Below are 45,024 nucleotides of genomic sequence, written 5' to 3'. Positions count from 1 at the left end.
TGCTTATGCTCCCCCATAATCCCCAATGGATACTGAACAGGCATCTCCCACCCAGCAAAATCAACCAACTTACCACCCAACTCAACATGCAAAGCGTGAAGAGGCGTGCGTTTAATCTCGCCCATAGCCAGAGCCTTTCTAATCAGCGGGATTGGTCACGAACGACTGTTACAGTGCAATGCGCGTTACGCACGACGCGTGACAAGTTCGGGCCAATCTCATAATTCGGGAAATCGCCTTTGGTCGATGCCATGACGATCAGATCGAAGCCTTCCTTGTACGCAAGCTTCAGGATTTCGCGGTAGACGCTGCCTTCTTCGACATGTACCGGAACGTCACCGGCATTGCCGTGATCCAGAATGGCCTGAATCGCGTTGCGTACATGCTCTTTGGCACCCGCACCATAGTTGGCAGGCAGGTTAGGGAGCTGGATGATCTCGGGGATAACGGCCACTGCGTGCAATTCAGCACCATAGAATTTTGCCTGTTCCAGCGCGAGCGGCAGGGCGTTCTTCCATGAGCGGTCGTCGGTGTGATCAATTGGCAGCAGGATTTTCGTGGCCATCACGTCTCTCCTCGAGATATAGAAATCTGTTTCAAAGCCCGGGGGCCACTCTGGCCCCCGGGGTATGTTTATCCAGGTTTATTCGGCTGGTGTGCCACCTGGCTCTTCGGACTTGCCACCCGAAGCGAAGAACTCTTTCGTCAGCTTGATGACGATCGGGCTCAGCAGCGCCAGGGCGATCAGGTTCGGGATAGCCATCATGGCGTTCAGCGTATCGGCAAGCAGCCAGATGAAGCCTAGATCCGCGGTCGCTCCGAAATAGATCATGACAATCCACAGGACGCGGTAAGGCATCAGCGATTTGACGCCGAGCAGGAACTCGACACATTTTTCGCCGTAGAACGACCAGCCCAAGATGGTGGTGAAGGCAAAGATCGACAGAGCGATGGCGATCAGATATCCACCGATCCCCGGCAATGATAGCTCGAACGCGTGGCTGGTCAGAGCGGCACCGGATTCACCAGACGTCCATGCACCCGACGAGATGATCGCCAGACCGGTGATCGAGCAAACGATGATAGTGTCGATGAACGTCCCCAGCATCGCGATCAGGCCCTGGTTGACCGGACCTTTGGTCTCGGCTGCGGCGTGCGCGATCGGAGCGGAACCCAGACCCGCTTCGTTCGAGAAGACACCACGTGCCACACCAAAGCGGATCGCAGCCCAAACAGCGGCACCCGCGAAACCACCTTCGGCGGCCGAGGGGGTGAAGGCGTAGGTGAAGACCAGTGACAGCGCATGTCCGATGTTGCCGATGTTGATCAGCAGTACCAGCAAGCCCGCGATGATGTAGGCGATTGCCATGAACGGAACCAACTTACCGGCAACTGCACCGATCCGGGTGATGCCGCCCAAGATCACGGCTGCTGTCAGAACCATCAGAACAACACCGGTGACCGAGGTGTTGAAACCGAAATTCGCTTCCAGAACCTGGGCAACACCGTTGGCCTGTACACCGTTACCGATGCCAAAGGCTGCGACAGCTCCGAACAGAGCGAACGCAACGCCCAGCCAGGCCCATTTCGCACCCAGACCGTTTTTGATGTAGTACATCGGACCGCCGACATAGTTGCCCAGCTCGTCTTTCTCGCGGTATTTCACGGCGCAGACAGCTTCGGCATATTTGGTGGCCATGCCCACCAGGGCGGTCATCCACATCCAGAACAAGGCGCCCGGACCGCCCAGGAAGACAGCAGTGGCCACACCGGCGATGTTACCCGTACCGATTGTCGCCGACAGCGAGGTCATCAACGCGTTGAACGGGCTGATCTGCCCTTCGCCCTGACCTTCACGGCCTTTGAACAGCAGGCTGAAGCCTGTGCCGATGCGCAGGATCGGCATGAACTTCAGCCCCACCTGCAGGAAGAAGCCAACGCCGAGGATGAGGACCAGCATTAGCGGCCCCCACACGACGCTATTAATAGCCCCTACGATTGAATTTAACGCTTCCATGGTTTCCCTCCCATTTGCGTCAGGTTTATGCCCTGTTTGCGATGGCCCGCTGGCGGGCTTGCTTAAGGGCGGCAAAGTCTTCGTCCGCGTGGAACGACGAACGGGTCAGCGGGGTTGCTGACACGTGCAAAAAGCCCTTGGAACGCGCGATTTGTTCCAGTTGGGCGAATTCTTCCGGAGTCCAGAATCGGTCGATCGGGTGATGTTTCGGCGTCGGCTGCAGGTATTGACCGACTGTCAAGAAATCGACGTTTGCAGCACGCAGATCATCCATGACTTGTCGGACATCATTCAGCGTTTCACCTAATCCGACCATCAAACCGGATTTGGTGAAAACTTCGGGATTTGCGCGTTTGGCATCGTCCAGCAACCGTAGCGAAGTATAGTAACGCGCACCCGGGCGTACAGTTGGGTAGAGGTGCGGAACAGTCTCAAGATTGTGGTTGAACACATCCGGAGCAGCCTCAAACACCACTTCTGCAGCTTCTCCCTTACCCAGAAAATCGGGGGTCAGAACCTCGATCGTTGTGATAGGGTTCTGATGGCGGACCGCACGGATTGTCTGTGCAATATGCTCAGCCCCGCCATCGTTTAGGTCATCGCGATCAACAGATGTGATGACGACATGACGCAAGCCCAGTTTCTTCACCGCCGCGGCCACCCGACCAGGTTCGAAAACATCCAGGGCATCGGGACGCCCGGTTGAGACATTGCAGAATGAACAGCCGCGCGTGCAGACTTCGCCCATAATCATCATGGTAGCGTGCCGCTTAGACCAGCATTCACCGATATTTGGGCAGGCTGCCTCTTCGCAGACCGTCACGAGATCGTGGTCCCGCATCAGGCGGCGGGTTTCATAAAACTCAGGGCCTTCTACCTTTTTCTTGCGAATCCACTTGGGTTTGCGTGGGATGACGCTATCTGCCTTTTTGGCCTTTTCCGGGTGACGGGGGCGAAGCTGGATGGTCATCTGGCGGCTCCGGTTTAGGCGTGAATCGCGCGGCCTAGGGCGTCGAGGCAGGCTTCTTTGACAGCCTCACCCATCGCAGGGTGCGCATGGCATGTTGCTGCGACTTCGGACACGGTTGCCTCCTTTGTCATCGCCAACACCAATTCTGCGATTAGATCGCCACCATGAGCGCCACAGATATGCGCGCCCAGAATCTTGCCGTTAGTGTCTGCCAGTACCTTCACCGCACCGTCTGTTTCTCCGGTCGAGCGTGCGCGCGAGTTCGCCATGAAGGCGAATTTGCCGACCGAATACTCGGCTCCGGCGTCTTTCAGCGCTTCTTCGGTCAATCCTACTGAGGCGACCTCGGGATCTGTGTACACAACGCCCGGCACGGTGTTGTAATCGACATGCCCGGCTTCGCCTGCCAGCATCTCAACGCAGGCAACACCGTCTTCCTCAGCTTTATGTGCCAACATTGGGCCAGGAATGCAGTCACCGATGGCGTAAATGCCTGGCACTGATGTCTGGAATGTATTGTCAACTTCTATGACGCCACGTTGGTTCACAGCCACACCCAGCTCTTCCAAGCCAAGCCCTCGGGTGACGGGGCGGCGACCGACAGCGATCAACACCTTGTCGGCCTCAATCGCTTCTTCCTTGTCCTTGCCAACGCGATCCACGGTCAAGGTCAGACCTGCATCCGTTTTGTCGACCGATTTCAACGCCCGACCCAATTGGAACTTCAATCCACGTTTGGACAGGGCGCGCTGCGCCAGTTTGGCAATCTCACCGTCAATTCCGGGCAACACCCGATCCAGATATTCGACCACCGTGACCTTAGCGCCCAGACGTGCCCAGACCTGCCCCAGCTCCAGACCGATAACGCCTGCACCGATCACCACCAGATGTTCGGGAACCGTCTCCAATGCGATCGCACCTGTTGAGCTGAGGATGTCCTGCTCGTCTATCTCGATTCCCGGCAATGGTGTGGGTTCCGAGCCCGTGGCAATCAGGATGTTCTTGGCTGTGTGGACATCTTCTCCAACTTTAACTTGCCCGGCGGTGGGAATGCTGGCCCACCCCTCGATCAGATCGACGCCATTTTTCTTGAACAGGAACGCGATGCCTTTGGTCAGGTCGCCTACGATCTTGTCCTTGCGGCCCATCATCGCTGGTACATCGATGCTGGCCCCCTCGACCGCAATACCGTGGGAGGAGAGATGTGCAAGTTCGGCATATTTGGCCGAGGAGGTCAGCAACGCTTTGGAGGGTATGCACCCCACATTCAAACAAGTCCCGCCGAGCGCACCACGGCCCTCAACGCACGCTACTTTCATGCCCAATTGAGCTGCGCGGATCGCGGCGACATAGCCGCCTGGTCCGCCCCCGATGACAATAAGATCGTAAGTCATTTGGTCTTCTCTCAGTAGATCGGGTGGCTTGCGCAAAGGGCGCGGACTTTTTCGCGGGTTTCCTTTTCGACGGCCTTATCCCCGTCCGGCGATTGGGCCAATGCGTCCAATACATTGCCGATCAGGTGACCGATCTGCTTGAACTCTTCCGGACCAAAACCCCGGCTGCAGCCAGCTGCGGTGCCCAAACGAATGCCGCTGGTGATCGTCGGTTTCTGGGGGTCACCCGGAACGCTGTTTTTGTTGCAAGTGAAGCCTGCACGCTCCAGCGCAGCTTCAGCGTCTTTTCCGGTTACGCCGATTGGGCGCAGGTCGACCAGCATCAGGTGGTTTTCGGTTCCACCAGAAACGATATCGCAGCCGCGCGCTATCATTACATTCGCCAATGCTGACGCGCTATCCACGACACGCTTCATATACTCTTTGAATTCGGGTTTCAGTGCTTCTCCAAATGCAACGGCTTTTCCTGCAATCACATGCATCAGAGGGCCGCCCTGCAAGCCGGGGAAAACGGCTGAGTTCATCTTTTTTGCTAACGCTTCGTCGTTGGTCAGAATAACCCCGCCACGCGGTCCACGCAGGGTTTTGTGCGTGGTTGATGTTACAACGTGGGCGTGGCCAACTGGCGAAGGATGCAGACCTGTCGCGACAAGCCCTGCTATGTGGGCCATGTCGGCCAGCAACCAAGCACCAACTTCATCCGCGATGGCGCGGAAGCGTGCAAAGTCAATTTTTTGCGAATAGGCCGATGCGCCTGCAATGATCAGTTGGGGTTTTTCGGCTTTGGCAAGTGCCTCAACCTGATCATAATCAATCAGCCCGGCATCGGTCAGTCCGTACTGGACCGGACGGAACCACTTGCCGGATTGGGCAGGTTTTGCGCCGTGAGTCAGGTGGCCACCAGCATCCAGCGACATACCCAGGATGGTATCGCCAGGGCTAAGTAGCGCCAGTTTGACGGCCCCGTTGGCCTGTGCACCCGAATGGGGTTGGACGTTTGCATACTCGCAACCGAACAATTGTTTCAACCGTTCGATCGCTTCGGCCTCGACTTCATCCACATATTCGCATCCACCATAATAGCGGCGGCCAGGATAGCCTTCGGCATATTTGTTGGTCAGCACAGAACCCTGTGCATCGATCACAGCCTGAGAGACAATATTTTCAGAAGCGATCAGTTCGATCTGTTCAGCCTGACGTTTGCCTTCGCGCGCAATCGATGACGCGATGACCGGATCGGCTTCAATGAGCGACTTTTTGAACATTATCTCCTCCATCGACCATGATCCCCAAACAGGAAATTAAGTTTCCTATAGTGGAGAATGTACCGATAAGGCAACAAATATTTAGCAACAGGAAAGTTGTAGGATGTTGTGGAAACCTTTAACCTTCAGAAAAAGGGGAGAATTATATGGTTGAGGACCACCCAAATGATACTTCTGGACCGGATGAATTGGGCGATGGAGCTGTACTAGGACGCTCGATCCGTGATGCGCGTCGTGAAAAAGGCTGGACTTTGGAAGAGGCTGGTCGGGCAGCGGGAATCGGTCGATCCACGCTTTCGAAAATTGAAAACAATCAAACGCGACCTAGTTTTGACATCGTGCGAAGGCTGACACAGGCACTGGGTATGAGCACGCCTCAACTGTTCCTGCAGTCAGGACAGACCGGCATATCAGGGCGACGCGATTTCACCGCCAAGGGTGAGGGTGAAATCAAGAACACACCTACCTATTTACATGAGCTTCTGTGCACAGAGCTCACAAGCAAGCGGATGCTTCCCTATATCGCGACGATCAAAGCCAGAGATATTTCAGAGTATGATACTTGGATCAGGCACAGTGGCGAAGAGTTCATGTATGTAATCAGCGGCGAGTTGACGTTTGTATCCGAACACTATCGACCATTGCCCATGAAAGCTGGGGATTCACTATATTACGACAGCAGTATGGGGCACGGATGCATCTCAACCAGCAAAGAAGATGCCCAGGTGTTGTGGGTATCGCTCGAGTGAAACCGATGTGACGGTTTGTTTTGATAACCGCGTTGTTGTTGGGACGGAATTAGAATTTGAGCACTCTCAATCCGAACAAAAGAAGAAGCACATGACACAGAATATCTTTGCCGGCACGATGCCTGCATTAATGACACCCTGCCTGCCTAATCGGGCGCCGGATTTCGATGCTTTGGTCAAAAAGGGCAAAGAGATGATCGACGCCGGCATGTCTGCCGTGGTGTATTGTGGATCGATGGGCGATTGGCCTTTGCTAACGGATGCGCAAAGGATGGAAGGCGTTGAAAGGCTGGTTGATGCTGGATTGCCTGTGGTTGTTGGCACAGGTGCCATTAACTCAAAATCAGCGGTCGCGCATGCAGCTCATGCGCAGAAAGTGGGCGCATCAGGTCTGATGGTTATTCCACGTGTTCTTTCGCGTGGCTCGTCGATCGCGGCACAAAAGAACCATTTCAAAGCCATCTTATCAGCAGCACCCGACGTACCAGCGATTATCTATAACAGCCCAGTATACGGTTTTGCGACCCGCGCTGACTTGTTTTTCGCACTCCGGGCCGAACATCCAAATCTGGTCGGTTTCAAGGAATTCGGAGGCAAAGACGATCTGAGATATGCTGCCGAATTCATTACATCTAAGGACGATCAGGTTACGTTAATGGTCGGTGTAGACACCGAAGTCTATCACGGTTTCGTAAATTGTGGAGCCACAGGGTCAATTACCGGGATCGGCACGGCGCTGCCGAAAGAGGCGCTGCTGCTTGCGGCACTGGCCAAGAAAGCCGCGACTGGTCACGCCGAAGCCCGCCTGCGCGCACGCGAATTGGATGAGGCGTTTGGCGTATTGGCCAGTTTTGACGAAGGTACGGACCTCGTTCTGTATTATAAACATCTTCTGGTTTTGAATGGCGAAGATGAATACCGTCTGCATTTCAACGAAACAGACGAGTTGTCTGATGCGCAGCGAAACTATTGCGAACAGCAGTATGGACTTTTCCGCAACTGGTTCAACGACTGGGTCCAACAGGGTGGGGTCATTGCTGAATGCATGTGATCGACAGCCATACCGGGGGAATGCCAACGCGTGTCATTCTGGATGGTGGTCCCGATCTGGGGTCTGGCTCGGTGGCAGAGCGGGCAGAACGATTGGCGATGCAGCACGAGCAGTTCTACAAATCCATTCTGCTAGAGCCGCGTGGCCAGCCCGGAATGGTTGGTGCACTTCTTGTGGAGCCCGTAAACCCGGCCTGTGCCGCGGGCGTTATCTATTTTGACGCTGATGCGGTGCTGGGAATGTGCGGGCATGGCACGATCGGTCTGGGTGTGACACTGGCTCATTTGGGTCGGATCGGAGTCGGTGTGCACCGGATCGAAACCCCTGCAGGAGAAGTGGTGATTGACCTGAAGGACCCAAACACCGTTGAGGTTACGAATATCGAAAGCCGCCGCGTGCGTCAGGCGGTTAATATTGATGTCGACGGATACGGGCCAGTGACGGGAGACGTAGCCTATGGCGGCAATTGGTTTTTTATTGTCGACCCGAGCCCAATGTCTGTTGAACCTGCAAACATCCGCTCATTGACTGACTTTACCATTGCTATCCGCGAAGCCTGTATCTCCCATGGTGTTGGCGGTGAGAATGGCGAGCCTGTTGACCATGTTATTTTGCAAGGCAAATCTCCGAATAAAGGGGTCCACAGCCGAAACTTTGTTTTATGCCCTGATAACGATTATGACCGCTCACCCTGCGGCACCGGCAGTTCGGCGCGTTTGGCTTGTCTGGCGGCCAGCGGGCAGCTGCAAGCCGGAGAAGAGATTGTGCAGGAGAGTGTGATCGGAAGCAGCTACCGGTTGTTCTATAAACCCGGGAAGGGTGGGGGCGTTGTTCCAAGTTTAACCGGGCAAGCATACGTGATGGCTGAAAGCACATTGATCTTTGCTGAGGACGATCCGTTCCGAACCGGAATAATCAGACCGTAACAAAAGGGCAGAAATGAATGTCTGTTTCCAAAATCGTGGCGGGTGGGCAAACGGGCGTTGATTTGGCTGCCCTGGGTTTCGCGCGAAAGCACCAAATCCTTTATGGTGGTTGGGTTCCAAAAGGCAGAACGAACGAGGCCGGTCTGATCCCTGTTGAGTACGCTGGATTGGTCGAGACCCATACACCGGAAGTGATCGAGCGGACAAAGCTGAACGTTCAGTCCAGCGATGCAACGCTGATAGTTGTGAATGGTTCAGACAGTCCTGGAACGCAACAAACAGTTGTTTTTGCAAGGGAGGCCGGAAAGCCTTACCTGGTGCTTGATGTCAGGCAGGGAACGGAGTCTTGCCAACAAAAACTGCGGGATTGGTTGCGCACAAATCCGGTTGAAGTCTTGAACATTGCCGGTCCGCGCGGGTCAGAGGCGCCCGGTCTGGATGTGCAGGTACGAGATCTGCTTGAGGGTTGTCTCGATGAATTTGCCTACCCCAGATAATCACGCAGCGCAGGAGGTGGATTTTCAAATAGCTGCTTGGTTGCAACAGGTGCGTGTGCAACCTGATCCGTAATAAATACCGTTTGCTCGGTTATCCGAAGCGCATCCTGAGGATCATGACTAACCATAAGCAGCGTTGTTCCGGTCTCAGCCACCAGATCCGCCACCAGATCTAACATCTCGGCCTTTAGCGCAGGACCAAGGGCCGCAAAGGGTTCATCCAGCAACAAGACATCTCGCTTTTGAACCAATATCCTGGCCAGCGCGACCCGGCTCTGTTGTCCTCCGGACAATTCGGCAGGTTTTCTGGTTCCCATTTCCGGTAGGCCAACGCGATGCAAGGCTGACCTCACCATTTCCTTTTCTTCATCTGATAAGCGCCCATTCGGGCGGATGCCCAAGCCAACATTTTGGGCGGCGGTCAGATGCGGGAACAAATTTCCGTCCTGAAATAGCATCGCAAGCGGTCTTTTCCCCGGAGGCAGGGTGGTCATACTTTGGTCATTCCAGTGCATCTGCCCGGCCTTCAAATCCCGAAATCCGGCGATGGTTTCCAACAACGTAGATTTCCCCGCACCAGATGGGCCAATGACCGCGACCTTGGCTCCAGTTTCGATTTCGAAATCGGCATTCAGCAGAAAGCTGCCGTTCGAGATAATGCATTCATCAAGCTTCAGCATGCCAACGCCCTCCGCGATCCAGTATCCAAAACACACCCATCGAAAGCAGAAGCAGCAGCAACGCTCCGCCCGCAGCCGCTTGCATTTGGTAGGCCCCCATAAGGCGATAAATCTGCAATGGAAGGGTTGCGATCTGCGCATCAGCGAACAATGCGATTACGCCAAGGTCACCCATCGACAGGGCAGCAGCCAAGCCTGCAGCAAAACCGATTTGAGGGCGAAGACGCATCACAATGATGCGGGTGAAAAATGTGCGCTTGTTCATATCCAGAGACAGGGCCAAACGTCTGTGCCGCTCTATCGTGTCGCGCGCAGCGGGCACGAGTATTCGAAGCGCGAAAGGCAAGGCCATCACGGCGTTAACCAGTGCAGTGACGGGAAGGGCCAGCATAGCTGGATTGGCGACAGGGCGGATCAGAATAAACAGACCGGTGCCGATAACCAGTGGTGATGCAGCAAGGCCGAGAATACCGCAAAGTTCAACGATGCCATACTTTCCGGTCGCCGCAGAAACAGCCATAGGCACCGCGAGCAGCAACAAAAGCATGGTGCTGATGGTGGACACGAGGATCGAAGTGGCGGCTGCGCGAAACACTAGGGTGGGTAGTTCGAACAGTCCCAATGCGCCTGAAATCACCACAGATGCTAATGGCAAAAGTAGGAATGATGCTGCGGCGATAATCCAAAACGCGTCCAACAGAGGCGTTCCACCATCCCAACGGCGGATTGCACGGTTGAGGCCCAACCCAAAGCCGTCCCCTCTCGAAAACTTCAAGGCCGCCAGTGCGGCAGCCGCAGTCAGGGCCAGTTGCGATGCGGATAGCAGCGCTGCACGGCCAAGGTCGAAATCATATGTAAACGCCTGATAAATCGCGAGTTCGATCGTGGTCGCGCGCGGGCCGCCGCCTAACGTTAGAGCAACGGCAAAACTGGTCAGGCAGATGGCAAAGATAACGGCCAGCACGCCGGGCAAAACGCGCCGCAGCATGGGCAATTCGATCAATCGAAACATTGCCATCCCATCGCATCCAAGCTGTGCGGCAAGACGAAATCGTTCTGCTGGAACCTCCTGCCATCCTTGCAAAATCAGCCGCGTTGCTAGAGGGAGATTGAAGAATACGTGGGCCAGAACGACACCATGCAACCCGTAAATTTGGATTGGGGTAAGGCCAAATACGCCCAAAACATCCGAGATCCATCCAGAGCGGCCAAATACCTGTAGCAGTCCCAATATCGCGACGATCACCGGGAGGATGAATGGCGCCCCCAAGAGCGCTATCAATACCCGTCGTCCACGAAACCGCCGCCGCGCCAATGCGCGTGCCACTGGGATGGCCAAAATAGAACTGAACGCTGCAGAGAGCGTTGCTTGCAAAAGCGTAAAGCGCAGCGCCGCCCAATCAGAGGGATTGAATCCGCCGCTGGTTTCGGCACGTAAGCCAACGGTGGCCAAAGTTCCCAATATCAGCGCGGCGACAAGGACCGCCGCGCTGATACCTGGCCATGAGCTTACTGGCTGAGTGCGCCCAGCCATTCCGTCAAAGCCTCTTCTCTTTTGGTTGCAGCTTCGCTGGGATCAATAATCAGAGATTTCTGAGGAACAACCAGAGTGTCAAAACCTTCAGGCAGCCCCGAGGACGGGGTGACGGCTGGATACATCCAGTTGGTTGTCGGTATGATCTGCTGGAATGCGTCGGAAACCATGAAATTCAAAAACTGGTCAGCTAAATCTGAATGATCCGAGCCAGCCAATTTTGCCGCAACTTCGATCTGCATATAATGGCCTTCGTCGAAGGCTGCAGCTGCTTTGCTGGCATCTTCCTCGGCAATCAGATGATAGGCAGGAGATGTTGTGTAGCTCAACACCATGTCAGCCTCGCCATCGAGAAACAGCCCATAAGCTTCGGACCAGCCTTTGGTCACAGTCACGATGTTGTCGGAAAGGTCAGCCCAGATTGCCGGGGCTTCATCACCATAAGCCGCCTTGACCCACAATAGCAGGCCCAGACCCGGCGTAGATGAGCGTGGGTCTTGAATGATGATTTTAGCCTCGCTGTCCGCCAGTTCCCGAAAATTGGCGGGCGCTGACGCATCAGCGTTGTGAACAAAGGCAAAGTAACCCCAATCAAAAGGAACGAAAGTATCGTCGGTCCATTGGATTGGCAGCGCGTAATCAGCGGTTACCGAATGAGGGGCAAACAAGCCGGTTTCCTTGGCGGCGGCGATCAGATTGGTATCTAGCCCCAGCACAACATCTGCATCGGTGTTCTCACCCTCAAGACGGATGCGCGACAACAGGGCAGCACCGTCTTCGACACCCACAAGATTAAGGTCACAGTCACATACTGCCTCAAATGCTTCTTCGACTTTCGGGCCAGGGCCCCAGTCCGAGACGAAGCTGTCATATGTATAAACGGTCAACTGTGGTTTGTCGGCTGCAACAGCCGATGTTGCAGTCAGTATTCCCGCAGCAATTGCCAGATGTTTCATATCATCCTCCAATGCGGCGAGAGGGTAAGGATGGACAAAACCTGTATCTTTCCCTCCGCCGGTTCTAGCCGGTTCAGGTTCAACGGGTTTGCCAGTGGACATCTCAGCGCAATATCGCGCGCACCCCGAGGTAGGGCTGTGATTAGGGTGACACGAGCGCAAATACAACCAAAATCCTGAGGTTCAAGCCTGCAACATGTCGATTTTTGCCAACTAATCGTTCAGTCTGATGTTGAGTTTGATGCGCGATTTTATACGCATATTTGACGCGCATAGTAGGTGGTGATAAATTTGCTTATGAGGAGGTTGATTATATGAATGTCCAGGCACGGAAACCGACCAATCTGTCGCTCGATCCCGCTTTGCTTACCGAGGCTCGAAAACTGAAAGTGAACCTTTCGCGGGCCGCGGAGGAGGGGGTTCGTGCAGCCGTGGCGGCAGCCAAGGCAGAGCAATGGCAAGCGGAGAACGCCGAAGCTCTGCAAAGCTCCAACTCTTATGTTGAAAAGCATGGATTGCCCCTGGAGCGGTTTCGTCAGTTCTGATGCCGAAATACGATGTGTTTCCCAACCCCTCTGGCGATGGCTTCTTGTTGGATGTCCAATCGGATCTTCTGAGCAATTTGAACACACGTGTGGTCGTACCCCTATTGCCGAAACCGTACGCGCCGAAACCTGCAACCCGTCTTAATCCAGAGTTCATGATCATGGATGAGCCGGTTGTCATGGTGACCCAGTTTATGGCGGCTGTTCCGACAGGGGTACTCAAATCGCCAGTAGAGAATCTCGTTGACGAGTTTGAAAAAATTACCGTTGCTGTCGATATGCTGATGCAAGGCTTCTGAAAAGCGATGGCCGGCCAAATAGGCCAGCCATCAACAATTTGCAGAAGCGGTAGGTTATTGGTCTTCGGTCCTATTTTCCACGAAGTACAACAACGCTGCATTGGGCATGCCGGACAACACGTGCAGCCGTTGAGCCGATCAGATAGTCCGAAAGACCCGGTTGATGCGACGCCACGATGATGCAATCCGCTTTGTGCTTTTCAGCCCAATCGAGGATCGAGTTTGTGGGATGCCCGGTCACGACATGCGTACTGATGTTCGAAGCCTCCACGGCTGTGCCCAGTCTTTCTTCAAACTCTGACACGCTTTTCTGAACCTGTTCCGCAGGAAAGTACGAGCCGATATACGAAGGAAGTTCTTCGAGAACCGATAGCACCGATACGGTCCCTCCGTCTGCCAGCAGACGGCTTGCAGCATCCAGAGACAAGGAGCAGTCGTTGATGTGATCGGGTGCGACTGGAACGAGGATATGGTTATACATCGGAACCTCCGAATTATTTCAAGATGCTTGGCAGCCAGGTTGCGATCTGCGGGAAGATGAAGATTAGTGTCAGACCAACAAACTGCAGCACAACAAACGGGCCAACCGAGTTGTAGACGTCGCCCATGCTGACATCTTTGGGCAGAACCCCTTTAATCCAGAACAGCACGAAACCAAACGGAGGTGTCAGATAGGCGATCTGGATGTTCACGATGAACAATGCACCAAACCACAGCTTGTCAATTCCCAACTCGTCAATGATTGGAATGAACAGCGGGGTACACAGCATGATGATCGCCCAATCGTCCATCACCATACCCAGAACCAGGATGATCAGCATCATCATCAGCAGGATGCCTGTGCTGCCGCCCGGCATAGAAAGTACCAGGTTGGTCAAAAGGTCCTGGCTGCCCAGAGTATTGAACACATTCAGATAGACAGTTGCACCGATCAGGATCCACAGACCCATGCCACTGAGTTTCAAAGTGGAAACCAGCGATTCCTTCAAAACTTCCCAGGTCAGCTTTCCGTAGATCAGGTTTATGACAAACGCACCTGCTGCACCAAATGCCGCAGCTTCGGCAGGTGTTGCGATTCCGCCCCAGATGACACCCAGAACGATGATGATCAGCAGTGCAAATGGCCAGATGCTGAGAACTGCGGTCAGTTTTTCGGCGCGGGTGAATTTCTGATCTGCAGGCAGCGCGGGGCCCAGTTCGGGCTGAATTTTGCAGCGTACGCCGATATAGATCGTATAGAATGTCGCCAGCATCAGGCCCGGCAAGAGCCCTGCCATGAACAGATCACCGATCGAAACCTTGGCCAGCAAACCATAAAAAATGAAGGGAACGCTGGGAGGGATCAGCGCGCCCAACGCTCCGCCGGCTGCGATACAGCCAATTGCGATACGGCGATCATATTTATAGCGCATCATTGACGGGTAAGCGATTTGACCCATTGTGGTCGTTGCCGGAGGTGTGATGCCGGTGATGGCAGCAAACACCGTACAAACCTGTACCGTGCCCATGGCGAGACCGCCATGAATATGGCCAATCAGTTTGTACACGGCATCATAGGCCGTCTCGGCTATCCCGGAAAATCTTATCAGTGAGCCCATAAACAGGAATAGGGGAACTGTTACCAGAACCGAGTTCCAGGGTGTTGAATAGAAGGCACTTGGTACCGAAAGCAGCGCGCGGGGTTCAAAAACTAAGGCAAACAGCACTGCTGTTCCGCCAAGACCGAACGCAACTGGCAGGCCCATAAAAAGGATCCCAAACAGTATTAAGAAATACAGCGCTGTGATTAGTTCGAGGCTCATGATCTTTAGTTTCCTTACCTAGTGGCCGTTCGCGCGGTCTATGTCAGGTTGCTTGCCTGCAATCTTTCGAACGCTGGCATGCGCCTATCTAATCTGCTGGCCCAACAGTCGGGCCAGCAGAAGCGTTTTAAGCAATGCGTGAGCTTTCACGCGGCGCAGGATTATTGCGCGTTTGCCTTGTCTTCCAAGAACTTCTTGAAGATTTCGACGCCTTTGGCGTTGCCATCCGAAGCAGCTGCAACCTGCGGCCACACCTCGGCAATTGACTTTTCGCGCATACGAGCAACTTCTTCGTCGCTCAGCTCGATCACTTCACCACCGGCATCACGCAGGATCTGCAGCGCCTCTTCCACGCCTTCCGCATGCATGCGGCTGGTTTCGAAGTAGGTTTCTTCAAAGACGCCATCGATCTTTTCGCGCTGCCAGTCGGTCAGGGCATTCCAGCTTTGCAGGTTGATAAAGATTTCCTGATGCTGGGCAGGGTTCCAGCCGGGCATGATCGCATAATCGATCACTTCGTGGAACGACATGTCGTCGATGCCGCCAGTGTCCCAGTATGTGCCTTCGATCGTGCCCAGTTTGATGGCAGTATAGATTTCACCACCATTCATTGATACCGGCGCACCGCCCATGGTCGAGTGGAAGATGGCCTGAGGACCACCGGCACGCATTTTGTGCCCTTCCAGATCTTCCATCTTTTCGACGCGGAACTTGGTGAACATCGCGTTCGGGCCCTGGTTGGTCCAACCAGCCCAATGCAAGTTACGGGCATGCGCCGCTTCCTGAACGATGTCGCCTACGCGATAATCAGGGTTGCCCCACATCACTTCCCAGGCTTCTTCGGTGTTGTTGGCGCCCATGGCCATACCAAAGGCCAGCATGCCTTCGGGCATATCGCCACCATAGACAGAGCCCCATCCGGCATAGCCGTCGGTCAAACCCGCTGCGGCGGCGCCAAAGGCCTCTGCACCACTGACCAGTGCCCCGGCGGGCTCAACGCGGATTTTAACGGTGCCTTCGGTCGCTTTTTCAACAGCTTCAACCCAAGGGATCAGGCCGTTGTCCCAGCCAGCATCGGTCTGGTCAAATGCGGGTTGGAAAGTCCATTCAGTGACTTCATCCGGTGGCCCGTCCTGAGCGACGGCTATGCTTGCGGTCACCGCAAAGGCGCCCGCCCACATCGTGGTATGCATAAACCTGTTTGGTTTCATGTTAGTTCCTCCTCGTTAGTGGATCAGTTTGTTTTCGTGAAATTATGTGTATCCGGGCAAACGGCCTTAGCCCCGCCCGAAGATCGTTTGCAGATCGCGGAGCAAGTGTTTCAAGACCACCAAAAGTACCATGACACCGCTAAGCGGAATGGCAAACTTGATTGGATAGATCGGGATCGGGATAGACGTCGGAGTTTTCTGGTTGAGCATCAATGACAATGACGCGGCCTCGTATCCTTTCCAGATCAAGGCGACCAGAAACAGAATAGCGATCGGCGCCGTCAGGACGTCCAAGATCGCTTTTGATCGCTTGCTTGCATTTGCGTAGAACAGGTCAAGTTTGACAAAGCTGTCATGCTGCAGCGCGTAAACACCTCCGGTACAGGCCAGCAATACCATTGCTGCCTGCAAAGTGGTTCCAATCCACTGTGATGGTGCGTTGAGTACGTAGCGCATGAACACATCCGACACACCAAATGCCATGCAATACAGGATCAGGAACCAACCGATACGGCCCATGACCTCTGAGATTGCGCTTGTCAGTTTTTCCAATCCGCGCATCAGCATTCCGACCTCACTGTGTTTTTCATGGATATGGTTCTCCCTCAAAAATTCCGAGTGTAACTTCGATGTTCTCTGTCTCTGGCGGCAAAGTTCAAAGGTAGCTAACTCAGACGTATACCATGCAGTCGTTGGCTGAAGCTCATCTCAGAGTGTTGACGCGTATTCCACTCATGCAAAACCATGCGAACGGTCTCCCTCCCTTATCGCATCGAACGATCCGAACTACTCCTAGTTTCAGTGCGGAGCCTTCCGGATCGCTACAGCAAACGCGATGGAGTAACGCTGAGAAAGATACAGTTGCTTGTAATAATGGGTACAGATTGTATCGCGCGAGGCGTTCGATGATCGCGACAATTTGTATTTGACCGTATACTGACGGCGAGTGAACATACCCACCTACCGGACACTTATTGAAGTCACGTTTCGGTAGAAGCGCTTTTATTACATAAGGTTGGTGGAAGTTTCTTTTTGAGTTATCATCAATCGACTCGTAATCAGATCACCTGTTTCCGACTGCGATTCCGGAGCGACGATTGGGCATAACTAGCCTTTTGCCTTTCGCAAGGAACACTTGAAAACAAGGATACAGTTTGCAAGTCGCGCGGCGGAAACTGTGACTGGGACCCTGTAGGATATGACACAACGATTGAGTATTGATAAATCTCAGTCCAGCGGATTGCGCGACCAGATCGTCTCGCAGATATCGCGCCTCATATTTGAAGGATTGATGCCTTCGGGTCTGAAACTTGCCTCGTGCCGCGTCCTGGCGCGGGATTTAGATGTTTCTATTAATACGGTTGTCGCAGCCTATCGTAAGCTTGAGGAAGAACAACTGATCGAGGCACGGCCTCGGTCTGGCTATTTTGTGTGTTCTGACCGCGGGATACGAACGGACAGTGATGCGATTGGCCGGTCGAATACCAGGCCCGGTACATCAATTAGCCACAAACTGAACAAACTGCGCCGTACTGAAGAGATTGAGACAATCCCGCGCCCAATAGACTGGTATAAATATGCCTATCCTTTTGTGTGTAATCAGATCGATGATGGTGTGTTTCCAGTTGCGGATTGGCGTGAGTGCACCCGGCTGGCAATGAACCGAAAAGACCTCAAGATCTGGTCTGCAGATGGACTTTATGATGACAGCCTAGAGCTTGTCGAACAGGTCAGGCAACGCATTTTGCCACGGCGGGGAATTTTCGAGCCCAGTGAATCGATACTGATTACATTGGGTTCACAGAATGGGCTTTTTATTACCAGCCTGCTCTTTGGCGGGCGTGAACGTACTGCGGTAATGGAAGATCCGGGTTATCCGGATGCTCGCAAGATTCTTCAGGCCAATTTCGGTAAGGTAAGCTTTCAACCCGTGGATGAGGAAGGTCTCATTGTTGACGAGCGCCTGCGCGGTGCGGATCTGGTGTTCGTCACGCCGAACCGTCAACACCCAACCACAGTCACGTTGTCTGAACGTCGTCGGCGCGCACTGTTGCAAGCTGCTGAAGATTATGACTTTTACATCGTCGAAGATGACTACGAATGCGACGTGGACTATCGTCATTCACCGCTTCTGCCGCTGCGGAGCCTGGATGATACCGACCGCCTAATCTATCTGGGCAGCTTGTCCAAGGGGCTCTCGCCAGGTTTGCGACTGGGGTATCTGGCAGCCGCGCCTGAGTTTATCGATGCAGCGCGAGATTGCCGGGGCATGATGATGCGCCACCCACCCATGATACTGCAACATACTGCCGCCGCGTTCATCAGGTTAGGATATTACGACGGTTTGCTACGCCGGGTGCGGCAGAACTATGAACAACGCTGGCATTTGGCAGACTCGATGATTCGTGAGCGGTTACCCAGCTTTCTGAGAGCAGGTGAATTCGGTGGTACTGTTTTCGTTCTAGCCGATCCCGATGAAATACTCGAGGCTAAGACAATTTGTGATGCAGCACTCAGACGGGGTGTTATCGTAGAGCCGATTGGACCGTGTTTCTCGAAGGCAGCGGAAGGGAAGCATCATTTCCGAGTTGGTGTCTCATCAATCCAACCGGGGTTGATCCCGCAAGGAATTGAACTGTTATCCAACGTCGTGACCGAGTTGCAGGGTACGTGATGGCTTGTTTGATATGAAGCCCAAGCTGATCCCGTGAAGTCTGTGTGTAGAAGTTCGGTAAGTTCAATCTCCGAGTGCGGAGTTTTCACCCGTGAAGACCCGCACAAGCAGGCTCGAGATCCAGCTTAGGGCGTACCATGTCAGTAAGAAACCAACACATTCCAAGGCAAATGAGCCCCATTTATAAAATAAGTCGGCTATGACGAATGCACTCAACAACCACGGTCCTTCCTGGCGCAAAAAAGACTTTAATCCTTGTGATTTCATCGCTGTATGCATGGTATGATCCAATCTTTTGAAACTAATCTAGTTGGTTAAACTATTGCAGGAGGATGACGTCGAGGCGCATCATAGCGCTGCTGTGAGAACCAAGTCATTGTTGGTTCGATGTCGCTTTGCGTGCTCCCACCTTGCAGCGTGTAGCCAGCGGCAAGCCAGGTAAACCCGTCATCTGCAATCTCGGCACAGTTCGTGTAGTCACCCCATTTGCCCAAGGACGGCGTATGCGTTCCTTGCCGCGCGAGGGACAATCGCCAAATTCCATCTATATCGTCATAGGTACCAATGACATGACTTGGATGCAGATTGCCCCCACCGGCGAAAATCGACAGCCCGACGTCGCCGAACCGATTTACGGCTGTCGAGGGATAGGAAAACGCGATCTGATCATTCCAGATGTCAGGCTCGTCGATCAGGGACATTGTGGCTTCGTCGATGCGCACGGTCCGGACAAATGGGTTTGGCCTGTTTGCTTGTTGGTTGGCTGTCCACATGAACCCCAGCGCGCCTCGCCCTAACCAACCGGCCATTATGCGTGGATCGGTCCTGGACATCCAGTCGCCGCCTCCAACTGTAGGCGCGGAATAGCTGCCCGCAAACCACGGGGTGACATCGATGTCGAATTCATCAACGTCCGGTGAGTTCTCTGGCCACCTGAATACACGGATTTGCGAGTTCGAATTGTGGCTGGCGAAGTACATCGAACCGCGCGCGCCCTGAACACAACGTAGTGAGAAATTATGCTGCGTTTCGAATATGTCAAAAGATAATCCAGCGGCAGCTGCAAGTTCGTCCAGCGATATACGCAATATGACGCACCTCCTAAAAAGGTTGCTGCTGGCCGAGAACACGTTGGTTCCCGCATACAGGTAGTTTTCTGAAAGAGAGACATGGTTGTAGTCAAACCATTCGCCGTTCCACGATGTGTCAATTCCCGCCGGTGTGAAATCCCAGAGGTTCCAGTTGTCATTTCCAAGTGTGCGGCCTTGCTTGACCGCAACACGTAATGTGTTGGTCCCGTTCTGTTCGATATATTGAAGCAGCCAGATCAATAAATCCCGGCTTGGGTCGTAGATGGTGGTCTGATCGCAGCAAAAACCGCCATCTGCTGGCGGAAACAAGGTGAAGGGGCTCATATGCGACCAGCTTTGGCCACCATCCAAAGACCGGCTGGCGTACCAGTTTCCAGTGGCCAGTATCTGATTTCCGTTGTTTGAGACCGTGGGCTCGCCGACTGTCGACGTTTGCCCGTTTGTATCAAAATCTGTTAGATTTACTGTGTTGAATATCCTTGGCTGATGGGTCGAGGGCATGGCAGCCTCCGTAATAGTAATGTCAAAATGTGTCAGTAATCCAATTCGGTTGGGTCCACCTCGCTTGCAGAACTGGCAGAGTTGTCTTCCTCTAATGGCGGACCACCTTTTCGGCGAACCTTTGAAACCTTCTCGTCGCGTTCACTAAGAGTTTGGGGTGTCATCAGGCCCGATGCTTCTGCCCTTTCACCTAAAGCGGAATGGGCAGACGGTTGCGGTCGAACCTCGACACTTCCTTTGCGGGTACTGTGCTTTTTGCTAGCTTGATTTGCCATTCATCTCTCCTATCCGTTCGTTTGTAAACGTATCCGAATTGGCAGGTCGTCAGATGATGTTGAATATGGCTACACTACCAGATTTCCCCCGATTCTTCAATTAAAGGGCTTCTGCACGCTTTTGAATGACAGGGATTGGCAGGTCAAAACGGCAGCATTCTCGATAGGCGACCTGAACGCGGAAACAGGCAGGCCTGCAGGGAATGATAGATGTCTGGTTTCCCGTTAAAGATGGATGTTACGACCTTGCCGTTTTCGTCCACCGCCGGAAACCAGCCGCCATTTTGATGGTCCACAAATCGTTCATTCGCATAACCCCAGAGAGTTCTGTACCAGTGCTCATCTTCTGCTTTTTTATCGATTCTGATCAATGCAGCGACGGCACTGATCGCTTCGGTTACAGGCCACCAGAACCGGTTCTCGTTTGAGACTTGTCCATCAAAGTCCAACGTATAAGCGATGCCTCCGCCGGGAAGCCAGGCATCACGCAGGGCCTGTTCAATCAACTGACGCGCAGAATGCGGTGCGCCGGTGTTCGGGCGACCCGACAGATCCCAATATTGCAGTTGCAACCGTCCCAATTCAAACGAATGTCCCGGAGTTGTACCGGCTGGCCTAAACATCGGATTGCCCGCATATGCGCGATCAATCTGCCAGTCGCTCGTGTAATGTTCTGGCAATCGCCAGTTTTCTTTGGGTGCGACTCTGCCGACAAAGAAATCCAGAATGCGGCCTGCACGGGATAAATACACCTTGTCCCCTGTTGCTTCAAACGCGGTAAGCAGGGCTTCGACACCATGCATATTTGCATTCATCCCGCGATATTCGGAGAACGGCGTCCAATCTCTGTTCCATTCGTCGCAAAACAGTCCCGCTTCTTCGTCCCAAAAATGTGTATCCAGAACCTTTCGAGCGTAAGTCATGAGCCTGTCCGCGCCCGGATGACCTGCCTGCTTTGCGCTCGCCGCCGCAAGAAGAACAAAGACGTGCCCGTAAGCCAGTTTGCGATCATCAACGACGCGGTCACCTTCCAGCGCCCAGAAAAATCCACCAAATTCCGCGTCTCGGTGATAGCGCTCAAGATATGCTATACCGTGGTCAACTATCTTTTCGGCACCTTTAAATCCGAAGAGATGACCCAAGGCATAAGAATGGATCATTCTGGTGGTCGTGTGCAGTTCCTGCACCTCGCCAGGCAGGGGGGTGCCGTCATGATCAAGCAGAAAGAAACCAGACCCATTTCGGCAGCTTGCACTGAAAAATTCAAGCTGATGACGAGCCTGTTCCATCAACCAGTTCTGGTGCTCTGGCGTGTCCAGCCAAAAACCTGTTTCAGAATCCAGCCCGACCGGAAGTAGCTTATCAGTTGTCATTCTTATCGTCCCACCTGCGTTAAACGACGGTGCACGCCGCGTCTCACAATACCGCCATTGAGATTTTTAATGCCGCAATCGCATCAATTCTTCCAGAATGGTAGATGCCTAATTTTGAGGAAACACTACCACCCCCGATTTGTTTGACCAGACCACGGGAGTTTAGGGCAATTTTTGTGTAGTGATTGGTGAAATTGGACCAATGAACTTTCGCACAAGAAGGCAGTTTGCACCTGAGTAACGCTGGACATAGCCAGATAGCCTTGCATCATATAGGCTGTGTTCGCAGCTTACATGTCGCCAGACTGCGATGGCGAGTGCAGGTTTATATGAGGCTTTGCGAGGGGGGCATGTTCTCATTGTTCAGTGTTAGTTCAATTGTGAGCAAACAATCGCATAGTCATGCGATGTCTGAAAACGGTGTGAGCTGATGGTACTACACCCGGCTGGTCCTGATACTGATCTTGGAGCGATGGAGCATCGCCATCTCACAGTCATGATGGTGGATCTTGTCGGATCAACTGTTCTCGCCCAGACCCTTGATCCCGAGGATTTGCTATCGACCACGCTGCGCTATCAGAAATTGGTCGAACATGCCACCAATGCCTTTGGAGGTAGCGTGCTGCAGATCGTCGGTGACGGAGTTTTGGTGGTCTTTGGGTGGCCTTCTTCCTGTGAAAACAATGCCGAAAGGGCCATGCGCTCGGCTTTGCGCATACATTCTGATCTGGCCGAATTGTCTGGCCCGACCGAATTGCAGTGCCGCATCGGAATCGCTTCTGGCGTCGTGCTGGTCGGGGATATTGCACTCGGGAGCAACATCCAGCCGGATGCGATCTTTGGATCTACGCTAAATCTTGCTGCGCGGTTACAGGCCCTTGCTGAACCCGGTGGGACGCTGATATCCGCTGCGACCCGCGCACTGGGGGGCGAACAGCTTGAGTTCGATGGCTTGGGTGCAAAGAGCCTTGCAGGATTTGATCGGCCCGTTCCAGTGTATCGCTTGGCAGGTGAGACCCGAATTCAGGTATTGGACAAAGACCGGATACCTTTGATCGGGCGGGACGCTGAGAGAGCGCAACTTCATGCGGCTTGGTCTGACGTGGAAACCGGCAAAGGAAGGGTAATTTATCTGCAGGGTGAAGCGGGAATTGGAAAATCCCACTTAATCCGAGATCTGCGTACGTCGGTGGGCCCCCAGGCCTGGGTGACGTATCATTGCAGTCCTTTTCATGTGAGCTCACCCTTTTTTCCATTCATCTCACAAATTGAACGCTGGTGCGGAATTCTCGACAGCGACGACATCGCGATCCGACGAAACCGAATGACGGAACATCTGGGCAATATTCTGGATGACGACCAGTTGGGCACCTTGTTTTTTGTTCTCGCGCCAGGACCCGGTGATCATGGACCCGCCAGCGAAGAGGCGCTGCGCGCCGAAATCGTTACGATATTCCGTCGTGTCTTTGAAGGATTAAGCGGCGAAGGGCCGGTGCTTGTCGTGGTCGAGGATTTGCAATGGGCAGATCCGTCGACCCTTTCGGTTCTGCAAGCTGTGGCAGAGCATCTTAGCAAATTACCTGTTCTGCTATTGTTGGCCGGCCGAAACCCTGTCACACGGGCTATGGAAGAAAGCATCCCTTCGCTGCAGATAACTGCACTATCACCGCTGGATGATGACACCGCTGCGGTTTTGGCCGGTGCCGCATCAAAAGCGCAGCTTAGTGATGAAACCATGGCGCAGATCGTGAACCGTGGGAACGGCATTCCACTTTTCATCAAAGAATGCGCGACTGCTATGGCAGCTTCACCCGAACGTGGGCTGGGAGCCATTCCCGCGACACTTCACGACCTATTGGCGCAGCAAATAGACGAGGTGGGTGAATTGCGCCGAACAGCGGTCGAGGCAGCGGTCATAGGTAGTACATTTGGCGTACCTATGATGGCGCATGTCAGCGGCATCTCAGAAGCTGAAGCTGATGAGGCAATACATCAGCTAGCATCAACAGGTTTACTGCAACACTTACCCGGTACAGGGAAAAATGCGAGCGAGGCCTGGCGGTTCAGGCACGAACTGGTACGCGAAGCTGCCTATCAAAGCCTCGTACGGGACCGGCGTGCGCATTTACATCGACGCGCAGCCGAAGCACTGAACGCACAGCCTGAGGCGGCCCGCAAACCGGAACAGATTGCACGTCACTGGGAGTTGGCAGGCGCGCCCGGCAAAGCCGTGGCTGCCTGGATCGAAGCCGCTCGCATAAACCTGCGTCGCCACGCCAATCAAGAAGGCGCACAGCACGTTAGAAACGGACTGCGATTGCTGCAGAAACTGCCTGTCGAACATCGTGATGAGGCCGAACTTTCCTTGCAGTTTTTACTTGCAGCTGCCGAACGCGTCCGGATCGGATATGGCGCGGACTCTGCAATTTCAGCGTTCGACCGTAGCTTTGAACTTTCCAAGAAACTCGGAGATCGACGCACTTTGGTGCGCGCTGGCAGGGGTCTATTTACCGCCGCGATGGTCAAAGGGGATTATCGCAAGGCCGAGCATTGGGGACAGGCGATGATCGATGCCCATGATGATCACCATACGTGCATGGTCGGCAATTACATACGTGGATCAGCGCTTGCACCGCGGGGACAGTTCATAGCTGCGGCAACTGCGCTGGAAAAGGCAGCTTTGCACGCCGAAGCACACGCTGCTGAGGCAGGAAACAGTCCGGATGTCGCGGCGATGTTGCAGATCGAGAGCATGGCTGCCTTGGTCGACAGTTTCCTGGGGAATACTGAACGTGCTTTGGCTCGCGCCAAAAGTGCGGTTGATGCTGCAGGGGCATTGGGGCAGTCGCTGACGGTGGCAAATGCGATGCATTGGCAGACCGAGATCTACATGCAGACCGATCATCCGGATTATCCGCATATGGCAAAGACTTTTGCAAAGATCGTGCGAGACAGTGTTGGCCCATTTTACAACGCGGTTGCAACCGCGCATCTCGCGGGTGCGTCGATACGTTCGGGCGAACCGGCAAAGGGCGTCGCCTTGCTGCAATCGGCCTGGGAAAAAATGCATGCAACTGGAGCCAAGGCGGCAGGTGTTCTTGTCCATACTGAACTTGCGCGTGGCTTACTCGCGCTTGGTCAAATCCCACAAGGTCTGGAAGCAGTTGATGCTGGTTTAAGATTTGCGGATCAAACCGGAGAGCGGAATTACGAAGCCGAGCTAAACCGGATCAGAGCTGCGCTGCTGGCAAAGCAGGAAGACGCTTCTGATGAGGCCGAGGCCGCGTGCCGAACGGCGATACAGGTGGCCCGTGATCAGGGAGCTGCTCTGTATGAGAAACGAGCATTGGAAGATCTGGCCCGTCTGCGACCAGTTGACCCTGAGATTGCTGCACGTCTTGCCAAGCTGAATGATGCCGGGGTTTCGGCCTAGCGCCTTCGGCCCAATGCACAGTCATCCTGGGCAAGATTCAGACCAACAAATTCAGCGACCTGCGCAAATGAAGAGGTTTTTAGCAGCAGCCGATGACCCGTTTGCGAAAAGGTCTTGGCCGAGTACAGGTTCTTTGAGACCATTGGGTTGTTCATGAGTTGCGTGATCGCGTCATACCCCACCATTGACGTCATCAAGTCACCCATAATGACAGTCCCCTTGTGCTGCTCGGCGAACAAGCCCGGAAACAACTCGATCCGGTCAACATTGCAATACATTCTGCTCAGGTCGGCGATTAGCTCGTCGGCGAAGGGCTGATCCCCGACAAGATCCGCGATGCTCGAGTGTACTCGACGTTTAAAATGATGACGATAGGCGTTCAGCGAGGGAAGTCGTGCTTTGCGTGTAAGAGCAATCGTTGCTTCGACCGGTGAGGGCACACCTTCTGCAGGCCTTTCGAACAGAAAATCAGGTGTATTGCGCAGCGATATCCTGGCTGCGGGTTGGCGCGAGAGAGAGCGGATCATTTCCTCAAGTCCCGTTTGTTCGACGAGTCTAGGGTTGAACCGGAATCCAGTCGGCTCGACCTGAGCGCGGTCGATGATGAAACGCTCGGGGATCATTGAATGCCAACGGTACAGCAAGTTAAATTCAATCGCGATTTGGTTTGAATGATGCCAACGCTGCCAGCGGTTGACGCCGACCGGCAGATGAAAAGGCATGTTTGCCACGTGGCTGATATAGTCCTCAATCACCAGCTTGATCAGCAGCGCGATCAGAGTGCACCGCGTGGTTTGGAACACGCGCTCTTTATCCCAACCGTCAGTGCCGCGTTTCTCGCGCCAGAGAAGATCGGCAAATGTATTGTGCGCGCGCATCATCAATGTGTTGATGGCAGTATAGCCGATCGTGCCGTTGCCGTTGTCCAGGCCGGTTGCGTGAAAATCAAGCAGCCTTTGATCGACTTGTTGGCACGTCAGTTCGGGATGCGCGCGTTTTAAGGAGTTGCGCAGCTTGCACGGATCATGCAGGGGCCGCGCGGCATTATCACCCTCGGCGAGACTGCCATCAAATGGCGGGGCCAGCTTAACTCCACCGGATTGATCTTTTTTGAACAGCTTCGGCGGCCACATCTCGCCATTGTCGTCCATCCGAAACGCCAGTCGGTGGGTCATTTCGCCTGTTTCGGGGTCTCTTTCGCGCAGCATATCAGTTTGAAAATCGTTCAACCCGTAGATCTGGCATAAATCGACTTCGTGGTTTGAATCAGTCTGATCAAACGGTCCGGTTGGCCCGAAGGTCCGCAGAAAGCTGTCGGTGAACCATTGCGCGACCGAGATGAATAGAACGGTCGTGCCTTGCGGGCACAACAAGGTAAGCGGGCTGCCATCTATCTGTGTTCTGCGGCGAAATAAGTCGGCCACTTCGCTTTCCGATGGCAGGATCGGCGAAGGATCTTCGGGCGTTGTGTGACGACCAATCCAACGGTTGGAATAGACGCCTGGCCAGCTGGTATAGTCCGCACCCAATGTATAGGGCCGCGGCCGGTGCACCCGCGCTGCATTCGCAAGCCTCATGGCTGAGATATAGCTTGTCGTGCGTGGTGCGATCTTGAACCCAAGATTGATAAGATCATCAATATTCAGCATCTAAATGGCTCCAATTGATCATCGGTTTGGAAAACGGGCGCGGGCGAGGCTGAGGTAAGTCTTAAGTCGGATTGCGTTGATCGGGCCCAGAGGTTTGTGCTCAGCGGTCACACGCCATGGCGAAAATGACAGGGTATCACCATCGAGCGGATCAAATTCTGCATCTTTTTCGATGGTAATATCTGCGATGGGTGTAACCGTGCGATGAAACGGGTCAAGTGGTGCGTCTGGCTTTGGATCGCAGGCCCATCTGACGCGGTTATCGAGCGGATCGAAGTCGCCATCGTTACGCGGTGGTTCGATTATACAGAACTCAAATCGATTGCCGTCACTGGCGACGTCCTGACGGAGTTTCAGGCTGATGCCGTCATGCTCGTCCACCGGTTTAGTTGCTACCTTATGTCGAACGCTGCGGGCGAGGTATCGTACTGTCAGGTCAGTCCCCAGCCGATAGGGCGTCGTTGACCAGAAATGCGCCTCGAATGGCGACTGCATGTAGTTCGAGGCAAAATCGCTCGCAGTCTGAAGGCGTCGCCTGCCTTTTTGTGTGGCAAATGCGCGAAACAGGGCCACCAACCCTCGAACGATCAGCTTCAATGACCAGCTGCGACGCTTATTTGCCGCGTGTTGTAGGGCTTGCAGTGTGGCGATCAGGCTGCTTAGCCGTTCATAATCGTCGGAAAGGTAGCTGGGGAAAGTGTCCCGATCGACAAGAACAAAGTCGAACTCATCGCTGATTTGCGAGATGTTGAGTTGTGAAAGTGCCTCGACGTCGATCAGTTTGGTGCCCGGCACATCAAATAGTTTGACCGCCATTCCATGGGCATCGGTTTTACGATCATCCAGATGCGCACCGTTGGAAAAGCGAACTGCTGCAGAATAACTTGCTGCTTTTTCGAAAAGGCCATGGCGCAACCTTTCCGGCAGATCGTCCCGGATTGTGAAAGTGGCTTTGACACACCCATGGCTACGCCCATGTTGCGCTCTTAACCTTCGACTTTTCCATTTCGCGATCGCTTCAAAATTCTGGTCGATGATATCGTCAACCACGTCTTCAGGTGAAGTGTTTGGCAAATAATGTGTCAACGAACCCCCTTTCCCGAGCAAGCCCAGGCAATAATTAACCTCTACAAATATATCTGACAGCCAACCCCTTCTAAATGCCCGCAGATTAACCCTTTTTGGTTTTTCTTTCAAATGAGGTGACTTATGGCAGCCTTATTGCCTCATTCCTTTCGATCTCAAACAGCCGTTTTCGCGTCAGAATGAAGTATACCGGTCAATAATTGGTGGGGTGGGATCAATTGATTTACGACTTCGAAATGGACGCGGTTGGCACCGTATTCACTAGCGTTGCGTTGGCTTACCTTCGAAGACTTAAGCTTACAGAAAGTTATTGACGCATTTCTTGATCTCGGGCACTCAGGCAGCAGATGGTTCCCAACGATACGTCAGAGGGATGAAAAGGGAATACGGTGAGGTATGCCACGCGGCGCCAATTCCGTAACTGCCCCCGCAACTGTAAGCGGTGAGCTATGCCAAATAGCCACTGACCCCAAGGGTCGGGAAGGTTGGCCAAGCGCGGACCCGCAAGTCAGGAGACCTGCCATCAATTGTTCAACCAACCCGGGGCGGGGCGTCCTGGAAGGAGGTATTGATGACACGTTTCACACGTGTGCACACGACTGGCAGCTTCCGTCTGCGCTTGGAAACAAGCGGAGTGAGAAATGCGAAAATCGCTGATCAATACATTGTCGACAACGTGAACCGCCGACGCGGGGTGCCCAACGCGGTGTTCAGAATACTCAAAGCGTTACGATATAACATTGCAAAAACTTTAATTGCGCAATAAACGGTGGCGAGATGACGAACAATGTTGATCATATCCTTCTTGTCTGCGCGAGCTGCAGAAGTGGCGAAAGTGCAGACAAAGTACCCCAGGCGTTGAAGCATAGATTGCCGAGGGAATTTGTGATCCGCTCTGTGAATTGTATGGCGGGTTGTGAAAGGCCAACCACCATCGGCTTTCAGTCCCTTGGCAAAGCACAATATCTATTTGGTGACATTTCTACAGATGAAGATTTGGACGCGATCGTTGAATTTGCCCATCAGTATCTGCGCAGTGGCGATGGTTGGACAAATGCCTCTGATCGGCCACGGGCATTGTTCACAAAAACTCTCTCACGCCTGCCGCGTATTGAGCTTGAGGAAGTGCTATGACCAAGCAAAGCTTTCTGATTGCCGAAAATCTGGAATATTACGCGCTTAACGGAGATATCTTGTTGCAAGGCGTTTCGTTCGCCTTGGACGAAGGCGCTATTCTTGCGATCGCTGGTCCGAACGGGGCAGGTAAAACAACGCTTTTGAATCTACTCTGTGGTGCCGAGGCACTGGCATTGGGGGATGTGCGTATGAATGGACAAAGCCTCAAGCACCTATCCGCAAAAGAACGCGCCCGCATGATAGCCGTTGTCAGCCAGCAGGAATTTCCTGACGGGCGTCTGTCACTGCGTGATTATGTGGCATTGGGTCAGATTCCCATTCGCGCAGATCGCTCGGCCGAAGATCATGCATGCGAACTGAACCAGATACTTGACCTCACTGATCTGGCTCCATTGGCAGAAAAGAGGATGGCTCAGCTTTCTGGGGGCGAGCGTCAGCGTGCGCATATTGCGCGCGCCTTGGCACAAAACCCCTCATTGCTGTTTCTCGATGAACCCACCAATCATCTGGACCCAGACGCAAAGGGGCGGATGCTATCGCTGGTCGCCGATCTTGGGGTCACAGTGGTAATGATCGTGCACGATCTGGTCATGATCCCTGAATTCGCCACACATGTTGCTTTGATGAAATCCACGCGCCTGACCGGATTTGGCACGGTCGCCGAAGTTCTGACGCCCGAACGGGTCCGTGAAACCTTTGGCGTGGATTATCTGTGCTTTCACCATGAGGGTCGCGTGATACCGGCTCTTGATATCCGAAGAACCACTGTTTCTACATAAACTCAGGAGAATATTGATGAAACACATCTGGTCCGTGGCTTTGGTCACTGCCATTGCAAGCAGCGCTGCAGCGCAGGAAGTCACCGTGGACAATTGCGGCGAACCCCTTGTGTTTGAGACGTTGCCGGAACGGTTGGTCGTGCATGACATGAACATGACGGATATGGCTTTTGCTTTGGGGCTACAGGACAAGATCATCGGCCTCACCGGGATCACCGGCTGGTACAAGACCAGCCCGGAATTCGATACCTTGCGGGGTGACATTCCGGAGCTCGCGCCGAAATACCCCACTGTTGAGAACCTCGTCGCAGCGGACCCAGATTTGTTTTTCGCGGGCTGGTATTATGGAATGAAACCGGGTGGGGATGTGACACCAGACACATTGGAACCCTTCGGGATCAAAACCATGATCCTGACAGAGAGCTGTGTGCATTTGGACAAGGATCGCCCCGAGTCCAGCATGGACCTGCTGTTTGACGATGTTCTGCGTCTTGGCAAGGTTATGCAGGTCGAGGACAAGGCCGAGGCGCTAGTGAGCAAATGGAAAGACGAATTGGCTGCGATCGAAGCGCAAACGACCGAGCTGCCGAAACCTCGAGTTTTCTTGTTGGATGGTCCGGCGGATGCACCGTTCACTGCTGGGAAGTTCGCCATTCCCGATGCTATGATTGCTGCGGCGGGTGGTGAGAATGTCACCCATGACATGGATACAAGCTGGGGGCGTAGTTCCTGGGAAGCCGTGGCCGCATCTAACCCCGAATTCCTGGTGCTGCTGGATTATCAGACCGGCAACGGCGCAGCAGATACCTTCAAATTCCTGCAAGAGCATCCGGTGATGTCGCAGACAGATGCCGTCAAGAATGAGCGTTGGATCGGCTTGCGGTACGAAGAATTGACACCTGGCCCCGCAAATATTGAGGCGATTTCGAAAATGGCTCAAGCGATGCATCCGGGCCTCAACTGATATGGGCCGATTTGGCCTAACACTTCTGCTGGGGGCGGCTATTTTGGCCGCCCTTGTGCTGGTATCCACCATTTACGGAACTACCTCGATCCCGGTGTCTGAGACATTTACTGCTATTATGCGTGGCACGGGTATCGACGACGGCGAGATGTCTCCGATGCACCGGATCGTGTTTGATCTCAGGTTGCCCCGTGCATTGTTCGCCGCTGTGATAGGCGCCGGACTTGGTATCGTTGGCGTCGTCCTACAAACCACGACTCGCAACGATCTTGCCGACCCTTTTCTCTTTGGCTTGTCTTCGGGGGCCGCCGCAGGTGCGGTGTTTGTCATCACCGTAACCGGAGATGTGCTGGGTTTCTGGACACTGCCACTCGCCGCCTTCTGCGGAGGGCTCATCGCGTCGGGCGTTGTATTGGCGCTGGTTCACGGTTTGCGCACAAGTGCGCCAGAGAAACTAATCCTGGCGGGATTGGCGGTTTCATTCCTGTTTTCGGCCATCACCAATTACTTGATATTTGCGGGTGACAACCGCGCTGCCCACTCGGTGATCTTCTGGATGTTAGGTGGATTGGGCTTGGCCCGCTGGGAGACGTTTCCCCTTGTTTGTGTTGGGCTGATCCTGATCCTAACGTATTCGCTGTATCGCAGTCGTTGGTTGGACGCGCTGCTTACGGGGGATTTAACCGCAGCAACTCTTGGGGTCCCTGTTCAGGGATTGAGATTCAGCATGTTTTTCACGGCAGCTTTGGCAACTGCAGTTTTTGTCTCAGTGGCGGGTGTGATCGGATTTGTTGGCCTAATGGTGCCACACATAGCCCGCGGAATTGCGGGACCTTTGCACAGCCACCTTGTACCGACTGCCGCGATTGTTGGCGCTGCGTTATTGACCGGTTCGGATATTCTCAGCAGGCTTTTGCTGGCGCCGCAGGAGTTGCCAGTAGGGATTGTCACGACTTCCATAGGTTCGGTTTTTGTATTTTTACTTTTGTTCAGAACAGCAAGAAACCAGCGGTGAATTTAAGTGACTAACAGCCGCAGCTATCGCTTTCCAGATTTAATAGCACCTCCGCTTTCTGATGGTTGCATTGAGGCTAAAATTGCCTACTTCTCAATAGTTTAATCTATCTAAAAGGCGCAGTCGGGTTACAAGTTTAGCAATCAAATGATCATTCTACTTTTGGCGAGATACGCCACAGAAAAGCGCCGCCGATAAAGAATGCCAGATCACCGAGTGATGTGACCAGGCGGAACAACCCGATTGCAATCAGCGCTTCTGCCTCAGGTATGTAGGCCTGTAAGAAGATGAGCAGAACAAACTCACGTATTCCGATCCCTCCAGGCGCGCCAGGAGTGACATAGCCTAACAGCCAAGACGTCACGGCAATGACTATGATGGCAGGGTCATAGTCACCGGAAACCAATCCAACCAATACCAACAGAGTAAAGCCCATGGCCAAGAAGAAGAAGGAAGCAAGCAACAATCCGTAGATAAGCCTTTGTCGCGACGGCGCGTTGGGGAGTGTTCGAAGTTTTCTTGTAATCAGTATGATCAGCAAAATGGCAATAACCATCGCTGTCGGTACAAGCCAATGAATAGGTATGACCTCAGATATTTCGAGTGAGTGGGGAGCTGCACCAAATGTAAATCCAATTAGAGCGAAAAGCCCCGCGACCAGAATAAGAGTGCAAATTTCAAGAATATTTGCGAGCGCCAACCCACCCTGACTTGCTCCATGGTCAGCCATAACGATATGTCGACCCAAATATTGAAACACGTTTCCCGGTAGATATTTCGCGATCTGCGTTTTGGAGTAGGTTGAAAACGTCAGTGCACGTGAAAATGTTTGGTCTTGCGTTCCCTGGACCAGCCCATGCCAAAGCTCGGCCAATAGCAGCAAAGCGGTTGCATAAAAAAATATTGCCGCAAATACGATTGCCCACGCCTGCCATCCAGGAGACCAAGCCGCAATTTGGGACCAGTGCTGTGAAACCGCGACGGTAAAATAGTACAAAGTCACGGCAACAATGGCCCAGCCTATCACGCGTAGCGCGCGGCGCTGTCCACGCCCTAACTTGTTTGGAAGTGTCATTTCTCTGCTACAGGGGAGGGTTGGATCAGTGTCGTTTGATCGGGGTAGGGCAGTGATGGAACGCGCCCCCGGTAGGTCTTGATCTGTGCCTCCACCGCTTCAATCGGGCTGCGATACTCCCGTCTGCCAGAGTTATCAAATACGATCATGCCACCAGGTGCAACGTGTGCTATCGCGTGCCTCAAACAAGCTACCCGTGCGCGTCCGTCTATGATGATGACGTCGAATGGACCTTCTGCGCCTTCGATTGCAGTGACATAATTTTCGAAGCTGCGCGAAGTATTGCCAGGTTTTTTTGATCCGTATTCTGGATTGTAGTTGGCATCGGGCTCAATCAGCCTCAATTCAACGTTGGAAAACGCGCTCAGCCGGTTGGAGATTACAAGATGCCAATCGACATCATGTTCGACACTGGTGACATGATGAGCGCGCCGCGCGGCCCAGATTGTGCTTGCACCGCTGCCGTATTCAAAAACGCGTGGGGTGTTTCGCTGGGCGAGAAAAGCGTCGACCTTGTCGATGGCGCCATAACTCCACCAAGGCACGTCCAGATCAACCATTGCATCAATATCGTGAATGGCAAAAAGGCTCAGCCACCAATGAGCGCGTCGATCCGGAAGGCGTCGTTGAAGCGCGCTATAGACCCCGGCAGTGCGGGCAATTTTGCCCGCTCCTCGAAGGGTTGAAACATAAACTGACTTGGCGATACGAGAGGCGGTCATTCTTCCATGTCCGATCGCTTGCATGAGACCTGTGCGGAAGCCAGTTCCATACGGCGTATAGTTTCCAATGTCTGCTCCTGCAGCCGCCGATTAACCGCAATCGCATCGGCCAGAAGCGCGACCGCAAAATTGATTACCCCCAGAACGATCAGAACGCCACCCAGAACGAGAGATTGAATGTTTCCCTGTCCCTCGCCCATCATGAATAGAACGAGGAAGCGAGCGATTGGTAGCAAGCCGAAGCATATCAAAACAACGCTTATCAGCGTAAAGAATTGTAAGGCCCGATGCATCGCGTAAGACCGCAGCATCGTAAACACCTGTTTACGGATAAAGCTGCCCATACTTTTTGCCAGTCGCGACTCGCGCAGCTGTGGGTTCGTGCCCACGGGAACAGAGACCACACACAGATCGCTGTTTCCGGCTTGGATGAGGGTCTCTACCGTATAACTGAAGCTGGAAACTACGTTGGTGCGCAGGGCCGCCTCACGGGAATAGGCACGAAAGCCTGAAACTGCGTCTTCTACATCCAGGCCGGACATTCGACGCACGACAGCGCTGCCGAGCTTTTGCAAACGCTTTTTTAACGGGCTAAAATGTGTGATCTCGGAGGTGCCGCGGTCGCCTACAACGATATCAGCTTGATTGTTTAGGATCGGTTGCACCAGATCACGGATTGATGCCCCTTGGTACTGATTGTCACCATCAGTGTTGACGACAATGTCTGCGCCACGTTCAAGGCAAGCCCGAAGCCCATACGAAAAACTACGCGCCAACCCTTTGTTGCCCTTATTTCGCAATATGTGATCGACGCCGCAGGCCTTCGCTATCTCAACCGTTTCATCGGTAGAGCCGTCATCAATGATCAGAACTTCTACTTCATCGATACCATCAATCTGACGGGGGATGTCAGCGACAGTCTGGGCCAAACTGCCTGCCTCGTTGAAGCATGGGATTTGAACGATGAGTTTGGTCATGATTTTTTATCTGTTATGATTATAGGTGAAGTGGCCTGCGCGTGTTTTTTCTACATGTATGGGTCCGTTGCTTGCGTGCACTCACCAACGATTTCTATCTGCGATGGCGCATGGCTGTCGTTCCGAACATACATCAATCCAAAATACAACTGTTTGAAATCTTGTTTTTCTAAGTTGCAATAGTTGGGTGGAAGCTCCCTCCCATATGTTTCGAAGTAGGCCATCCAACTTGCCAAAGTATCTCTGGCAGGTGGATTGAGTGATATACGCTCGTCATCTATCTGGGGCGACATCGCTCGGATTTCTCTTTGATAACTGAAGTATCCGATGGTCAGGTACATCAACGCGATAAGAACCAAGAAGCGTAAGTCGCGCAGAACACGGCCGACTCTCATCTCGCGTGCGACATAGACCAAGGCAAATGCCGAGAACGGAAGTAAGATCGCAACATAGCGAGGCCTAAGGGGCTGCCCTAAACGCAGAGGATCAAATGACACTATGAAAAAGGAGGTCAATACGACAAAACTAAGCGCCGTTAGGGCGATTGCGAAGGCGACCCGCCCCGTCGAATTCGAGAATGGCGAGACAAATCCCGAGATCACAATCGCAACAAAAGCCAAGATTGAAGGGATGTAGACTGGCACATGCACAGCCAGAACCCGATACCAGCGCGATATGATGCCCGCGTCCCAGAGCGTTTCTTGCTGTTGCACGTGAGATGAGGACTCAAACATTATCTTCAGGTGATTGCTTCCGCCCACTAACAGCTCAAGCAATCTGCCTCCGACCATGATCTGGCCTTGAAGGGCGCTGAGAGCGATGGCCTCGATTACATAGAATATCAGGCAAATGGCTGTGAGTTTGAATGCAGACCTTGGTCCGGCCAAAACCCAGACCGCGATAAAGAGGCCCGGGGCAAAAAAGATATTTGTTTCTTTCGCTCCATAGAGCCAGAACAGGCAAAGCGAAAGCCAAAGCACCAACCCGCGTTTGGTCAGCTTTTCATCAATGAAACGCTGGAAGCCAAATGCAATCAACGCCAATGGAAGAAGGCCCGCCCCGGTTGGCAAAAGCTGGAACAATGCGCGATTGAGCTGAGGATCCAACGCCCAGAGTATTGCCAAAGCGGAAGCCACCTTCAAACCGAAGTGGCGGTAATAGAGGTTCAGAAAAATACTGGCTGCGAGTGCCGCAGGGATAAAGGTCGAAAGATAATAAAACGCGACCGAGTCTCCGAAAGACCAAATTAGCGCCAGGGGAAATAGCCAGGTCCCCCACCGAAAAAAGTGATGGCTGGCGTGTTCATTCGCACGGATAACCTCTAGCGATCCCTCGGACAAATCCTTGGCCAAAAACCACTTTCGTGCAGCGTCTCCACCAACCTCGGGTGAAGGCAAAAAGTATATCAACTTGAGCAACTGAAATGCTAAAAACAAAGAGATTAGAAGGAAATAGACCTGTCGAGAGTAATCGGAGGTTGATGTGATGGAAGACGCCGAGACATCTATCTTATTGGCCAAAAGACACACTCCAACGTGGCGACAAGAATTCGACCTCCAACTTAACGCGGATCAAATGCTCGGCTTTTGCAGCAGACCCCGCGTCTGAGAACAGCGACCAGTACCGTATTAGTGTTTCACACTTGATTGTTATTTGACGATTGTGTCAACGCCTGTCGCGAACGATGTTCCGAGGCGTTTGAGATGTACACTATATGCACAGCTCAATGAGTTGCTTTCCCAGAACCTCGTCGGGCAACTAACGACCGTGTTCGCCAATGCAGGTCAGTGTAGTGTACTAAAATAACGCTCTTGAGAAGGCGTCGCTTATCACGCGAGGTTTGTCGGGAGATTCTGGAAAGATAGGCTCTAGACAGGTCATCTACCTTTGGCCGAGCCGGATAGTCAGGCATATTCATCGCTATTATTAAGCGCGGTGCTTCGTGCAACTCTATGGAAGTCAGTCTGGCACTTGATAGGGCTCGATTCATTTCGTGGGGTCAGAGAAATCGTGGCAGTCCCAATACAATTATGTTGTATGTAAGATATCCCTGTGTTTTTGTCGTTTTGTGGGTCAATTGAATGAATTGCGTGCGTATATGGATGACAAAGACTTAAAAATCATTGAGGCATTGCAAAAGAACAGTTCTCTTTCTCAGCGAGAGCTTGCCGAAAAGGTCAACTTGTCTCAGAACGCCTGTTGGCGACGCTTGCAGCGGTTGAACGAGACCGGCGTAATCGTTGGTTCGACGGTGCGCGTTAACCGCGAGAAACTTGGCCTCGGCTTGGTAGTCTTCATGATGGTGAAAACGCGCCATCATTCGACGGAATGGCTTGATGCATTCCGCCGCGCCGTATTGAAAATTCCGGATGTCGTAGATTTTTTCCGGATCGGGGGAGATTACGACTACATGATAAAGGTCATCACTGAGGATATGAACTCGTATGATCTAGTATATCAGCGCTTAATTTCAGAAGTAGAGCTTGACTCGGTTACCTCCTATTTCTCTATGGAAGCAATTGCTGAGCAGCGGCCATTAAAAATCTCTTGAACTTTGATATTCACGTGAACAGCCCGATTTGGTTGGTCCAAACTAATTGTAAGTGCATGATTGGATTGTTTTCGATTGGGAAGAATCGCACTAGGGGCGATCGCAAGCTTTAGGCGAAGTTTTCCCCATTCTTGTGGTCACATACACAGGATAATCTGAAATCGGTTGATATTTTGGTGATAATATTCACCAGGTCGCAGATATCATTTCCATCAGGAGGACACGATATGAATAGACTTATCCAAGCTGCCGCATTCGGTATTTCGGGTATAGGAGCAGCCATTTCGCCAGCGATGGCCGATGAGTGGCGCTTTAACAACTTTCTTCCGGAAACGCGCCCGGAAACGGCTGAGCTGGAGCAATTCGTTGAAGACGTGAACGGCGCGCTCGCGGAAGGTTCTGAGATTACTCTCTACAGCGGCGGTTCGCTGGGTTTGCCCAACACGGATACCTTGCGTTTTTTGCCCAAAGGCGCAGTGGAAATGAGCTTGATGTGGGCCAACTATTTAGGGCGTGACGCTCCTGCGCTAAGCTCCGTAGTTGTTCAGGGCACCATCGGTTCAATCGAGGAGTTCGAAAAAGCAATCCCGACAGTCCGCGATATCTATGAAGAAGAGTTTGCTGACTGGGGTGTGTCCTCAGTGGGTTATGTCGCAATCCCGATGCTGTCGGTTTCAGTTTTCTGCCGGGATGAGCCCGTGCGCACCCTTGAGGATCTGAAATCAAAGAAGCTGCGTGTCTGGGCGCGTGATCAGGTCGAAACCTTCACCCGTCTGGGTGTTGCCGCGCAGATCATCCCACAAGAAGAAATGTATGTGGCGCTCAAGACCGGGGTCGTTGACTGTGCCCTTTACCCGGCGCTCTATGCGCATACGGTCTCGTTGCAGGAAGTGGCCAAGTATGCGTCATTCCTTTATCCGATGGCATCCGGCCCATACGTAATCGGTGTGGCCACCGACAAGTGGAACGCGACGGATGAGGCGACCAAAGCGGCGATCACTGCAGCAGCAGATGATTTGTGGGACCGTACCAACCAGTATGAAGATGACTTCGAGCGTGAGCTTGCTGCCCGTGAAAAACTTGGTGAAGAGGGAGTGACCTGGGGTAAAGACTTCTCTGACGAAGACCGGGCCCTCTTTGTGTCCTCGGTAACCGAAACATGGAAAATGCTGGCGGAAGAAGCTGGTGGAAACGCACCGGCCTACCGCGAACGTGTTCTGACCGCTTTGGGCCGCTAATTCAAAGATGGCAACAAGTTTAAATCACTTTATCGCGCGGGGGCTGGATCGTCTGGCCCTTGCGTGTGCGGCGGCATCAGCACTGGGAATGATAGCCATTGTTGGCATTATCGTAACCAGTGTCCTGATGCGTAAGTTTGCCAACTCGCCTCTTCACATCACAGAGGAAGTGGTTGGACTGTTATTGAGTGTCTCGTTATTTTTGGGTTTGCCGATGGTCACCTTGCGGGCCAAACATGTGCGCGTTTCGCTGTTGGCCGACAGGCTAAAAGGCAAGATGCATGTCGTTGTGCAGATAGCCGCGCTGCTGGTTGGTATAGTCTTCTTTCTCTGGTTGATCGTCGAGACGATTCCTTGGTTCGAGTTTGCTTTCAAGCGCAATCTCAAGACGGAAACCACCCGGATTCTGCTCTATCCCTGGATGGCGTTAATGCCGATCTCTCTGACGCTAACCCTATCCATTTTTGTGGCCCGTTTGGTCGGTGTTCTGGACCGAGTGGATGACTCAGAAGCAGATATGGAACAAAGCTTTACCGACGAGGCCCGCTAATGTCATTTTGGCTTACTCTGATTGGGGTGCTGGTCGCCACCGCCGGTACTGGCGTCGCTTTGGGAGCCGCATTGGGCCTGACTGGGCTTATTATCCTTTACTTTTTCTCAAACGGCGCGACCTCGCTTGCAATCGACGCAATCTGGAGCGTTTTCAACTCGTTCACACTCAGCGCAGTGCCAATGTTCATCTTGCTTGGTGAGGTGTTGCTGCGGAGCGGAATCAGCGAGAAAGCCTATTCCGCATTCTCGCCTCTATTTCGGCGAATTCCAGGTGGGTTGCTGCACACTAACATTGCGGTTTGCACATTGTTTGGAGCCGTCAGCGGCTCGAGTCTTTCGACAGCAGCCGCAGTTGGATCGGCTGCTTATCCCGAAATGTCCAAGCGCGGCTATGACAAAGACACCGTGGTTGGAAGTCTGGCTGGCGGAGGCACGCTGGGGCTGCTGATACCGCCGAGCCTATCTTTCTTGATTTACGGCGCATTGACGGAAACCTCGATCGGCCGCCTGTTTGCCGCAGGCATTATTCCGGGCTTCCTAGTTGGTCTGATGTTCATGGCATATCTCTTCGTCAAATGCTCTCGCAACCCGTCGATCGCTCCACGTGACCAAGAACCGGTATCGTTGTGGCAAGTCTTAGCAGGCTTCAAACAGATTTGGCCACTTCTGGCCCTGATTTTCGCGGTGATCGGCAGCATTGTGGGCGGTTTGGCAACGCCAACCGAAGCCGCAGGTGTGGGCGTTGTACTGGCAGTCATTATCTCTTCGATTTGGGGGGATTTGACCTGGAAGAAATTGGTTGAGGCGGTGTATCAATCCGTTCTGTTGTTCGCTGCAGTTGGTTTTCTGGTGCTGGGCGCAACCATTTTGGCGAAATCCACAAGTATCCTGGGTGTCCCTCAGCAAATTCTCGAGGTGGTCGCAGAAAGCGGCATGGGAACCTACAGCGTGCTGTTAATCGTCGTTCTGATTTATCTGATCCTGGGATGTTTCTTCGACGGATTGTCCCTGATGATCATGACGTTGCCGGTGGTATTCCCGCTCTTGACGGGCTTGGGGTTTGACCCGATCTGGATCGGAGTAATCATCACCATCGTGATCGAGATTGGACAGGTCACACCCCCGGTGGGACTTAATCTTTCTGTCCTGACGGCGCTGACCAATAATGAAGTCAGCTTGGGACGCGTTGCGGCGGCAACAGTGCCTTACTGGTTGATCCATTTGTTCGCCATTCTGGTGCTGACGATGTTCCCTGCATTGGCGCTTTTCCTGCCAAATCTGCTATTCTGATAAAGGAGCTCAGCCCTATGGTTCTGAAAGTGAGGCCCAAGAGTTTCGGACCGGTCTTTGTGTTCTTCGATGGAAGTGCACAACTCAGCTATGCCTATGGGGATACTGACGACATTACTCCTCATCCGCCGCATGAAACTCCCGTGGACACGATGATTGCTTCGCTTGGTTCATGTATCATACGCTCAGTCGAGTGGGCGGCTGCGCAACGTAAATCGCAGTTGAACCCTTTCACAGTCAAAATTGTAGGCACCAAGTCTCCTGAATTGCCCGGTCGGTTGGAGAAGGCCGAGATCACGATCATCGGCGATGTGGTGGATGATGAGGTTATGGCCACCCGCATCTTGAAGCAGGCCAAAGCTATTTGCACTGTCAGCAACTCATTGAACACCGAAGTCGAGATCAATATTCAGGCGGTCTGATCGCCTGAATGCCGCTGCGAGCCAATTTCTGGGTACAAGGAGCAGAGCCATGACTGAAATCTCTGCTGCGAGGCACGAAGTTCCCGTAGATTCCGACACGACCCTTGAAATGCTCGACAGAGATCCAGCCTCTGTCTATCGGCGTTTGCGGCGCGAAACGCCTGTGGTCCGGATAGAGGCGATCGGCCGGATTGTTTTGACTAAGGCAGACGACACCTATCTGGCCAAAACGGATACACAACATTTTCATTCCTCCGATTCCAGGACGGCAATGGAACGAGCGTTTGGTGGCAATACGTTGATGCGTAAAGATGGTCTGGCGCATCTGAACGAGCGAAATGCAATGGTGGAAACCTTTCATGCTCGCCACTTTTGCGATACTTGGAGTGCTAGGTTCCAAACAGTCGCTGAAGCGGCTGTATCCGCTTTGCGCGATCAGACCAGAACGGACCTTCGCCAGACCTTGGCAGCTCCGTTATCGGCGCTCTACCTGCAACACGTTTTAGGCATCCAGCCTGACGATCAGGATCAACTTTTTAGTTGGGCGAATGCCTTGATCACCGGGGCCATGAACTCGGGTTTTGACCCGGCCGTATTTGCGCTCAGCGATCGTGCCAACGATGAAATGAACTGGTGTTTTGACAGGATGGTCGATTTTCATCGCGAAAACCCCAATCCTTCCGTTTTGTCAGTAATGGTCAATGCGCCTAATCCACTTTCGCTGAGTCAAATACGCACAAATCTGAAAATCTGTATCGGGGGTGCAGTGGTCGAAAGCCGCGATGCGATTTCAACCACGATCCACGGGCTTCTACGCAATCCGGATCAGCTAAATCACTGCATAGAATCCGATCGTTGGGACTTGGCATGTGAGGAAGGGCTGCGCTGGGTTGCCCCTATTCAGGCCAGCCCACGTATAGTTGCCAGTGAAATTGCCCTACGCGGAGTAACGTTGCCTAAAGGTGAAACAATCATGGTTGTGCAGGGCTCGGCCAATCATGATGAAGACTACTGGCAGGACCCTCATCTCTTCAATATTCATCGCCCGCTTTTTGCAAACCAGACCTTTGGGTTGGGTCCGCATCGGTGTATGGGGGGCGATCTGTATCGTCGACTGGTAAGCGATGCGCTGCTGCCGTATTTGTTCCGGTGTTTTCCGAATATGCAGGCCGATCCCTCGCGGGAAGTAGAGTTCAGGGGTTTTGCTTTTCGTGGCCCGACTTCACTGCCGGTTTTTCTCCGTTGAGTTTGACAAATGCGGAGGTAGCGCTAAACGAGCGCCTCGATAACGGTGTGGCAGAAACTTAGAGTTGGCGAATTAACCCAATAATGACCCTATTATTCGTTCATAATTATCGATTGTTATGCCAATGGTGATAACTTTGGGTCATATTTTTCTATCGTTGCATATAAAATACTCATCAAAGGAGTATTCTCATGTCGCTTGCAGATTTTCGTAGTTCTCTAAAATCCGATAACCTTGTTCGCAACTTGCGCGAAGGCGTAATTGGTGACGGGGCAAGCATCCCGGGCCTGTTTGGCGATGTATCACTCGTTTACGCAGATTATGTTGCCTCCGGACGGGCTCTTGCTCAGGTTGAGGACTATATCCGAGATTCCGTGCTGCCCTATTATGCCAACAGCCATACCGAAGCATCGTTCTGCGGTTCCTTTATGACCCGTCTGCGCGCCGAAGCCCGGGCAGAAATCTCGCGTCTTACCAATGCTGCAGGGTGCAGCACGATATTTACCGGTTCTGGTGCTACTGCAGGCCTTAACCGGCTTGTCGCGCTGTTTGGTATCAACGACGCTGCCAAGGCTGTTGTTTTTATTGGTCCTTACGAGCACCATTCCAATCTGCTGCCATGGCGTGAATCAAAAGCTGAAGTAGTGGAAATCCCCGAAGCCGCAGAAGGTGGCCCTGATCTGGCGCTGCTTGAAGCGGCATTGAAGGATCATGCTGACGCTGACGTCAAAATCGGCAGCTTTTCGGCAGCGTCCAATGTCACGGGTATTGTCACTCCGACCGATGAGGTCACGCGCTTGCTCAAGTCCCATGGTGCATTGTCGGTCTGGGATTACGCAGGGGCTGGTCCCTATCTGCCGATTGATATGAACCCCGCAGATGATTGCCAAAAAGACGCAGTCGTTGTTTCACCACACAAGTTTCCGGGGGGGCCTGGAGGCAGCGGGGTATTGATAGTGCGCGATGATACTGTTTGTCTGGATATCCCATCGTGGCCAGGAGGAGGGACTGTAACCTTCGTGTCGCCGTGGGATCATCGGTACTCGTCCGATATCACAGCCCGCGAAGAGGCAGGCACCCCCAATGTTATTGGTGATATTCGCGCCGCGCTGGCCTTTATCGTCAAAGACGAAATTGGTCAGGCCTTCATCTCTGCACGCGAAGCAGAGATGAACGAAATGGCATTGAAGGCGTGGTCAAAAAACCCGCAACTGACCCTGTTGGGCGTTGATCATCCGCATCGATTGCCAATCTTTTCATTTCGGGTGAGCCGTGCTGATGGATCGCGTTTCCACCACCAGCTTTTTACCCGAATGCTAAGCGACGTTTATGGTATTCAGGTACGAGGTGGATGTGCCTGCGCAGGTCCGTATGCGCATCGGCTTCTGGAAATAGGACAACCTGAATCCGAACAGCTATTCAGCGATCTGCGGGATGGAAAAGAGTTGCTTAAACCGGGTTGGGTACGTCTGAATTTCAGTTACCTGATGGATGACGCGAAAGTTCAGTACATCATCGATTGTGTGAACGAACTGACCGGTCGTCTCGACGAGTTGGAAGTGCGTTACATGTCCGATCCAGCAACCGCTCGTTTCGCCATCAATTCCGACGCGCTTGAAGTGGCGTAGTTGGCGATATCGAGAACTTACGGCGGTCGGACCTCCCTCCGTGGGTCTGGCCAATTTTCTTACTGTCTGATTGTGACAACAGCCGGGAACGGGTCGTTTTGCAACGATTGAAATATCGAAGTTCAGTTTCTATCACACACGGGGGCTTGAACATTGAACCTGGGATTAGTGCGACTGATTTTCATTTGTACCGTGACTGGGTAGAAGTCGTTGGCCCTTCGAATTCTAAGGCGCGGGTTCGTTCAATGTGAATTGATTACGCTGCTACCAGTTTGTGTGCGATCATTCACCGAGAAAGAGGCCATTTGGCACGGCGCGTCAAATGGTCAGGCTATTTAGTGTTCAATCTGGGTAGATTGGCCATGTCGGGCCGGGGCATGAGGGATCATATGGTCGAATCGCGCAGTGAAATTGCATTTTCCCGACGATGTATCGTGTTGGAGCAGACATGCGCATCAGTGTAGGGATCGCGGTGACTCTGCTGGTTGCGTTGTCGATTGGCGTGTCAACTTTTCTGGTGCATTCGCTTTGGTGGACGACTGCACGCGAGAACAGCCGAATGCTGGCGGCTGAGATCAATAGTCAGATCGCAAATACTGTTCGGATCGAAGTTGGCCTGACCCTGAGATCTGCGGAGGCAGCCTGGGCAGCCGTGCGAACCATCTTTGTTCAGGACGTCATCGCCACGCGACAGGCCGACAAACGCGAGTTTGTCTTTCTGTCGCAACTGCAGGCGCAACCAAACATTTCGTGGATCATGTTTGGTTGGCCGGACGGGAATTACTTTGCCGCTCATCGCTTGGGGGATGGTGGGCTTGAGATGATCGAGATCGACAGCGAAATCCGAGATGGAATGCTGCGGACCGACCGGTACATTTTTATTCCAGGTGATATTCAGTTCGAAGAACGGGCTTTCTCGGCGACAACCTTTGACCCGCGTGATCACGCTTGGTATCGGAATTTCATTGGCCGGGGCACTGCCGACTGGATCGAAGCCCGCGATCTGCCCGGTGGTCATAAGACGGTTTATGCGTTTGCAGGCCCCGTCGACGTAAATCGCAAGCGTCAGGGTGTTCTGGCTGTTGTCATCGAAACTGACAGGCTGTCGCGTTTTCTGGGCACACTGCGACCTGGTGAATTTGGCGCTGCATTTATTCTTGATGCTGACGGGAAAGTGATCGCGGTTCCTGATCCCGAGGCGGATGAGATCACACCTGCCCGGATGGGTGAAGGTCAGCTTTACGAAGTTGCCAAGAAGTCCGGGCAGCAACTGCTGGGGAATTCGATTTCGCGCGCGTCCATGAACTCTACTACTAGGATTGTGAACGATGGTGTGCCCTATGCAGTGGCTCTGACACCGTTGGGGTTTTATGGGTGGCGCGTGGCGACGGTTATTCCCGAGTCTGCTTTCTTGTCCGGAATCAATCAGACACTGGTGAACTTGCTCTAT

At 53.1% G+C, this 45,024-nt stretch carries 41 protein-coding genes, 1 pseudogene and 2 riboswitches (1 of these 44 running past the window's edge); of the genes and pseudogenes, 20 read left to right on the top strand and 22 right to left on the bottom strand.

Features of this window, described 5'->3' with window-relative positions; genetic code table 11:
• From gcvT to glyA, 6 genes and pseudogenes are all read right to left on the bottom strand, one after another.
• Positions 1-125: pseudogene (gene gcvT / locus ACR0IU_RS07880) on the bottom strand (glycine cleavage system aminomethyltransferase GcvT); the annotation flags it as partial.
• A gap of 17 nt (positions 126-142) precedes the next feature.
• Positions 143-565 carry a universal stress protein gene (locus tag ACR0IU_RS07875; RefSeq protein WP_010441645.1) on the bottom strand — a complete coding sequence of 141 codons (423 nt, stop codon included), beginning with the start codon at positions 563-565 and terminating at the stop codon, positions 143-145.
• Between the two features lie 78 nt (positions 566-643).
• Positions 644-2,017 carry an alanine/glycine:cation symporter family protein gene (locus ACR0IU_RS07870; protein ID WP_029621957.1) on the bottom strand — a complete coding sequence of 458 codons (1,374 nt, stop codon included), beginning with the start codon at positions 2,015-2,017 and terminating at the stop codon, positions 644-646.
• A 25-nt stretch (positions 2,018-2,042) separates the two neighbouring features.
• Positions 2,043-2,987, bottom strand: a complete 945-nt coding sequence (lipA, locus tag ACR0IU_RS07865) for a lipoyl synthase (RefSeq protein WP_170780544.1) — start codon at positions 2,985-2,987, stop codon at positions 2,043-2,045.
• Positions 2,988-3,001: 14 nt separating this feature from the next.
• Positions 3,002-4,381, bottom strand: coding sequence for a dihydrolipoyl dehydrogenase (gene lpdA, locus ACR0IU_RS07860; RefSeq protein ID WP_480715860.1), 1,380 nt, complete (start codon positions 4,379-4,381; stop codon positions 3,002-3,004).
• An 11-nt stretch (positions 4,382-4,392) separates the two neighbouring features.
• Positions 4,393-5,646, bottom strand: a complete 1,254-nt coding sequence (gene glyA, locus ACR0IU_RS07855) for a serine hydroxymethyltransferase (protein ID WP_480715859.1) — start codon at positions 5,644-5,646, stop codon at positions 4,393-4,395.
• Positions 5,647-5,792: 146 nt separating this feature from the next.
• On the opposite strand from glyA, the gene ACR0IU_RS07850 reads away from it, so the two are divergent.
• The 4 genes from ACR0IU_RS07850 (at position 5,793) to ACR0IU_RS07835 (ending at position 8,869) form a co-directional block, all read left to right on the top strand.
• The gene (locus ACR0IU_RS07850; RefSeq protein ID WP_170774483.1) at positions 5,793-6,395 is read left to right on the top strand and encodes a helix-turn-helix domain-containing protein; all 603 of its coding nucleotides are present in this window, start codon (positions 5,793-5,795) and stop codon (positions 6,393-6,395) included.
• Positions 6,396-6,486: 91 nt separating this feature from the next.
• Positions 6,487-7,446: a dihydrodipicolinate synthase family protein gene (locus tag ACR0IU_RS07845; protein WP_480608132.1), complete on the top strand. Its 960-nt coding sequence runs from the start codon at positions 6,487-6,489 to the stop codon at positions 7,444-7,446.
• Positions 7,437-8,372 carry a 4-hydroxyproline epimerase gene (locus ACR0IU_RS07840; RefSeq protein WP_480715858.1) on the top strand — a complete coding sequence of 312 codons (936 nt, stop codon included), beginning with the start codon at positions 7,437-7,439 and terminating at the stop codon, positions 8,370-8,372. The genes ACR0IU_RS07845 and ACR0IU_RS07840 overlap by 10 nt, the downstream gene beginning before the upstream one ends.
• Before the next feature lie 17 nt (positions 8,373-8,389).
• The gene (locus ACR0IU_RS07835; RefSeq protein WP_480715857.1) at positions 8,390-8,869 is read left to right on the top strand and encodes a putative molybdenum carrier protein; all 480 of its coding nucleotides are present in this window, start codon (positions 8,390-8,392) and stop codon (positions 8,867-8,869) included.
• Here ACR0IU_RS07835 and ACR0IU_RS07830 read toward each other — a convergent pair.
• From ACR0IU_RS07830 to thiB, 3 genes are read right to left on the bottom strand one after another with little or no spacing between them, the layout of a single operon-like run.
• On the bottom strand, positions 8,857-9,549 hold the full coding sequence (locus tag ACR0IU_RS07830) for a thiamine ABC transporter ATP-binding protein (protein WP_480715856.1): 693 nt from the start codon (positions 9,547-9,549) through the stop codon (positions 8,857-8,859). The genes ACR0IU_RS07835 and ACR0IU_RS07830 overlap by 13 nt on opposite strands.
• Positions 9,536-11,083: a thiamine/thiamine pyrophosphate ABC transporter permease ThiP gene (locus ACR0IU_RS07825; protein ID WP_480715855.1), complete on the bottom strand. Its 1,548-nt coding sequence runs from the start codon at positions 11,081-11,083 to the stop codon at positions 9,536-9,538. Before ACR0IU_RS07825 ends, ACR0IU_RS07830 begins: the two co-directional genes overlap by 14 nt.
• A complete protein-coding gene (gene thiB / locus ACR0IU_RS07820; protein WP_480715854.1) occupies positions 11,059-12,039 on the bottom strand; it encodes a thiamine ABC transporter substrate binding subunit in 981 nt (326 codons plus the stop codon). Before thiB ends, ACR0IU_RS07825 begins: the two co-directional genes overlap by 25 nt.
• Before the next feature lie 32 nt (positions 12,040-12,071).
• Positions 12,072-12,177, bottom strand: a riboswitch (TPP riboswitch).
• A 176-nt stretch (positions 12,178-12,353) separates the two neighbouring features.
• On the opposite strand from thiB, the gene ACR0IU_RS07815 reads away from it, so the two are divergent.
• Together ACR0IU_RS07815 and ACR0IU_RS07810 are read left to right on the top strand one after the other, a co-directional pair.
• The gene (locus tag ACR0IU_RS07815) at positions 12,354-12,584 is read left to right on the top strand and encodes a type II toxin-antitoxin system CcdA family antitoxin (RefSeq protein ID WP_170543922.1); all 231 of its coding nucleotides are present in this window, start codon (positions 12,354-12,356) and stop codon (positions 12,582-12,584) included.
• Positions 12,584-12,883, top strand: a complete 300-nt coding sequence (locus ACR0IU_RS07810) for a CcdB family protein (RefSeq protein ID WP_480715853.1) — start codon at positions 12,584-12,586, stop codon at positions 12,881-12,883. The genes ACR0IU_RS07815 and ACR0IU_RS07810 overlap by 1 nt, the downstream gene beginning before the upstream one ends.
• Positions 12,884-12,953: 70 nt before the next feature.
• Here ACR0IU_RS07810 and ACR0IU_RS07805 read toward each other — a convergent pair whose 3' ends face one another.
• From ACR0IU_RS07805 to ACR0IU_RS07790, 4 genes are all read right to left on the bottom strand, one after another.
• On the bottom strand, positions 12,954-13,364 hold the full coding sequence (locus ACR0IU_RS07805; RefSeq protein ID WP_010441631.1) for a universal stress protein: 411 nt from the start codon (positions 13,362-13,364) through the stop codon (positions 12,954-12,956).
• Positions 13,365-13,377: 13 nt separating this feature from the next.
• Positions 13,378-14,685 (bottom strand): TRAP transporter large permease, encoded by a 1,308-nt coding sequence (locus tag ACR0IU_RS07800; RefSeq protein WP_010441630.1) that lies wholly within the window; start codon positions 14,683-14,685, stop codon positions 13,378-13,380.
• A gap of 161 nt (positions 14,686-14,846) precedes the next feature.
• The gene (locus ACR0IU_RS07795) at positions 14,847-15,896 is read right to left on the bottom strand and encodes a TRAP transporter substrate-binding protein (RefSeq protein WP_010441629.1); all 1,050 of its coding nucleotides are present in this window, start codon (positions 15,894-15,896) and stop codon (positions 14,847-14,849) included.
• A gap of 66 nt (positions 15,897-15,962) precedes the next feature.
• Positions 15,963-16,463, bottom strand: coding sequence for a TRAP transporter small permease subunit (locus ACR0IU_RS07790; protein ID WP_170543928.1), 501 nt, complete (start codon positions 16,461-16,463; stop codon positions 15,963-15,965).
• A gap of 631 nt (positions 16,464-17,094) precedes the next feature.
• Here ACR0IU_RS07790 and ACR0IU_RS07785 point away from each other — a divergent pair.
• Positions 17,095-18,570, top strand: coding sequence for an aminotransferase-like domain-containing protein (locus ACR0IU_RS07785; protein ID WP_480715852.1), 1,476 nt, complete (start codon positions 17,095-17,097; stop codon positions 18,568-18,570).
• Between the two features lie 314 nt (positions 18,571-18,884).
• Here the strand turns inward: ACR0IU_RS07785 and ACR0IU_RS07780 are convergent, their stop codons facing one another.
• From ACR0IU_RS07780 to ACR0IU_RS07770, 3 genes are all read right to left on the bottom strand, one after another.
• Positions 18,885-20,162 (bottom strand): hypothetical protein, encoded by a 1,278-nt coding sequence (locus ACR0IU_RS07780; RefSeq protein ID WP_480715851.1) that lies wholly within the window; start codon positions 20,160-20,162, stop codon positions 18,885-18,887.
• A 32-nt stretch (positions 20,163-20,194) separates the two neighbouring features.
• Positions 20,195-20,437, bottom strand: coding sequence for a hypothetical protein (locus ACR0IU_RS07775; RefSeq protein ID WP_480715850.1), 243 nt, complete (start codon positions 20,435-20,437; stop codon positions 20,195-20,197).
• A 143-nt stretch (positions 20,438-20,580) separates the two neighbouring features.
• The gene (locus tag ACR0IU_RS07770) at positions 20,581-21,810 is read right to left on the bottom strand and encodes an AGE family epimerase/isomerase (protein WP_480715849.1); all 1,230 of its coding nucleotides are present in this window, start codon (positions 21,808-21,810) and stop codon (positions 20,581-20,583) included.
• Positions 21,811-22,240: 430 nt separating this feature from the next.
• Between ACR0IU_RS07770 and ACR0IU_RS07765 the strand changes: the two genes are divergently transcribed.
• Positions 22,241-25,243: an ATP-binding protein gene (locus ACR0IU_RS07765; protein ID WP_480715848.1), complete on the top strand. Its 3,003-nt coding sequence runs from the start codon at positions 22,241-22,243 to the stop codon at positions 25,241-25,243.
• Here the strand turns inward: ACR0IU_RS07765 and ACR0IU_RS07760 are convergent.
• Positions 25,240-26,892 (bottom strand): peroxidase family protein, encoded by a 1,653-nt coding sequence (locus tag ACR0IU_RS07760; RefSeq protein ID WP_480715847.1) that lies wholly within the window; start codon positions 26,890-26,892, stop codon positions 25,240-25,242. The two genes, ACR0IU_RS07765 and ACR0IU_RS07760, sit on opposite strands and share 4 nt — an antisense overlap.
• Before the next feature lie 18 nt (positions 26,893-26,910).
• Entirely contained in the window at positions 26,911-27,978 is a 1,068-nt protein-coding gene (locus ACR0IU_RS07755; protein ID WP_480715846.1) for a catalase family protein, read from the bottom strand.
• Between the two features lie 331 nt (positions 27,979-28,309).
• A riboswitch (cobalamin riboswitch) is annotated at positions 28,310-28,517 on the top strand.
• Positions 28,518-28,755: 238 nt separating this feature from the next.
• Here ACR0IU_RS07755 and ACR0IU_RS07750 point away from each other — a divergent pair.
• From ACR0IU_RS07750 to ACR0IU_RS07735, 4 genes are read left to right on the top strand one after another with little or no spacing between them, the layout of a single operon-like run.
• Entirely contained in the window at positions 28,756-29,112 is a 357-nt protein-coding gene (locus ACR0IU_RS07750; RefSeq protein ID WP_480715845.1) for a DUF1636 family protein, read from the top strand.
• Positions 29,109-29,894, top strand: a complete 786-nt coding sequence (locus tag ACR0IU_RS07745) for an ABC transporter ATP-binding protein (protein ID WP_480715844.1) — start codon at positions 29,109-29,111, stop codon at positions 29,892-29,894. Before ACR0IU_RS07750 ends, ACR0IU_RS07745 begins: the two co-directional genes overlap by 4 nt.
• Positions 29,895-29,910: 16 nt before the next feature.
• On the top strand, positions 29,911-30,858 hold the full coding sequence (locus ACR0IU_RS07740; protein ID WP_480715843.1) for an ABC transporter substrate-binding protein: 948 nt from the start codon (positions 29,911-29,913) through the stop codon (positions 30,856-30,858).
• Between the two features lies 1 nt (position 30,859).
• Entirely contained in the window at positions 30,860-31,873 is a 1,014-nt protein-coding gene (locus tag ACR0IU_RS07735; RefSeq protein ID WP_170780526.1) for an iron ABC transporter permease, read from the top strand.
• Positions 31,874-32,024: 151 nt separating this feature from the next.
• On the opposite strand, the gene ACR0IU_RS07730 is transcribed toward ACR0IU_RS07735, so the two are convergent.
• Genes ACR0IU_RS07730 through ACR0IU_RS07715 form a run of 4 tightly spaced genes read right to left on the bottom strand, consistent with a single transcriptional unit; the run spans position 32,025 to position 36,167 of the window.
• Complete coding sequence (locus ACR0IU_RS07730) at positions 32,025-32,948, bottom strand: hypothetical protein (RefSeq protein WP_480715842.1); 924 nt, start codon at positions 32,946-32,948, stop codon at positions 32,025-32,027.
• Positions 32,945-33,670: an O-methyltransferase gene (locus ACR0IU_RS07725; protein WP_480715841.1), complete on the bottom strand. Its 726-nt coding sequence runs from the start codon at positions 33,668-33,670 to the stop codon at positions 32,945-32,947. Before ACR0IU_RS07725 ends, ACR0IU_RS07730 begins: the two co-directional genes overlap by 4 nt.
• A complete protein-coding gene (locus ACR0IU_RS07720) occupies positions 33,667-34,647 on the bottom strand; it encodes a glycosyltransferase family 2 protein (RefSeq protein WP_480715840.1) in 981 nt (326 codons plus the stop codon). Before ACR0IU_RS07720 ends, ACR0IU_RS07725 begins: the two co-directional genes overlap by 4 nt.
• A 50-nt stretch (positions 34,648-34,697) precedes the next feature.
• Complete coding sequence (locus ACR0IU_RS07715; RefSeq protein ID WP_480715839.1) at positions 34,698-36,167, bottom strand: hypothetical protein; 1,470 nt, start codon at positions 36,165-36,167, stop codon at positions 34,698-34,700.
• Positions 36,168-36,745: 578 nt separating this feature from the next.
• Here ACR0IU_RS07715 and ACR0IU_RS07710 point away from each other — a divergent pair.
• The 8 genes from ACR0IU_RS07710 to ACR0IU_RS07675 form a co-directional block, all read left to right on the top strand.
• Positions 36,746-37,198, top strand: a complete 453-nt coding sequence (locus ACR0IU_RS07710) for an Lrp/AsnC family transcriptional regulator (protein ID WP_010441613.1) — start codon at positions 36,746-36,748, stop codon at positions 37,196-37,198.
• Positions 37,199-37,425: 227 nt separating this feature from the next.
• Positions 37,426-38,436 (top strand): TRAP transporter substrate-binding protein DctP, encoded by a 1,011-nt coding sequence (gene dctP / locus ACR0IU_RS07705; RefSeq protein WP_480715838.1) that lies wholly within the window; start codon positions 37,426-37,428, stop codon positions 38,434-38,436.
• A 7-nt stretch (positions 38,437-38,443) separates the two neighbouring features.
• On the top strand, positions 38,444-38,986 hold the full coding sequence (locus tag ACR0IU_RS07700; protein WP_480715837.1) for a TRAP transporter small permease: 543 nt from the start codon (positions 38,444-38,446) through the stop codon (positions 38,984-38,986).
• On the top strand, positions 38,986-40,278 hold the full coding sequence (locus ACR0IU_RS07695; RefSeq protein ID WP_480715836.1) for a TRAP transporter large permease: 1,293 nt from the start codon (positions 38,986-38,988) through the stop codon (positions 40,276-40,278). Before ACR0IU_RS07700 ends, ACR0IU_RS07695 begins: the two co-directional genes overlap by 1 nt.
• A gap of 17 nt (positions 40,279-40,295) precedes the next feature.
• A complete protein-coding gene (locus ACR0IU_RS07690; RefSeq protein WP_170780519.1) occupies positions 40,296-40,700 on the top strand; it encodes an OsmC family protein in 405 nt (134 codons plus the stop codon).
• 49 nt (positions 40,701-40,749) lie between these two features.
• Positions 40,750-41,946: a cytochrome P450 gene (locus ACR0IU_RS07685; protein ID WP_480715835.1), complete on the top strand. Its 1,197-nt coding sequence runs from the start codon at positions 40,750-40,752 to the stop codon at positions 41,944-41,946.
• A 191-nt stretch (positions 41,947-42,137) separates the two neighbouring features.
• Positions 42,138-43,574 (top strand): aminotransferase class V-fold PLP-dependent enzyme, encoded by a 1,437-nt coding sequence (locus ACR0IU_RS07680; RefSeq protein WP_480715834.1) that lies wholly within the window; start codon positions 42,138-42,140, stop codon positions 43,572-43,574.
• Positions 43,575-44,022: 448 nt separating this feature from the next.
• Positions 44,023-45,024 carry the start of an adenylate/guanylate cyclase domain-containing protein gene (locus ACR0IU_RS07675; protein ID WP_480715833.1) on the top strand. It continues 1,056 nt past the right edge of the window, so only the first 1,002 of its 2,058 coding nucleotides appear in the window; its start codon is at positions 44,023-44,025; its stop codon lies beyond the right edge, outside the window.

It is taken from the genome of Ruegeria sp. CL5 (genome assembly GCF_056536485.1).
This window is presented reverse-complemented; position numbering and strand designations above follow the sequence as displayed.

Bases quoted from the DNA above. Each gene is read 5' to 3' on its own strand.
- ACR0IU_RS07875 (WP_010441645.1), bottom strand. From the start codon at position 565: ATGGCCACGAAAATCCTGCTGCCAATTGATCACACCGACGACCGCTCA.
- ACR0IU_RS07870 (WP_029621957.1), bottom strand. From the start codon at position 2,017: ATGGAAGCGTTAAATTCAATCGTAGGGGCTATTAATAGCGTCGTGTGG.
- lipA (WP_170780544.1), bottom strand. From the start codon at position 2,987: ATGACCATCCAGCTTCGCCCCCGTCACCCGGAAAAGGCCAAAAAGGCA.
- lpdA (WP_480715860.1), bottom strand. From the start codon at position 4,381: ATGACTTACGATCTTATTGTCATCGGGGGCGGACCAGGCGGCTATGTC.
- glyA (WP_480715859.1), bottom strand. From the start codon at position 5,646: ATGTTCAAAAAGTCGCTCATTGAAGCCGATCCGGTCATCGCGTCATCG.
- ACR0IU_RS07850 (WP_170774483.1), top strand. From the start codon at position 5,793: ATGGTTGAGGACCACCCAAATGATACTTCTGGACCGGATGAATTGGGC.
- ACR0IU_RS07845 (WP_480608132.1), top strand. From the start codon at position 6,487: ATGACACAGAATATCTTTGCCGGCACGATGCCTGCATTAATGACACCC.
- ACR0IU_RS07840 (WP_480715858.1), top strand. From the start codon at position 7,437: ATGCATGTGATCGACAGCCATACCGGGGGAATGCCAACGCGTGTCATT.
- ACR0IU_RS07835 (WP_480715857.1), top strand. From the start codon at position 8,390: ATGTCTGTTTCCAAAATCGTGGCGGGTGGGCAAACGGGCGTTGATTTG.
- ACR0IU_RS07830 (WP_480715856.1), bottom strand. From the start codon at position 9,549: ATGCTGAAGCTTGATGAATGCATTATCTCGAACGGCAGCTTTCTGCTG.
- ACR0IU_RS07825 (WP_480715855.1), bottom strand. From the start codon at position 11,083: ATGGCTGGGCGCACTCAGCCAGTAAGCTCATGGCCAGGTATCAGCGCG.
- thiB (WP_480715854.1), bottom strand. From the start codon at position 12,039: ATGAAACATCTGGCAATTGCTGCGGGAATACTGACTGCAACATCGGCT.
- ACR0IU_RS07815 (WP_170543922.1), top strand. From the start codon at position 12,354: ATGAATGTCCAGGCACGGAAACCGACCAATCTGTCGCTCGATCCCGCT.
- ACR0IU_RS07810 (WP_480715853.1), top strand. From the start codon at position 12,584: ATGCCGAAATACGATGTGTTTCCCAACCCCTCTGGCGATGGCTTCTTG.
- ACR0IU_RS07805 (WP_010441631.1), bottom strand. From the start codon at position 13,364: ATGTATAACCATATCCTCGTTCCAGTCGCACCCGATCACATCAACGAC.
- ACR0IU_RS07800 (WP_010441630.1), bottom strand. From the start codon at position 14,685: ATGAGCCTCGAACTAATCACAGCGCTGTATTTCTTAATACTGTTTGGG.
- ACR0IU_RS07795 (WP_010441629.1), bottom strand. From the start codon at position 15,896: ATGAAACCAAACAGGTTTATGCATACCACGATGTGGGCGGGCGCCTTT.
- ACR0IU_RS07790 (WP_170543928.1), bottom strand. From the start codon at position 16,463: ATGCTGATGCGCGGATTGGAAAAACTGACAAGCGCAATCTCAGAGGTC.
- ACR0IU_RS07785 (WP_480715852.1), top strand. From the start codon at position 17,095: ATGACACAACGATTGAGTATTGATAAATCTCAGTCCAGCGGATTGCGC.
- ACR0IU_RS07780 (WP_480715851.1), bottom strand. From the start codon at position 20,162: ATGCCCTCGACCCATCAGCCAAGGATATTCAACACAGTAAATCTAACA.
- ACR0IU_RS07775 (WP_480715850.1), bottom strand. From the start codon at position 20,437: ATGGCAAATCAAGCTAGCAAAAAGCACAGTACCCGCAAAGGAAGTGTC.
- ACR0IU_RS07770 (WP_480715849.1), bottom strand. From the start codon at position 21,810: ATGACAACTGATAAGCTACTTCCGGTCGGGCTGGATTCTGAAACAGGT.
- ACR0IU_RS07765 (WP_480715848.1), top strand. From the start codon at position 22,241: ATGGTACTACACCCGGCTGGTCCTGATACTGATCTTGGAGCGATGGAG.
- ACR0IU_RS07760 (WP_480715847.1), bottom strand. From the start codon at position 26,892: ATGCTGAATATTGATGATCTTATCAATCTTGGGTTCAAGATCGCACCA.
- ACR0IU_RS07750 (WP_480715845.1), top strand. From the start codon at position 28,756: ATGACGAACAATGTTGATCATATCCTTCTTGTCTGCGCGAGCTGCAGA.
- ACR0IU_RS07745 (WP_480715844.1), top strand. From the start codon at position 29,109: ATGACCAAGCAAAGCTTTCTGATTGCCGAAAATCTGGAATATTACGCG.
- ACR0IU_RS07740 (WP_480715843.1), top strand. From the start codon at position 29,911: ATGAAACACATCTGGTCCGTGGCTTTGGTCACTGCCATTGCAAGCAGC.
- ACR0IU_RS07735 (WP_170780526.1), top strand. From the start codon at position 30,860: ATGGGCCGATTTGGCCTAACACTTCTGCTGGGGGCGGCTATTTTGGCC.
- ACR0IU_RS07730 (WP_480715842.1), bottom strand. From the start codon at position 32,948: ATGACACTTCCAAACAAGTTAGGGCGTGGACAGCGCCGCGCGCTACGC.
- ACR0IU_RS07725 (WP_480715841.1), bottom strand. From the start codon at position 33,670: ATGACCGCCTCTCGTATCGCCAAGTCAGTTTATGTTTCAACCCTTCGA.
- ACR0IU_RS07720 (WP_480715840.1), bottom strand. From the start codon at position 34,647: ATGACCAAACTCATCGTTCAAATCCCATGCTTCAACGAGGCAGGCAGT.
- ACR0IU_RS07710 (WP_010441613.1), top strand. From the start codon at position 36,746: ATGGATGACAAAGACTTAAAAATCATTGAGGCATTGCAAAAGAACAGT.
- dctP (WP_480715838.1), top strand. From the start codon at position 37,426: ATGAATAGACTTATCCAAGCTGCCGCATTCGGTATTTCGGGTATAGGA.
- ACR0IU_RS07700 (WP_480715837.1), top strand. From the start codon at position 38,444: ATGGCAACAAGTTTAAATCACTTTATCGCGCGGGGGCTGGATCGTCTG.
- ACR0IU_RS07695 (WP_480715836.1), top strand. From the start codon at position 38,986: ATGTCATTTTGGCTTACTCTGATTGGGGTGCTGGTCGCCACCGCCGGT.
- ACR0IU_RS07690 (WP_170780519.1), top strand. From the start codon at position 40,296: ATGGTTCTGAAAGTGAGGCCCAAGAGTTTCGGACCGGTCTTTGTGTTC.
- ACR0IU_RS07685 (WP_480715835.1), top strand. From the start codon at position 40,750: ATGACTGAAATCTCTGCTGCGAGGCACGAAGTTCCCGTAGATTCCGAC.
- ACR0IU_RS07680 (WP_480715834.1), top strand. From the start codon at position 42,138: ATGTCGCTTGCAGATTTTCGTAGTTCTCTAAAATCCGATAACCTTGTT.